General features: G+C 71.0%; 30 protein-coding genes and 1 riboswitch (1 of these 31 only partly in view). Of the genes, 17 read left to right on the top strand and 13 right to left on the bottom strand.

The window, feature by feature from the left end:
• A protein-coding gene (locus ACTJKJ_RS19985) for a benzaldehyde dehydrogenase (protein ID WP_440821513.1) crosses the window boundary here: on the bottom strand, nucleotides 1-1284 show its 5' portion. The gene continues 180 nt to the left of window position 1, outside the view; the window shows 1284 of its 1464 coding nt (coding positions 1-1284); the start codon lies at nucleotides 1282-1284; the stop codon falls past the left edge of the window.
• Nucleotides 1285-1564: 280 nt separating this feature from the next.
• Here ACTJKJ_RS19985 and ACTJKJ_RS19980 point away from each other — a divergent pair, with 280 nt between their 5' ends.
• From ACTJKJ_RS19980 to ACTJKJ_RS19945, 8 genes are all read left to right on the top strand, one after another.
• Nucleotides 1565-3409 carry a sigma 54-interacting transcriptional regulator gene (locus tag ACTJKJ_RS19980; protein ID WP_440821512.1) on the top strand — a complete coding sequence of 615 codons (1845 nt, stop codon included), beginning with the start codon at nucleotides 1565-1567 and terminating at the stop codon, nucleotides 3407-3409.
• A gap of 232 nt (nucleotides 3410-3641) precedes the next feature.
• Nucleotides 3642-4883, top strand: coding sequence for a thiolase family protein (locus tag ACTJKJ_RS19975; RefSeq protein ID WP_440821511.1), 1242 nt, complete (start codon nucleotides 3642-3644; stop codon nucleotides 4881-4883).
• A 7-nt stretch (nucleotides 4884-4890) separates the two neighbouring features.
• Nucleotides 4891-6459 (top strand): acyl CoA:acetate/3-ketoacid CoA transferase, encoded by a 1569-nt coding sequence (locus ACTJKJ_RS19970; protein WP_440821510.1) that lies wholly within the window; start codon nucleotides 4891-4893, stop codon nucleotides 6457-6459.
• Entirely contained in the window at nucleotides 6456-7271 is an 816-nt protein-coding gene (locus ACTJKJ_RS19965; RefSeq protein WP_183479499.1) for a crotonase/enoyl-CoA hydratase family protein, read from the top strand. The genes ACTJKJ_RS19970 and ACTJKJ_RS19965 overlap by 4 nt, the downstream gene beginning before the upstream one ends.
• A complete protein-coding gene (locus ACTJKJ_RS19960) occupies nucleotides 7268-9118 on the top strand; it encodes a feruloyl-CoA synthase (RefSeq protein WP_440821509.1) in 1851 nt (616 codons plus the stop codon). The genes ACTJKJ_RS19965 and ACTJKJ_RS19960 overlap by 4 nt, the downstream gene beginning before the upstream one ends.
• A 5-nt stretch (nucleotides 9119-9123) precedes the next feature.
• Nucleotides 9124-9897, top strand: coding sequence for an SDR family NAD(P)-dependent oxidoreductase (locus ACTJKJ_RS19955; RefSeq protein WP_183479495.1), 774 nt, complete (start codon nucleotides 9124-9126; stop codon nucleotides 9895-9897).
• Nucleotides 9898-9938: 41 nt separating this feature from the next.
• The gene (locus ACTJKJ_RS19950) at nucleotides 9939-10967 is read left to right on the top strand and encodes a Rieske 2Fe-2S domain-containing protein (protein WP_440821508.1); all 1029 of its coding nucleotides are present in this window, start codon (nucleotides 9939-9941) and stop codon (nucleotides 10965-10967) included.
• Entirely contained in the window at nucleotides 10964-11917 is a 954-nt protein-coding gene (locus ACTJKJ_RS19945; RefSeq protein ID WP_440821507.1) for a PDR/VanB family oxidoreductase, read from the top strand. Before ACTJKJ_RS19950 ends, ACTJKJ_RS19945 begins: the two co-directional genes overlap by 4 nt.
• A gap of 21 nt (nucleotides 11918-11938) precedes the next feature.
• Here the strand turns inward: ACTJKJ_RS19945 and gtfA are convergent, their stop codons facing one another.
• The 5 genes from gtfA to ACTJKJ_RS19920 form a co-directional block, all read right to left on the bottom strand.
• The gene (gtfA, locus tag ACTJKJ_RS19940) at nucleotides 11939-13435 is read right to left on the bottom strand and encodes a sucrose phosphorylase (RefSeq protein WP_440821506.1); all 1497 of its coding nucleotides are present in this window, start codon (nucleotides 13433-13435) and stop codon (nucleotides 11939-11941) included.
• Nucleotides 13432-14775 carry an MFS transporter gene (locus tag ACTJKJ_RS19935; RefSeq protein ID WP_440821505.1) on the bottom strand — a complete coding sequence of 448 codons (1344 nt, stop codon included), beginning with the start codon at nucleotides 14773-14775 and terminating at the stop codon, nucleotides 13432-13434. Before ACTJKJ_RS19935 ends, gtfA begins: the two co-directional genes overlap by 4 nt.
• A gap of 59 nt (nucleotides 14776-14834) precedes the next feature.
• Entirely contained in the window at nucleotides 14835-17165 is a 2331-nt protein-coding gene (locus ACTJKJ_RS19930) for a TonB-dependent receptor (RefSeq protein ID WP_440821504.1), read from the bottom strand.
• Between the two features lie 300 nt (nucleotides 17166-17465).
• Nucleotides 17466-18512 (bottom strand): LacI family DNA-binding transcriptional regulator, encoded by a 1047-nt coding sequence (locus tag ACTJKJ_RS19925; RefSeq protein WP_440821503.1) that lies wholly within the window; start codon nucleotides 18510-18512, stop codon nucleotides 17466-17468.
• Nucleotides 18513-18645: 133 nt separating this feature from the next.
• Nucleotides 18646-19425 (bottom strand): GH12 family glycosyl hydrolase domain-containing protein, encoded by a 780-nt coding sequence (locus tag ACTJKJ_RS19920; protein WP_440821502.1) that lies wholly within the window; start codon nucleotides 19423-19425, stop codon nucleotides 18646-18648.
• 284 nt (nucleotides 19426-19709) lie between these two features.
• Here ACTJKJ_RS19920 and yqhD point away from each other — a divergent pair, with 284 nt between their 5' ends.
• On the top strand, nucleotides 19710-20873 hold the full coding sequence (yqhD, locus tag ACTJKJ_RS19915; protein WP_440821501.1) for an alcohol dehydrogenase: 1164 nt from the start codon (nucleotides 19710-19712) through the stop codon (nucleotides 20871-20873).
• A 53-nt stretch (nucleotides 20874-20926) separates the two neighbouring features.
• Nucleotides 20927-21832, top strand: a complete 906-nt coding sequence (locus ACTJKJ_RS19910) for an AraC family transcriptional regulator (protein WP_440821500.1) — start codon at nucleotides 20927-20929, stop codon at nucleotides 21830-21832.
• Nucleotides 21833-21857: 25 nt separating this feature from the next.
• Here ACTJKJ_RS19910 and ACTJKJ_RS19905 read toward each other — a convergent pair whose 3' ends face one another.
• Together ACTJKJ_RS19905 and ACTJKJ_RS19900 are read right to left on the bottom strand one after the other, a co-directional pair.
• A complete protein-coding gene (locus tag ACTJKJ_RS19905; protein WP_440821499.1) occupies nucleotides 21858-22634 on the bottom strand; it encodes a hypothetical protein in 777 nt (258 codons plus the stop codon).
• 102 nt (nucleotides 22635-22736) lie between these two features.
• Nucleotides 22737-24080, bottom strand: a complete 1344-nt coding sequence (locus ACTJKJ_RS19900; protein WP_440821498.1) for a S8 family serine peptidase — start codon at nucleotides 24078-24080, stop codon at nucleotides 22737-22739.
• A 71-nt stretch (nucleotides 24081-24151) separates the two neighbouring features.
• Between ACTJKJ_RS19900 and ACTJKJ_RS19895 the strand changes: the two genes are divergently transcribed.
• Entirely contained in the window at nucleotides 24152-24649 is a 498-nt protein-coding gene (locus ACTJKJ_RS19895) for an RNA polymerase sigma factor (protein ID WP_440821497.1), read from the top strand.
• 7 nt (nucleotides 24650-24656) lie between these two features.
• A complete protein-coding gene (locus ACTJKJ_RS19890; protein WP_440821496.1) occupies nucleotides 24657-25649 on the top strand; it encodes an anti-sigma factor family protein in 993 nt (330 codons plus the stop codon).
• A 113-nt stretch (nucleotides 25650-25762) separates the two neighbouring features.
• Here ACTJKJ_RS19890 and ACTJKJ_RS19885 read toward each other — a convergent pair whose 3' ends face one another.
• From ACTJKJ_RS19885 to ACTJKJ_RS19870, 4 genes are all read right to left on the bottom strand, one after another.
• A complete protein-coding gene (locus ACTJKJ_RS19885; protein WP_440821495.1) occupies nucleotides 25763-26950 on the bottom strand; it encodes a DUF4382 domain-containing protein in 1188 nt (395 codons plus the stop codon).
• Between the two features lie 223 nt (nucleotides 26951-27173).
• Nucleotides 27174-27554 carry a hypothetical protein gene (locus ACTJKJ_RS19880; RefSeq protein WP_297382482.1) on the bottom strand — a complete coding sequence of 127 codons (381 nt, stop codon included), beginning with the start codon at nucleotides 27552-27554 and terminating at the stop codon, nucleotides 27174-27176.
• 92 nt (nucleotides 27555-27646) lie between these two features.
• Nucleotides 27647-44359 (bottom strand): two-partner secretion domain-containing protein, encoded by a 16713-nt coding sequence (locus tag ACTJKJ_RS19875; protein WP_440821494.1) that lies wholly within the window; start codon nucleotides 44357-44359, stop codon nucleotides 27647-27649.
• Between the two features lie 68 nt (nucleotides 44360-44427).
• Nucleotides 44428-46230, bottom strand: coding sequence for a ShlB/FhaC/HecB family hemolysin secretion/activation protein (locus tag ACTJKJ_RS19870; RefSeq protein ID WP_440821493.1), 1803 nt, complete (start codon nucleotides 46228-46230; stop codon nucleotides 44428-44430).
• Nucleotides 46231-46314: 84 nt separating this feature from the next.
• A riboswitch (cyclic di-GMP riboswitch) is annotated at nucleotides 46315-46415 on the bottom strand.
• 289 nt (nucleotides 46416-46704) lie between these two features.
• Here ACTJKJ_RS19870 and ACTJKJ_RS19865 point away from each other — a divergent pair.
• Together ACTJKJ_RS19865 and ACTJKJ_RS19860 are read left to right on the top strand one after the other, a co-directional pair.
• Nucleotides 46705-49746, top strand: a complete 3042-nt coding sequence (locus ACTJKJ_RS19865) for a ligand-binding sensor domain-containing diguanylate cyclase (protein ID WP_440821492.1) — start codon at nucleotides 46705-46707, stop codon at nucleotides 49744-49746.
• 187 nt (nucleotides 49747-49933) lie between these two features.
• On the top strand, nucleotides 49934-52162 hold the full coding sequence (locus ACTJKJ_RS19860) for a LamG-like jellyroll fold domain-containing protein (RefSeq protein WP_440821491.1): 2229 nt from the start codon (nucleotides 49934-49936) through the stop codon (nucleotides 52160-52162).
• 27 nt (nucleotides 52163-52189) lie between these two features.
• On the opposite strand, the gene ACTJKJ_RS19855 is transcribed toward ACTJKJ_RS19860, so the two are convergent.
• Nucleotides 52190-53908 (bottom strand): cyclic peptide export ABC transporter, encoded by a 1719-nt coding sequence (locus ACTJKJ_RS19855; protein WP_440821490.1) that lies wholly within the window; start codon nucleotides 53906-53908, stop codon nucleotides 52190-52192.
• A 216-nt stretch (nucleotides 53909-54124) separates the two neighbouring features.
• On the opposite strand from ACTJKJ_RS19855, the gene ACTJKJ_RS19850 reads away from it, so the two are divergent.
• The 3 genes from ACTJKJ_RS19850 (at nucleotide 54125) to ACTJKJ_RS19840 (ending at nucleotide 57645) form a co-directional block, all read left to right on the top strand.
• Nucleotides 54125-55063: an alpha/beta hydrolase gene (locus ACTJKJ_RS19850; RefSeq protein WP_440821489.1), complete on the top strand. Its 939-nt coding sequence runs from the start codon at nucleotides 54125-54127 to the stop codon at nucleotides 55061-55063.
• Between the two features lie 112 nt (nucleotides 55064-55175).
• Nucleotides 55176-56330, top strand: coding sequence for a GNAT family N-acetyltransferase (locus ACTJKJ_RS19845; protein WP_440821488.1), 1155 nt, complete (start codon nucleotides 55176-55178; stop codon nucleotides 56328-56330).
• A gap of 7 nt (nucleotides 56331-56337) precedes the next feature.
• Entirely contained in the window at nucleotides 56338-57645 is a 1308-nt protein-coding gene (locus ACTJKJ_RS19840; RefSeq protein WP_440821487.1) for a lysine N(6)-hydroxylase/L-ornithine N(5)-oxygenase family protein, read from the top strand.
• Nucleotides 57646-57671: the final 26 nt, after the last annotated feature.

The following is a 57671-nucleotide window of genomic DNA, read 5'->3' as shown; positions in this document are numbered from 1 at the left end:
TTGCCGCCCCAGTGCCAGCGCGCGGCCCACCGAGCGCGAGATCACGCCGGCCGCCAGCCCGCCCTGGCTGTCGTTGGCCAGCGCCACGGCCTCCTCGTCGGTCTTGAAGGTGACCAGGTTGACGACGGGGCCGAAGGTCTCGTGGTCGTAGGTCGGCATGCCGGGCCGCACGCCGGCCAGCACGGTGGGCTTGTAGAAGAGGCGATCGAAAGTGCCGCCAGCCAGCAGTTGGGCGCCGGCCCGCACGCTGGCCTGCACCGCGGCGTGCACGCGGTCGCGCTGACGCTCGTCGATCAGCGGCCCCAGCGCGACCTGGCCGCTGGCGCCGTCGCCCACTGGCAGCTGCCGGGCCTTGGCGACCAGGCGCTCGGTGATGGCGGGGGCGATGGCTTCGTGCACCAGCACGCGGTTGCTGGCCATGCAGATCTGGCCCTGGTGCAGCCAGGCGCCCCAGGCGATGTTGCTGGCGGCCAGGTCGAGGTCGGCGTCGTCGAGCACGACCAGCGCATTGCTGCCGCCCAGCTCCAGCGAGACCTTCTTCAGGTGGCGGCCCGCCAGCTCGCCGATGCGGCGCCCGACGCCGACCGAGCCGGTGAAGGAGATCATCGCGACGGTCGGATCCTCGACCAGCGCCTCGCCCACGGCCGCGCCGCCGGGCAGGACGTGCAGCAGGCCGGCGGGCAGGCCGGCGGCCTCGAAGACGCGGGCGATCAGGAAGCCGCCGCTGACCGGCGTGCGCGGATCGGGCTTGATGACGACGGCATTGCCCGCGGCCAGTGCCGGGGCCACCACGCGCAGCGTCAGCACCAGCGGGAAGTTGAAGGGCGAGATCACGCCCACCACGCCCAGCGGCACGCGCCGCGCGAGGGACAGCCGCCCCGGCGTACTGGGCAGCACCTGGCCCTGGGACTGCAGCGGCATGGAGGCTGCGATCTGGCAGAAAGCGATGGCCTCGCGCAGCTCGTGCTGGCCCTTGGGCAGGATGGCGCCGCTCTCGCGGGTGACGAAGAGCGCCAACTCGTCGAAGTGGTCCTGGAACAGCTGCGCCGCACGCAGGAACACGGCGGCGCGCTCGCGCGGCGGCGTGGCCGCCCAGTCCGCCTGGGCCTGCGCGGCGATACGCGCAGCGGGCGCCACGTCGGCCGCCACGGCGATGCCGGTGCGCGTCAGCACCGCGCCGGTGGCGGGCTCGATCAGGTCGGCGGACTCGGCGGCGGCGCGCCAGCCGCCGCTGTACACATGCTCATGCCACAGGGCGGGGTCGAGGAAGGGTCGAGAGGTCATGTCAGGCCACGCTGAAGAGGTTGAAAGGCACGAACCCGGTGTTCGCTCGCCCTCTTCCAGTGCAACGCCCGTGCCGCGCCGTGCCAGGGCGGTGCGCCGCCGCGGTGCATCGATGCGCCGGCCTGGATCGTTTTCAGAGTGAAACCATCGCCCGCCCTGGGACTTTCCCTGCCCTCAATGCGAATGCCACTGTCACGGGTTATCCCGGGTCATCGATATTTATGAAATGAAAACAATTTGAGGACCCGATCCGTGGTCGACCTGCTCAATTGATCAAGCCATGACCAAGCCGCCCCGCATCTCCCTGGCCGAAGTGGCCCGCCAGACCGGCACGATGCTGCGCCGCGGCGACAGCCGGCACTTCGTCGAGGCGCAGCAGCCGACGATGGACGACCTGACCGAGTCGCTGTTCTTCTCGCCCGGCGACGGCCGCATCTGGCTCAACGACCAGCGCATGCTGCTGCTGCACAGCTCCGCCGTCGGGCACCTGCGGCGCGAGCTGATCGACACGCTGGGCCTGGAGCGCGCACGCGGCCTGCTGACGCGGGCCGGCTACGTGTCCGGCGCGCGCGACGCGCAGCTGGTGCGTGAGCGCTGGCCGCAGGCCGACGCGGCCAACGTCTTCATGGCCGGCACGCGGCTGCATGCGCTCGAGGGCGTGGTCAAGGTGACGCCGCTGGCCTTCGACTTCGACATCGACCGCGGCACCTACGAGGGCGAGTTCCTCTGGGAGCATTCCAGCGAGGACGACGAGCACATCAGCGCCTACGGCATCGGCACCGAGGCGGCCTGCTGGTCGCAGGTGGGCTACGCCACCGGCTACGTGACCAGCCTGTTCGGGCAGCTCGTGATCTTCCGCGAGGTGGAGTGCCGCGCCATGGGCGCGAGCGTCTGCCGCGTGATTGGCCGCCATGCCGCGGCCTGGGGCGACATCAGCGAGGACCTGCGCTACCTGGAGGCCAAGGACTTCCGCCGCATCAACGCCGCCGCGGAGCCCGCCCCGTCGTCGCCGGCCGCGCCGGCCGACACCAGCGGCGAGCGAGTCAAGGAGCGGGATGGAGAGCCCCCAGAAGGCCACGCAGACCGCCAAGCCGAACGCCACGACATCGTCGGCGCCTCCTCGGCCTTCACCTCCGCCTGCCACCAGCTCGCGCGCGTGGCGCCCACCCGCGCCACCGTGCTCTTCACCGGCGAATCGGGCGTTGGCAAGGAGGCCTTCGCACGCCGGCTGCACCGCGTCAGTCCGCGCGCGGCCGGGCCCTTCATGGCGGTGAACTGCGCCGCCATCCCGGAGACGCTGATCGAGAGCGAGCTCTTCGGCGTCGAGCGCGGCGCCTTCACCGGCGCCAGCCAGTCGCGCCCTGGGCGCTTCGAACGCGCGCACGGCGGCACGCTGTTCCTGGACGAGATTGGCACGCTGAGCCTGGTCAGCCAGGGCAAGCTGCTGCGCGCGCTGCAGGAGGGCGAGATCGAGCGCGTGGGCGGCACGCGGGTGCTGGAGATCGATGTCCGCGTGGTCGCGGCGACCAACGTCGACCTGCAGGCCGAGGTCAGCGCCGGGCGCTTTCGCGAGGACCTCTACTACCGCCTCAACGTCTACCCCATCCACCTGCCGCCGCTGCGCGAGCGGCGCGACGACGTCCCGCTGCTGATGGCGCATTTCCTGCGGCGCGAGGCCCAGCGGCACGGCCGCCATCCGACCGGCTTCACGCCCCGCGCCGTGCGGGCGATGCTGCACTACGCCTTCCCCGGCAACATCCGCGAGCTGCAGAACCTGGTCGAGCGCGGCGTCATCTCGGCCGAGGACGGCCAGGCCATCGACGTGGCGCACATGTTCCGGCGCGAGCAGCTCAGCGACGAGGCGCTGCTGGCCATCGGCGCGCACGGCACGCTGCGCAAGGGCGCCGCGCCCGCGCCGCGCCTGCTGGACCTGCTGGGTGAGGCGCTGCACTCCGGCAGCGCCGGCCACGTGGCGCTGGACGCCATCGAGCGCCAACTGCTGCGCGAGGCCACCGAGGCCGAGCACGGCAACCTCGCCGCCGCCGCCCGCCGGCTGGGCCTCACGCGCGCGCAGCTGGCCTATCGCCTGCAGCGCGCGGCGCAGCCGCCGGCGCCTGCCGGCTGAGCCGCGTCATTTGGTCGCGGCAATCAATTCATTTCAATAATCAATCCATCGCTTGGTGGCCGGCGGCGACATCGCCTCGGCCGCGCAAGCCTGCGCCACACTGTCGATTAGGTGCCCGTGAAGCCGCTGATTTCGGCTCCGATGTCCGTGCAAACCCTGAATGTCCTATTCCTCTTTTAGTTAATACTGTTAATCATCAGCAGCCAAGCAGCTGGCCTCGCCAGACGTCCCCATGCCCGACTTCTCCGCCCGATTCGACGATCACTGGCTCCTCGACGGCGCGCGCACGCCGCTGGTGGACTACTGCGGTGCGCTGGCCGATGTCTCGCCCATCGACCTGGGGATCAAGGCGGCCCGCGCCGCGTTGACGCGCGCCCAGGTGCCCGGCGCCGCGATCGACTCGGTCGTCACCGCCTCGATGGCGCAAGCCTCCTTCGACGCCTACATGCTGCCGCGCCACGTCGGCCTGTACGCCGGCGTGCCCATCGAGGTCCCGGCCATCCTGGTACAGCGCATCTGCGGCAGCGGCTTCGAGATCATTCGCCAGGCCGCCGACCAGATCACGCTGGGCTACGCCAGCCTGGCGCTGGTGGTGGGCGCGGAGTCGATGTCGCGCAACCCGATCTGCGCCTACACGCACCGCGGCGGCTTCCGGCTCGGCGCGCCGGTCGAGTTCAAGGACTTCCTGTGGGAAGCGCTCGACGACCCGGCCGCCAAGGTGTCGATGATCCAGACGGCCGAGAACCTCGCGCGGAAATACGGCATCACGCGCGCCGAGGTCGACGCCTATGCCGCGTCCTCCTTCGAGCGCGCGCTGCGGGCGCAGGCCGAGGGCTTCCATGCCGGCGAGATCGTGCCGGTGACGAGCGAGCGCTTCGAGCTCGACGGCTACGAGCCGCGCGGCATCAAGCTGCCGCGCAAGGTCGCCGTCGCGGACCGCGACACGCATCCGCGTCCGTCCCCGCTCGAGGCGCTCGCCGCGCTGCGGCCGGTCTACGAAGGCGGCGTGCAGACGGCCGGCAACTCCTCGGCGCTGGTCGACGGTGCGGCGGCGGTGGTCGTCGCCTCCGGCGCCCAGGTGCGCGATCGCGGGCTGCGGCCGCTGGCGCGCCTGCGCGGCGCGGCGGCGGCCGGCGTGCCGCCCGAGATCATGGGCATCGGCCCCGCGCCGGCCATCCGGGCGCTGCTGTCGCGCTGCGGGCTGACGCTGGCCGACATCGACCTCTTCGAGATCAACGAGGCCCAGGGCGCCCAGACCCTGGCCTGCGCGAAGGAGCTCGGCCTGGACCTGGACCGGCTCAACGTCAACGGCGGCGCCATCGCGCTGGGCCATCCGCTGGCCGCCACCGGCGTGCGCCTGACCCTCACCGCCGCGCGCGAACTGCAGCGTCGCGGTGGCCGCTACGCCGTGGTCTCCGCCTGCGTCGGCGGCGGCCAGGGCATGGCGCTGCTCATCGAGAACCCTGACGCCTGAGGCCCCCATGAAGATCATCACCGCCGACCAGGTCGGCCCCCTCGTCAAGGATGGCGCCACCCTCTTCCTCGGCGGCCTGGCCATGATGGGCCTGGCCGAGGAAGTGCTGCAGGGACTGGAGCGCCACTTCCTCGCCACCGGCCATCCCAGCCAGCTCACCACCTGGGCCTGCGGCGCGATCGGCAACGCCGGCAGCGGCGGCATGGCCCACCTGGCCCATCCGGGCATGGTCAAGCGCGTCGTCGCCGGCCATTTCGGGCAGACCGGCAAGGCCATGATGGCCAGGGTCCATGCCGGCGAGGTCGAGGCCTACAACTTCCCGCAGGGCTCGCTGTCCAGCCTCACGCGGCACATCGCCAGCCGCTCGCCGGGCCTGCTGACCAAGGTCGGCCTGGGCACCTTCGTGGACCCGCGGCAGGAGGGCGGCCGGCTCAACGCCGCCTCGCGCGAGGACCTGGTGCGCCTGGTCGAGTTCGAAGGCGAGGAGTGGCTCTTCCATCCCGCTCCGCGCATCGACGTCGCCTTCATCCGCGCCACCTATGCCGACGAGCGCGGCAACCTCAGCATGGACAAGGAAGGCGTGCTGCTGGAGCAGCTCGCCATCGCGCAGGCCGCGCGCGCCTGCGGCGGCATCGTGGTCGCGCAGGTCGAGGCGGTCGTGGCCGCCGGCAGTCTGCATCCCAAGAGCGTCAAGGTGCCGGGCCTGGTGGTGGACTACGTCGTCGTCGCCCAGCCGGAGAACCACCTGCAGACCATCACCACCGCCTTCAATCCCGCCTTCAGCGGCGACGTGCGCGTGCCGCTGGACCGCGTGCCGGCGCTGCCGCTGGACGAGCGCAAGGTCATCGCCCGCCGCGCCGCGATGGAGCTGCGGCCCGGCGCGGTCACCAACCTGGGCATCGGCATCCCGGCCGGCGTGCCGTCGGTGGCGGCCGAGGAAGGCGTGGCGGGCCTGCTCACGCTGAGCGTCGAATGCGGCGTGAACGGCGGCGTGCCCGCGCAGGGTGGCGACTTCGGTCTGGCCTACAACCCCGACTCCATCATCGAGCAGTCCTCGCAGTTCGACTTCTACGACGGCGGCGGCCTGGACTGCAGCTTCCTGGGCCTGGCCCAGACCGATCGCCACGGCAACGTCAACGTCAGCAAGTTCAACGGTCGCCCGGTGGGCTGCGGCGGCTTCATCAACATCACGGCGTCCACGCCGCGACTGGTGTTCTGCGGCAGCTTCACCGCCGGCGGCGTCGAGCTCACCGTTGCCGACGGCGAGCTGCGCATCCACCAGGAAGGCCGCGCGCGCAAGTTCGTCGAGCAGGTCGAGCAGATCACCTTCAACGGCCGCGATGCCGCGCGGCGCGGCCAGGAGGTGCTCTTCGTCACCGAGCGCGCCGTCTTCGCGCTGCGGGAGGAGGGCCTGGAGCTGACCGAGATCGCGCCGGGCATCGACCTCGAGCGCGACGTGCTGGCCCACATGGAATTCCGCCCGCTGATGCGCGACGTGAAGACCATGGACGCCGGACTTTTCCGCGACCATTGGGGTGGCCTGGCCGCCGCCCTCACCTCCGCGAGCCCCGCATGAACGCCGCCACCGACTTCCTCCCCGCCAGCGGCCTGCTGGCCCAGCTCGACCTGCTGCTCATCGAGCATGCCGGCGCCGTCACGCACCTGCGCCTGAACCGCCCCGCCAAGCGCAACGCCATCAACGAGGCGTTGATGCGGCAGCTGCACACCGCCCTGCTCAACCTGCCGGCGTCGACGCGGGCGCTGGTCGTCAGCGGCGAAGGCGCGCACTTCTGCGCCGGCCTGGACCTGTCCGACCTCAGCGAGCGCAGCGTGGCCGAAGGCGTGCTGCACTCGCGCGGCTGGCATGTGGTCATGGATGCGCTGCAGTTCTGCAGCGTGCCGGTCGTGGCGGCGCTGCACGGCGCGGTCGTGGGCGGCGGGCTGGAACTGGCGGCGGCCGTCCACATCCGCGTGGCCGACGAGACCGCCTATTTCGGCCTGCCCGAGGGCCAGCGCGGCATCTTCGTCGGCGGCGGCGGCTCGGCCCGCATCCCGCGGCTGGCCGGCACGGCCTGCATGACCGACATGATGCTCACCGGCCGCGTGCTGGATGCCCACGAGGGCGAGCGGCGCGGCCTGGCGCAGTACGTGGTGCCGCCCGGCGAGGCCGTCGCCAAGGCCATCGAGCTGGCCGGCCGCATCGCGCAGAATGCGCCGCTGTCCAACTTCGCCGTGACCCAGGCGCTGCCGCGCATCGCCGACCTGCCGCAGGCCGACGGCCTGTTCATGGAGTCGCTGATGGCCGCCATCGCCCAGGGCGACGAAGTGGCCAAGCAACGGCTGCAGGACTTCCTGCAGAAACGCAGCCCCAAGATCGTCAAGTCATGAAGCCGCGCTATCGCCCCGTCGCCATCGGCGGCTGCCTGGACCACACCCGCGTCGAGCCGCGCGACGACGGCGGCTTCGTGCTGCGCTCGACCGAGGCGCTGGCGGCCTATCCCCGGCACATGGGCGAGCGCCTCCAGCACTGGGCGCGGACCGCGCCGGACCGGCTCTTCGCCGCGAAGCGCGATCCGGACGGCGCCTGGCGCGCCCTCAGCTACGCCGACATGCTGGCGCGGGCGCGCTCGCTGGGCCAGGCGCTGCTGGACCGGGGCCTGGGCGTGGACCGGCCGCTGGTCCTCCTGTCCGACAACGACCTCCCGCACCTGAGCCTGATGCTGGGCGCGATGTGGGCCGGCATCCCGAGCGTCAGCATCTCGCCGGCCTACTCGCTGGTGTCGACCGATTTCGGCCGCCTGCGCCACATCCTGGGCAAGGCCACGCCGGGCGCCGTCTACGCGGCGGATCCCGGCTACGCCGCGGCCGTCGAGGCCGTGGTCGACGCCGGCACCTGCGTGATCCTCGGCGAAGGCCGGCTCGCCGGCCGGGCCACGGAGCGCTTCGACGACCTGCTGGACACCGCACCGGGGCCTGCACTGGACGCCGCCCATGCGCAGGTGGGTCCGGACACCATCGTCAAGCTGATGTTCACCTCGGGCTCGACCAAGGCGCCCAAGGGCGTGATCGTGACCCAGCGCATGTGGTGCGCCAACCAGCAGATGACGCTGCAGACGCTGCCCTTCCTGGCGGAGGAGCCGCCGGTGGTGCTGGACTGGCTGCCGTGGAATCACACCTTCGGCGGCAATCACAACCTGGGCATCGTGCTCTACAACGGCGGCAGCCTCTACATCGACGAGGGCAAGCCGGTGCCGGGCCGCTTCGAGGACACGCTGCGCAACCTGCGCGAGATCGCGCCGACCATCTTCTTCAACGTGCCCAAGGGGTATGACGAGCTGGTCTCGGCGCTGCGGGCCGACACCGCGCTGCGCGACCACTTCTTCAGCCGGCTGCGCCTGGCGGAATGCGGCGGCGCGGGGCTCTCGGCCAAGACGCTGGACGCCTTCAACCAGCTTGCCGAGGCGGCCATTGGCGAACGCATCCGCCTGGCCGCGGGCCTGGGCATGACCGAGACCGCCCCGACCTGCACCTTCGCCATCCCCGAGGACAGCCGGCCCGGCTTCATCGGCTGCCCGGTGCCCGGCGTGGAGGTCAAGCTGGTGCCGGCCGGCGACAAGCACGAGGTGCGCTTCCGCGGCCCCAACGTGATGCCCGGCTACTGGCGCGAGCCCGAGCTGACGCGCGAGGCCTTCGACGACGAGGGCTACTACCGCACCGGCGACGCCGCGCGGCCCGCCGATCCCGCCGACCCGGCCCAGGGCCTGATGTTTGACGGTCGCATCGCCGAGGACTTCAAGCTGTCCACCGGCACCTTCGTCAGCGTCGGCCCGCTGCGCGCCCGCGTGGTCGCGCTGGGTTTCCCCTGCGTGCACGACGCGGTCGTCACCGGCCTGGGGCGCGACGAGATCGGCCTGCTGATCGTGCCGCGCCTGGGCGAGGTCCGCCGGCTGGCGGAGCTGCCCGACAGCCTGCCCGCCGCCCAGGTGCTGGCCCATTCGATCGTGCGCGGCTTCTTCCAGGACCTGGCCGACCAGCTCTGGGCCCAGGGCACGGGCAGCGCCAACCGCCCGGCGCGCCTGCTGCTGCTGGCCGAGCCGCCATCCATCGACGGCGGCGAGATTACCGACAAGGGCTCGATCAACCAGCGCGCGGTGCTGAGCCGCCGCGCGGCGCTGGTCGAGCTGCTGCACGAGGCCGCCGACGGCCATCCCGACGTCATCACCCCCCACCGCTGACCACCATGAACCTCACTGGACAAGCCGCCCTCGTCACCGGCGCCGGCTCCGGCCTCGGCGAAGCCGTCGCCCGCACCCTCGCCGCCCAAGGCGTTCGCGTCGCGCTGCTCGACATCAACGAGGCCGGCGCGCGCCGCGTGGCCGACGACCTTGGCGCCGACCGCGCGCTGGCGCTGCGCTGCGACATCACCGATGCCGCCTCCGTCACCGCCGCGCTGGACGCCGCCACGGCCGCCCACGGCCCGGCCCGCATCCTCATGAACGTCGCCGGCATCGGCACCGCCAAGCGCATCGTGCAGCGCGACGGCTCGCCGGCGCCGCTGGAGGACTTCGAGCGCGTCGTGCGCATCAACCTGATCGGCACCTACAACATGACGCGCCTGGCGGTGAGCCGCATCGCGGCGCTGGCGCCGCTGGCCGACGGCGAACGCGGCGTCGTCGTCAACACCGCCTCGGTCGCGGCCTTCGATGGCCAGGTCGGCCAGGAGGCCTACTCGGCCTCCAAGGGCGGCATCGTCGGCATGACGCTGCCGCTGGCGCGCGACCTCGCCCAGTTCGGCGTGCGCGTCTGCACCATCGCGCCCGGCCTGTTCGCCACCCCGCTGATGAAGGAATTGCCCGAGGAGGTGCAGCAGAACCTGGCCGCGGCCATCCCCTTCCCCAAGCGCCTGGGCCTGCCCGAGGAATTCGCCGCGCTGGCCGCGCACATCGTCGCCAACGGCCACCTCAACGGCGAGGTCATCCGCCTCGACGGCGCGCTGCGCATGGCGCCGCGCTGAGCGCGCCGGTCCCGCCCCAGGTCCGTTCCCGAGGAGTTCCCATGTTCATCACCAACACCTGGTACGTCGCCGCCCGCAGCGAGGAGGTCGGCACCGACAAGCCGCTGGGCCGCAAGGTCTGCAACCACGCGATGGCCTTCTTCCGCGACAGCGCCGGCAGCGTCCGCGCGGTGGAGGATTTCTGCCCGCACCGCGGCGCGCCGCTGTCGCTGGGCCGCGTGAACGGCGACACCCTGGTCTGCGGCTACCACGGCCTGGCCATGGGCGGCGACGGCAGGACCGTGTCCATGCCCTGCCAGCGCGTGCGCGGCTTTCCGGCCATCCGCAGCTTCCCGGTCCATGAGGCGCACGGCTTCATCTGGGTCTGGCCGGGCGACGCCGCGCAGGCGGACCTGGCCGCGCTGCCGGCCTTCGAGTGGCTGGGCAACCCGGCCTTCGGTTATGGCGGCGGCCTGTACCACATCGCCTGCGACTACCGGCTGATGATCGACAACCTGATGGACCTCACCCACGAGACCTACGTGCATGCCGGCAGCATCGGCCAGAAGGAGATCGACGAGATCCCCTGCACCACGCGCGTGGACGGCGACCACGTCATCACCGAGCGCCACATGCAGGGCATCGAGGCGCCGCCGTTCTGGCGGATGGCGCTGCGCATGAACGGCCTGCCCGAGGACCAGCCGGTGGACCGCTGGCAGATCTGCCACTTCACGCCGCCCAGCCACATCATGATCGAGGTCGGCGTGGCGCTGGCCGGCCACGGTGGCTACGAGGCGCCCGACGAGGTCAAGGCGGCGAGCTGGGTGGTGGACTTCATCACCCCGGAGACCGACACCTCCATCCACTACTTCTGGGGCATGGCGCGCAAGTTCAAACCCCAGGACCCGGCGCTCACCGAGCAGATCCGCGAAGGCCAGGGCCGGATCTTCGCCGAGGACCAGGAGATGCTGGAGCGCCAGCAGCAGAACCTGCTGGCCTGGCCGCAGCGCCAGCTGCTGATGCTCAACATCGACGGCGGCGGCGTGCAGTCGCGCAAGGTCATCGACCGGCTGATGGCGGCGCGGGCATGAGCGCGCTGATCCCCGTCCGCATCCAGGCCAAGACCACCACCGCGCAGGACGTCTGCGCCGTCACCCTGGTGGCCGCCGATGGCGGCGCCCTGCCCGCGTTCACCGCCGGCGCGCATGTGGACGTCCATCTGCCGGGCGGCCTGATGCGGCAGTACTCCCTCAGCAACGATCCCGCCGAGACCCATCGCTACGTGCTGGGCGTGCTGCGGGAAGCGACCTCGCGCGGCGGATCGCGCGCGGTGCATGAGCAGTTGATGCCGGGCCAGACGCTGCAGATCGGCGCGCCGCGCAATCATTTCCCGCTGGTGCCCTCGGCGCGTCGCAGCCTGCTGATCGCCGGCGGCATCGGCATCACGCCGCTGCTCGCGATGGCGCGCCAGCTCGCCGGCACTGGCGCGGACTTCGCGCTGCATTACGCGGCCCGCGACCTCGAGCGCATGGCTTTCCGCGCGGAGATCGAGGCCAGCGCCTGGGCCGGCGCGGCCCGCTTCCACGCCGGCCCGGACCGGCTGGACGTGCCTGGACTGCTGGCGGCGCAGGCCGCCGACACGCATGTCTACGTCTGCGGCCCCAAGCGCCTGATCGACGCCGTGACCGAGGCCGCCCGGGCGCTGGGCTGGGCGGGCGACCGGGTGCATCACGAGTTCTTCGCCGGCGCCGAGGCACCGCCCCCGGGCCAGGACCGTCCGTTCGAGCTCGAGCTGCGCTCGGGCCGCGTCATTCCCGTGGCGGTCGGCCAGAGCGCCGCGCAGGCGCTGATCGCGGCGGGCATCCCGCTGCTGACGTCCTGCGAGCAAGGCGTCTGCGGCACCTGCCTGACCGGCGTGCTGGCCGGCGAGCCCGAGCACCGCGACCTGTACCTCACGCCGGAGGAACAGGCGGCCAACGACCAGTTCACGCCCTGCTGCTCGCGCGCACGGAGCGACCGGCTGGTGCTCGATCTCGGCTGAGCGCGCGAGGGTTGAAGTCCTTCAGCCCAAGCGCAGCGAAGTCTCCTCGCCCGAGGCCCCGGAGAAGCGCAAGCCGTGTCGCGCCGGGTCCTTGAAGTCGATCCACAACTCGGCCTGGTGCTCGCCGTGGGTCCAGGCGAGTCGAAGCTCCTCGTCGCTCCCGCCGCGCATCTCGAACTGGCCGTTGAAGGCGGGATGCGCGTTGCGCAGCTCGATCAGTCGCAACAGCTGCTGGACCACGTCCGCGCGCAGGCGTTCGTCGATCTCCGCGCGGGTGTAGTGATGGCGGTTGATGTCGCGCCCGACGCCGGTGCGCTGCAGCAGCGCCAGGTCGTTGCGCCCGGCCAGCAGGCCGACGTAGTACACCTGCGGAATGCCCGGCAGGAAGAACTGGATCGCGCGCGCCAGCAGGTAGTCGCGCTCGTTGCCGCCCAGCGCGTCGAAGAAGGTGCAGTTGACCTGGTAGAGGTCGAGGTTGGAGGCCGCCGCGCCGGTGGCCAGCCGGCTCTCGCCGCGGCTGTTGCAGTGGATCCATTCAACCAGCGCATCCAGCTCCTCGGGCGGCACCAGTCCCGGCGATCCCGCTCGGTCGGCGGCGTCCGCGCCGATGTCGATGATGCCGATGCCGTCATGCGTGTCGAGCACCGTCAGCGCATTGCGCGGCCGCATGGCCGCCCACTGCTTCAAGGGCCCGGCGGTGCCGAAGGCGAAGGCATGCAGCACCAGCGGCGGCAGCGCGAAGTCGTACACCCAGTCGACCTGGCGCGCGATCTCGATCTGGCGGCGGTAGTAGCTGTGCACCTCGACCAGCACCTCGATGCCCAGCGCCCGCGCCTTCGCGCTGAAGGCGGAGATGAAGTCGAAGGTCTCCGGCATCATGAAACACGAGCGCCCCGCGCGCTTGATCGCATACCCCGCCGCATCCAGCCGGATGCTGCGGATGCCCACCGAGGCAAAGCGGCGCAGGATCGCGTCCAGGTAGGCCTCGCCGCTGGGATGCTCGACGTCGATGTCGATCTGCTGCGGCGTGAAGGTGGTCCAGAAGAGGCGCCGCGCATCGCCCGCCGGCAGCATCGTCAGCGGCAGACCGGGACGCGGCCGGTAGACGGCGGTCAGCAGCGCCTCGTTCGCGCCGTCGGGGAACACGGCGTCCAGCGTCAGGAACAGGCCGGCATGCTCGGACGCCTCGCCGCGCGCCTGGTAGTCGAGGAACTGCGGCGACTGCGAGGACATGTGGTTCACGATCACGTCGGCCATCACGTCGAGTCCGCTCTCCGGTGCCGCCAGCGCCGCCAGGTCGGACCAGTCGCCCAGGCGCGGATCCACCCGCGTGTGGTCGATCGGATCGAAGCCCGCGTCGGCGCCGTCGATCGGATGGAAGAACGGCAGCAGGTGCACGCCGCCGAAGCGGCCGCGCAGCGGATTGCTCTCGCCCTGCGTCAGCAGCGCCTGCAGCGCGCGCAGGTCCCCGCCGCCCAGGCGGTCGACATAGGTGATGAGTTGGACTTGGTTCTTCATGGACGGTCGAGGGTGGCGGGGGGCGGGAGCGACGGCGCGCGCGCGGGCGCCTTCACCCGCAGCGTCGCCAGCGCGGCCAGCAGCATCAGCGTGCCGGCCAGGCGCAGCACGTTGGCGGGATCGCCGCGCAGCACCGTGTCGTAGAGCAAGGGCAGCGTGAGCATCTGCAGCAGCATCGGGATCACGATGAACATGTTGAAGATGCCCATGTAGACGCCGGCCCGCTCCGGCGGAATGCAGCCGGCCAGCATCACGTAGGGATTGCCCATCATGCTGGCCCAGGCCACGCCGATGCCCAGCATCGGCACGAACAGCCAGGCGCGCTCGCGCACCAGCGGCAGGCTCCACATCGCGATGCCGGCGGCCACCAGGCAGGCCGCATGCACCCGTCGCGCGCCCAGGCGACGCGTCAGCGGCAGCATGGCCAGGGCGGCGAGGAAGGCGACGAAGTTGTAGAAGCCGCCGATCTGCCCGTTGAGCAGGCCCGCCTCGCGGAAACCGGCCGAGGACGCGTCGCTGGTGCCGAACAGCGAGCGCGCCAGGCTCGGCACGATGTAGATCCAGTAGCACATCATGGCGTACCACTGGCACAGCTTCATCCACCACAGCCGGCGCATCGTCTCGGGCATCTCGCGCAGCGCCGAGACGATCTCGCCGACGATGGCGCCTGGCGTGCGCGGCTGGGCGCGCAGCGCGTCGAGCGCGCGCGGCGTCATCGGCAGCTCCGGCACGCGGCGCACCGACCACCACACCGTGGTGAACGACAGCAGCGCGCCCAGCCCGAAGGCCACCGTCGTCGTCTGCGGGATGTGGTTGCCGCCGACCGCGTCGCGGCTCATGCCCATCGCCACCAGCAGCGAGGGCGTCAGGTAGGCCAGCGTCTGCGCCAGGCCGGTGAAGGCGCTCTGGATCATGAAACCGGGCACGTGCTGCGATTCGTCGAGCCGGTCGCTGACGTAGGCGCGGTAAGGCTCCATCGTCATGTTGTTGGCCGCGTCGAGGATCCACAGCAGCCCCGCGGCGAACCACAGCGCCGGGCTCATCGGCATCAGCAGCAGCCCCAGGCTGCACAGCAGCGCGCCGAACAGGAAGTACGGCGTGCGCCGGCCCCAGCGCGTGACCGTGCGGTCGCTGACCGCGCCGACCAGCGGCTGCACCAGCAGCCCGGTCACCGGGCCGGCCAGCCAGAGCAGCGGCAGCGTGGCCTCGTCGGCGCCAAGGTACTTGTAGATCGGACTCATGTTGCTCTGCTGCAGACCGAAGCTGAACTGGATGCCGAGGAAGCCGACATTCATGTTGACGATCTGCGCCAGGCTCAGGCGCGGCTTGATGCCGTTCATGGCTGCTCCGGTGCGGCCAGCGCGGCCCGCCAAGGGGTCGGATCGTGCATGCGCGGACCTCAGAAGTCGATCTTCAGCGTGGCGCGCAGCGTGCGGCCGTTGAGCGCCCGGGCGGCGTGGCCGTCGCCCTCGATCTCGGTGTAGGCCAGCTTGTCGAACAGGTTGTTGGCCGACAGGCCCAGCATGATCTTCTCCGTCAGCGCGTAGTTCACGAAGGCATTGACCACCGCATAGGACTTCATCGTGATGGTGTTGGCATCGTCGCCGTAGGACTTGCCGGAGCCCACCACCGCCGCGCCCAGTTCGAGGTCGCCGATGGTGTACGACGGCGCCAGCTGCCACACCAGCGCGGCCTGCCGGCGCGGCTTGTTGCCCACCAGCGCCGGGTCGTTGGCGCTGCGGATGCGGGCATGGGTCCAGGTCGCGCCGGCGGTCAGCCGCCACGGGCCGCTCGTGTACGCGCCTTCCAGCTCCAGGCCGCGGGCGCGGTAGCGGTTGGCGGTGAAGGTCCGGGTCGTGACCTCGTAGTTGCTCTCATTGGTGCGGGCATCGAAGGCGGTGACGAACAGGCTCAGGCCGGACTTGTCGCGCCACTTCAGGCCGAGCTCGGTCTGGTCGATCTCGTTGATCGCCACCGGCACGGAGCCGTCCAGCGGATTGCCATAGAGCAGGCGATCGGCGGAGAAGGCCACGCCGTTGCTGACGCGCCCGAACACCGCCAGGTCGCTGCTGACCGCGTAGTTCACGCCGCCCGAATAGGAGGTGTGGGAGACCTTGTAGTCCACCTCCTGGCGCGAGGCCGGATCCCAGTTGCGCGTCTGGGCATTGCCGGCCAGCGTGTAGCCGCTGGCCCGCTGGCCGTCGCGGCGCACGCTCAGGTCGACGTTGACCGGGCCGCCCTCCCAGGCCAGCGCCAGGTAGGGGGAGGTCTGCGTGTACTGCACGTCGAAGGTCCGCGCGCAGCAGCCGCCCCAGGTGTCCCAGCCGCTGCTCACCGGCAGCGTCGAGGGCTGTCCGGCGGCATCGACGACGCGCGCGCCGTTGTTGCTGAAGCTCAGGTTGTACTGGTTCCAGAACCAGGTCTGCGCCACCTGCTGCACGCCGTTGAACAGGCCGCCGAGCACGGTCGCCGATCCGCCGGCCAGCGCGAACTTGCGGCTCAGCTTCAGGTCGTTGAAGGTGTTGCCCAGGTCGTCCAGCGAGGTGTTGAACAGCGTGCCGGTGAAGAAGGCGTTGCTGCCGTTGTTGCCGTTGTCCGCGGGGAACAGCGCCATGAAGCGGCCCGAGTTGCTGCTACGGCGGAAGCGGTCCTCCAGCGTCCAGCCCTGGCCCAGGTCCAGGCTGGTCTCCAGCCCGATGGCGAAGCTCTTGACCCGCAGCCCGTCGCGCGTGCTCGTGGTGACGGGATTGCCGTTCCTGTCGACGGTGGTGTCGGCGGGCAGGCCCGAGGTCAGGAAGAAGGCCTGGCGCGGATCGATGCCGGCGACGGTCCGGATCTGGCCGTTCACGACCTGCACCGGCACCGGCATCAACGAGGGCGTGCGGTCGTCCAGCGCCTTGAGGTTGAGCCGCAGGTAGCCCGCGTCGAAGGTCTGGGTCAGGTTGGCCTTGATCTGCCCGCCCTGCTCCAGCGTGCGGCCGGTGGGACGGCCGCCCTCGCCCTGGCGCTGGAAGCCGCCGATGTGGAAGCTGGTGCCGCGCCCCAGCGAGCCGCCGTAGTCGGCCTCCACGCGCCACAGGCGGTGATCGAGGCCGCCGGTCAGCGCCATCGATCCGCCCTGCTCGCCCTTGCCGGTCTTGCTGATGAAGTTGATCAGGCCGCCCGGCGAGTTGCTGGCCAGCGTCGAGGCCGAACCGCCGCGCACCACCTCCAGCCGGTCGATGTTGACGTCGGCGCGCAGGAACTGGTCGGCGGTGCCGAAGGCGATGTCGCCGAACAGCAGCACCGGCAGGCCGTCCTCCTGGATCTGCACGTAGCGCGAGCCGCCCGCCGACAGCGGCACGCCGCGCACGGTGATGTTGGCGTTGCCCTCGCCGCCGGAGGACTCGGAGCGCAGGCCCGGCACCGCGCGCAGCAGCTCGGCCGCGCTGGTCGCGCCAGTCTTGGCGATCTGCTCGCTGCCCATCGAGCTGATGGACAGGCTCTGCTTCATCTTGCTGGTCCTGGTCGAGGTCCCGGTCACGACGACCTGGTTCAGCGACAGCGCGTCGGTCGACGCCTCCTGGGGCGCCGCAGCGGCGGCTGGCTCGCTGGCGCGCTCATTGGCCGAAGCGGGCGCGGCGGCCGGCGGCGCGGCCTCGGGCGTGGCGGTCTGGCTCCAGGCGGCGGGGAAAGCCAGCGAGAGGGCGATCGCCAGCGGCAGCCGGCGCAAGGGCGAGGAAGGACGCATGTCGGGTGTCTCCGGTCGTTGTGCCGCACCGACCTCGACGTGAGTCGGCGTGGATCGCCGCACTGGTGGCGGCCTGCATGCATTGTGGTCGACTCGGCCGTCAATTGCAATCGATTGCAAAACAGCGAAAACCCTAAGTCATCGCTCAGGCAGACATTAGTTTGACGGCATGAAAAAGCATCAAACAGCGTATTGAGCGAACTTCACTCTACGGTATCGGGTGCAATCTGGCGCAATCGAATGCAATCGGTTGCATTCGATTTTGCAAAGTGCCGTGGCGCGCACGTCCGCACCCGGGCCTTAGCCCTTTGCACGCAGCGAACTGTCGCGGACGACGAGGTGGACCGGCAGCGTCAGCGGCGCGACGCGCTCGCCGGCGAGCATCTGCATCAGCGCATCGACCAGCGCCTCGGCCGCCTCGGCCACCGGCTGGTGGACGGTGGTCAGCGCGGGCGTGCCGTAGGCGGCGAGCGCCATGTCGTCGTAGCCGGTGACGGACACGTCCGCCGGGACGGATCGCCCCGCCGCGCGCAGCGCGCGCACCGCCTCCAGAGCCAGCAGGTCGGAACAGGCCATCACCGCGTCGACCTCCCGGTGCGCGGCGAAGAAGGCCTCGATCGGCGCCCGCGCGGCGGCCGGCGCGAAGGAGACCGGCAGCTCCAGCGCCGGTTCGGGCGCGAGGCCGGCGTCGCGCAGCGCCTGCCAGTGGCCCTGCCGGCGATGCAGCACCTCGGGCAGCTGGGCATCGCCGAGGAAGGCGATGCGGCGGCGGCCGGCCTCGAGCAGGTGCCGCGTGGCGATCAGCCCGCCCGCATGGTTGTCGCCGCCGACGGTGCAGTAGAGCTGCTGCGGCAGCTCCGCGCCCCAGACCACCACCGGCATGTGGCGCGCGGCCAGCTCGTTGAGCTGGTCGTGATGGCGCCACTGGCCGATCAGCAGCAGGCCGCAGGCCTTGCCCATCTCGACGCCGCGCACGGCCTGGTCGAGGTGGTCCGCGTCGACGCGCGACAGCAGCATGTCGAAGCCGCGCGCGGTCAGCACGTCGGCGATCGCGCCGACGATGGTGAGGAAGAAGGGATCGGAGATGTGCTGGCGGGAGTCGCGGTCGTAGGGCACGACCACCGCGACGGTGCGGTTCTCCTGCAGCCGGAAGCTCTTGGCGCCGAGGTTGATGGTGTAGTTCAGCGACTTGGCCAGTTCCTCGACCCGCCGGCGCGTCTCCGCGTTGACCAGCGGACTGCCGTTGAGGCAGCGCGACACCGTCGAGACGGACACGCCGGCCATCCGCGCGATGTCCGCCATCTGCAAGCGCCGCCGGTCGGCGGCCTCCCTCTCATCCGATTTCATGAACACGACCTTCTCGAGCGAATCGGGACGAGTTTCGCAGAAGGTCCGCGCCGCCCGCGGCGGCGCCCACGACGCCGCAGTGCCGCCGCAGTACCGCCGCGGCGAGGCACCGCCCCACCGCGGCGGCGCCGCCTCACTTCACGGTGACGGAGAAGTTCTTCGCACCGAAGTTCATGCCGCCGGCCGAGGAGGTGATCTCGAAGCCGTACTGCACGTCGCCAACGACCAGGTCGCCCATCCAGCCCAGGTTCTTCAGGTAGTTGAGGATGGCGCGCACGTCCACGGTGGTGTTGTTGGTCTTCGTGGTGCGCAGGAAGGAATACACCATGTTGTTGCCGTTGTTGCCGCGGTAGACATTCCAGGTCGAGCCGCCCACCGAGACGTTGGTGTAGACGGGGATCGCGCAGCCCGCGGCGGTCCAGTTGTAGGAGATCGGCTTGACGTTGCCGCAGCCGCCGGCGGTGCCGGTGTAGTTCAGCCACAGCATGATCTCGTGGGCGTTGTTGCCGACCCAGATGTCGTAGGTCGACTCCCAGGCGCCGCCCGAGGGCGTGGTCGCGCTGATGGTGGACGTCAGCGTGGACAGCGAGCTGATCGTGCGGTTCACCGCGTAGCCGATGTGCGGGTAGGACTTGATCCCGCCGGTGTTGGGCTGGTCGGACCAGACGCCCCAGTCGGCGTTCGAGTTGGCCCAGATGGTCTGGGCGCCGGCGGCCAGGTTGCTGCAGGGCGACCAGACGTCGTTGTTGAAGCCGTAGTTGCCGTAGGTCCAGGTGGCGAAGAGATTGGGTGCCGAGCAGGAGGACGTCGCCGGCGAGGAAGCGGCCCAGGTGGCGGCCTGCGCGCCCGGTGCGGCCGCGGCCAGCGTGGTGACGAGGGCGGCTGCGAGCAGCGTGCGATGGGTGAGGTTCATAGGTCTCCGTGTGTTGTTGATGTGAGGATGCCGTGAAGACCGCGCGCGATGTCAGCGTTGTCAGCCGGCCAATTAATTCAGCCCCCAAACAATTAGTTCAACCATCGGGCTTACCCGGCGTCGGCCACCTCCCGGACCGGTCCCGCCGCCTTGCCCATTCATCCCCGCGCAAGCAGGAATGGGCAAGACGAAAGCAGTTTCGTGCCTTGTCGGCTCCTGGGCGCCGGCGGAACAATCCGCCCCATCGAGTCGATCCTTCGATCGCCGCCACGGAGCCGCAAGCCATGAACAACTTCATCCTCAACACCCCCACCAAGATCCTCTTCGGCCAGGGCCAGATCGCCCAGCTCGGGCAGGAGATTCCCGCCGACGCGCGCATCCTGATCACCTACGGCGGCGGCAGCATCAAGAAGAACGGCGTGCTCGACCAGGTCCGCGCGGCGCTGGCCGGCCGCACCGTGCTCGAGTTCTCCGGCATCGAGCCCAACCCCACCTTCGAGACGCTGATGAAGGCCGTCGAGGTGGTCAAGGCCGAGCGCATCGACTTCCTGCTGGCCGTGGGCGGCGGCTCGGTCGCGGACGGGACCAAGTTCATCGGCGCGGCGGCGCGCTACGAGGCCTCGCCGGATGCCTGGGAGATCCTGCTGACCCGCGGCGTCAAGGTCGCCGACGCGGTGAAGATGGGCGTCGTGCTGACGCTGCCGGCGACCGGCTCCGAGTCCAACAACGGCGCCGTCATCAGCCGCCGGGAGACCGGCGACAAGCTGCCCTTCTTCTCGCCCTTCACCTATCCGGTGTTCGCGGTGCTCGACCCGGCGACGACCTACTCGCTGCCGGCGCGCCAGGTCGCCAACGGCGTCGTCGACGCCTTCGTCCACACCGTCGAGCAATACCTGACCTATCCCGCCGAAGGCCGCATCCAGGACCGCTTCGCCGAGGGCATCCTGCAGACGCTGATCGAGGAAGGCCCGCGCGCGCTGACCGAGCCCGAGAACTACGACGTCCGCGCCAACGTGATGTGGAGCGCGACGCAGGCGCTCAACGGCCTGATCGGCGCCGGCGTGCCGCAGGACTGGGCGACGCACATGATCGGCCACGAACTGACCGCGATGCATGGACTCGATCACGCGCAGACGCTGGCGATCGTGCTGCCGTCGGCGCTGGCCTACAAGAAGGAGCAGAAACGCGCCAAGCTGCTGCAGTACGCGGACCGCGTCTGGGGCCTGCGCGAGGGCACTGAAGCGCAGCGCATCGACGGCGCGATCGCGGCCACGCGCGCGTTCTTCGAGCAACTGGGCGTGGGCACGCGCCTGTCCGCCTACGGCCTGGACGGCAGCACCATCCCGGCGATGATCGCCAAGCTCCAGGAACACGGCGGCACGGCGCTGGGCGAGCACCAGGACATCCGCCTCGAGGACAGCCAGCGCATCCTCGAAGCGGCCCGCTGAGCCAGCAACCTCCCCACGCGCGGCGNNCCGCGCCCGATGTCCTTCCAGATCCCATGGCGACCACCCTCAACGACAGCATCCGCCGGCGCATCGTCGACGCCGCGACCCGCCTCTCGACCGGGTCCTTCGCGACACCCTCCCCGGTGGCCGGCGTGCGCGTGCTCTACACCGAGACGCCGCATCCCCGCACGCCGGTGCTCTACGAGCCGTCGATCGTCATCGTGGCGCAGGGCGCGAAGGTGGGGCACGTGGGCGACCGGACCTTCCGCTACGACGCGGACAACTACCTGCTGCTGACGGTGCCCCTGCCCTTCGAGTGCCAGACGATCGCGAGCCGCAAGGAGCCCTTCGTCGGCGTGTCGATCGACATTGACACGGCGATGCTGCAGGAGCTGCTGATCGACCTGGAGGACGAGGACTTCGACCGTCCCGCCAGCCTCGAATGCCCCGGCGTCAACAGCGCGCCCTTCACCGAGGAGGTGCTGTGCGCGCTCGAGCGGCTGGTCGACGCGATGGACCATCCTCGCGACGCCAAGGTGCTGGGCCGGCTGATCGTCAAGGAGATCGTCTACCACGTGCTGTGCGGCGACAGCGGCGCGGCGCTGCAGGCACTGGCGCACCGGCACACGCACTTCGCGCAGGTGACCAAGGCGCTGCAGCACATCGAGTCGAACTACGCCAAGCCCTTGAACGTCGAGCAGCTGGCCAAACTCGTGAACATGAGCGTGTCCGCCTTCCATCACAACTTCAAGGCGGTCACCAACACCTCGCCGCTGCAGTACGTGAAGAGCTACAAGCTGCACAAGGCGCGGCTGATCATGCTGAACGAAGGCGTGAAGGCCGGGGTCGCCGCCACGCGCGTGGGTTACGAGAGCCCATCGCAGTTCAGCCGCGAGTTCAAGCGCTACTTCGGCGCCACGCCGCTGGATGAAGTGGCGCGGCTGAGGGCACCGCGGTAAGCCGCGCGCCCTCGCCGCCCCGGGCTCACTGCCCGCCGGTCTTGCCGGCCTTGGCCTCGGCCGAGGTGCTCGCGCTGCCCTGCCCGCTCACCCGACCGCCGTCCCGGCTGGCCTGCGCGGTGCCCGAGGCCTTCGCGCTGCCACTGGCCTGCGCGCCGTGGGCGCGCTCGGGCGAGGCTGGCGTAGAAGGTGACGCCGGCGAGGAAGGCGAGGAAGGCGAAGGCGTGGAAGTCGTCGTGGAAGGCGTGGAGGTCGAGCCGGTACCACTCGTTGCCACGGCGGTTCCTTCCGCGCCCACCTGATGGGCCTGGCCCGCCGTGTGATCCAGTTGGCCACCAGCTGCGCTGGCAGCACCCGCCGCGCGGGCGACACCTTGTTCGGCGCGTTCGTTCAACGAGGTCGTCGCACCGGCGGCCTTGTCCTGCGCCCGTGTCGCGAGATCCTGCGCGCGGCCGACGCCGTCCTGAGCGCGCTCCGTGGCCTTGCCGCGCGCGGCTTCGACGCCGTCACCCACCCGGCCCGTCGCTTGCTGCGCGCGATCGCTCACCTTGCCGGCCGCCTGGTCCGCGCGGTCCCGCGTGTTCTGCAGCGCATCGCGGCCGCGGCTCAGGTCCGGCCGCTGGCCCAGGCCTCCCATCCCACCCAGGCTGCCGCCGATCTGCCCGCTGGCGCCGCCGGAGAGGCCCCCACCGCCACCGAGCAAGCCCGCATGCGCCGGCTGCGCCAGGGCGCCGAGGACCGCCACCAGAGTGCCTGCCACCACGGGCCAAAGACTTTGGGTCTGCTTCGAAATTGCGTTCATGTCGATCTCCTGGTTCGAGAGCCGCGGAACCGTTCCGCGGCCTGCACTGGGAGAACGACGCGGCCGGGTCGCTTCTTCCCGGCCAGTTGCAACCAATGGTTTTCAGCGCAGGTCGCCGGCGTTCACGCGCAGCGAGGCGCCGACGAGCCCGATGCCATACACGTCGTCACGCCCCGGGGCGCCCAGGTCGATCGCCTCGCGCGCGAGCGCATTGAAGGCCGACGAGGACGCGGCTCGATCGGACGACGGCAGGCGCGCCGCGAGCAGTCCCGCCACCAGCGGCGCGGCGAACGAGGTGCCGCGCACCGCCGCGTAGCCGCGCCCGCCGGCCTCGGCGGCGACCATGTCGGCCCCCGGCGCGGCGAAGGCGACATGTGGCCCGCGCCCGGCTTCGACGAGCACGCGCCGGCGCGCGTCGACGCCGGTGACCGCGATCACGCCGGGCCATGCGGCCGGATAGAGCGGCGGCGCCGACGGCCCGTCGTTGCCGACCGGCGCGACGATCAGCAGTCCCTTGTCCTGCGCCGCCTCGACCACGCGTCGCAACAGCGCGTTGGGCGGGCCGACCAGGCTGATGTTGACCACGCCCACCCGCATCCGCGCCAGCCAGGCGAAGCCTTCGGCAATCGCCTGCACGCCGCCGCCGGCCTGGGACCCGCCCTCGCAATACACGTCCATCGCGAAGAGGCGCCCGCGCGGCAGCGCGCCGCGGAAGCCGATCTCGGAATCGCCCACCAGCAGCGACGCCACGGCCGTGCCATGCGCCGCGGGCCGGGCCTGGCCCGCGCAACCCTGTCGAGTCAGCGCCACGTGCCGCAGCGAGGGATGGGCGGCATCGACGCCGCTGTCGATCATGCCGACGCGACGCTCGCCGGTGACGGCCCCTTCGGTCCCGATGGAGCCGGTCGCGCTTGCGCTTGCGAGCGTCGTCGACGTCGCCGTGCCCGCGTCGACGTAGACATGGTGATAGTCGTAGCTGCCCTCCGGGTCCTCGGCGCGCAGCTGCGCGATCCGCGCGGCCAGCGCTGAAGGCGAGGTCCCTGCGGACGTCCGCAGCCGCAGCCAGGCGAGGTCCAGCCCGTCCAGCCGCGTCTCCTCCACCCGCTCCCACCCGTCCATCGACAGCACGCGCTGCCGCGCCTGCGTCGACGACGGCAACGCGAGCACCTCGCCGATGAACACCAGTTCGTCCGCCGCGTTGCGCTGAAGCTGGTCGGGATGGCGCCGAAGCAGCTGATCGGCGAGCCGCTCGCGCCAACGCAGCGGATCGACCGGCGCGAGCAACTGGCTGGTCGAGGTCAACAGCGGCTCGGTGCGGCGCAGCAGCTCGCCGCCGGGGAGGCGGCCACCACCGGGCAGATTGGGCAGACGGACCTGCGCCGACGCGGGCAGCGCCGTGATCAAGGCCGCGGCCAGGCCGAGGATCGGAAGGAATTTCAAGCTCATCGACGGATAACGTCCGGCGCACGGAAGAAAATCCGCGCCGCCGTCGTTCTATTCATCAGGCATCCCATCGCATGAGCATATTGGAGTTGCAATCCGCCCTGGCCGCGCTGCTGCCCCGGCTGCGGCGCTTCGCCCGCAGCCTGACGCATCACCGCGAGGATGCGGACGACCTCGTGCAGGTGGCGGTGGAGCGGGCGCTGCGGGCCTTGGACCAGTACGAGGCCGGCACGCGCCTGGACAGCTGGATGTTCAGGATCATGAAGAACGCCTGGATCGACGAGCAGCGCGCCCGCGGCCGGCGCGCCGAGGTGCTGGCCCCCGAGGAGGCGGGCGAGCACGTCGGCGTGTCCGAGACGGGTCGGCACATCGCGCGCTTGTCGGTGCAGGCGGCGATGGCGCGGCTCCCCGAGGAGCAGCGCCTGGTGGTCGGCCTGGTGCTGGTCGAGGGCCTGCCCTACAAGGAGGCCGCGGCGGTGCTGGAGGTTCCGATCGGCACCGTCACCAGCCGGCTGGCACGGGCGAAGGACACGCTGCAGCAACTGCTGGGCGACGGCGACATCGACGCATGAGCGGCACATGAGCGGCGAAGGACAGGACATGAACGGCGCAATGGATTCCGGCCGCGAGCGCGGCCAACACAGCGGCGATGACGGCGATGAGGTCGGCGGCGCAGGCCCGGGTCGGGCGCGCGGCGAGCACCGCGAGCACGAGCTCGATGTCGCGCGGACGATGGACGACGCGACGCGCGTCGCCGCCTATGTCGACGATGAGATGGACGCGGCGGAGCGCACCCGCTTCGAGGCGAGGCTGGCGGAGGATGCGACGCTCGGCGCCGCGGTGTCGAGGGAGCGACGCCTGCGCGCGCGGCTGACGCACGCCTTCGATCCCGTGCTGGCGGAGCCCGTGCCGGAGCGGCTGAGCGCGCTCTTCGCGAGTCGCGAGGCCGTCACCGAGCCCGCCACCGAGCCCGCGCCCGCCGCGGCGCCCGGTCCGTCCGCCAAGCCAGGCACCAAGCCAGACACCAAGCCCATCGACCTCGGCGAGGAACGTCGGCGTCGCCGCGGAGGCTGGCTGGCCTGGGGCGGCATGGCGGCCAGCCTGGCGCTGGGCGTGTTGATCGGCACGACCTGGCTGGCGCCGCGCGGAGCGCTCGAGGTGGCGGCAGACGGCGGCTGGCTCGCCGAGGGCGCCCTCGCTCAGGCTCTGGACGCGCAGCTGTCCGGCGCGGCGGCGCCCGGTTCCTCTACCCGCGTGGGCCTGAGCTTCGTGTCGCGGGACGGTCGATACTGCCGCGCCTTCACGGTGGGCGTGGCGGATGCCGGCGGTGCCACGGCGGGCCTGGCCTGCCGTGGCGACGACGCATGGCGCGTGCGGCAACTCGCGACGATCACGGCGGGGTCCGCGTCAGCGTCCCCGACCGCATCGACATCCGCAGCGTCGGAAGCCTTCCGGATGGCGGCCTCTCCCTGGCCGCAAGCGCTGCTCGACGACATGGATCGCCTGCGCGAGGGCGATCCCTTGTCGAGCGCGGACGAGCGGGACGCCATGCGTCGCGACTGGCGGCGCTGAGCCCCGCAGCGGCGCTTGACGTCCACCTTCGCGTGCAGTCCGCGCGCAGCACGGGGGGAGCCTGCCAGCCGGTCACGCGACGCCCCAGCCGGGACGCCGCGATGGCGGTCGACTCAAGGGAACGAGAAGTTGGTGGTCGTCGTCGCGCCGGCGGTCAGCGTCAGCGGTCCGGCCGTCTTCGTCGCCAGGCCGGAACTGGCCTCCAGCCCGTACTTCGCCGCGGCGCTCGCATCCGCGCCGAAGTTCAACGCACCCAGCGGCGCGACGTACGCCGCCACCATCGGCGCGCCGGTCGGCAGCGTCATGCTGTAGGCGCCGGTGGTCGCATCGACGCCGCGTGTCGCGACCTCGATCTTTTCGCCGCCGAGCAACGTCTGGGTCGCTCGCACGCTCGCGTCGATCGGCGTGAGGCTGGTGGTGACGGTCCCGGCCGCGGTGCCGCTCATCGAGACGCCCAAACTCAGCGGCGAGGTGGCGCCGTTGAGCAAGGTGACGGTGGAGGCGGCCACGGTCAAACCGGTGACGACGTCGGTCGTGCGTCCTGGCGCGGTGATGACCAGCGTGTAGCTGCCCGGCGCGACCGGCTGCAGCAGGAACTTGCCGGTTGAATCCGGCGCGGTCGCCTTGATGACCACCCCGCCCTGCTGGACGGACACCGTCGTCGCGCCGTTGGCCGCCGCGCTGTCGACGTAGCCGCTGACACCCGAGACGAAGTTGGGCGTGACGGCGACGACCGGCTTGAGCAGGTACTTGCCGGAGTTGCCGGCGGTGACGACGGACTTGCAGGCGTCGAAGTCGAGCACGAAGTCGGCGAGCTGGTTGGCGGCGATGGTGATGTCGACGTTGAGCTTCACGCCGCTCTGGATCGCGCTGGGCGTGTCGAGCGCGACTTCGGTGCCGCCGGTCGGCACGATCGAGTTCAGCAAGGGATCGCTGCCGCCATTGGCGGCGAGCACGAGGCGCATCTGCGTGTAATGGCCGGCCTGCAGGGGGATCTGCCCGAGGGACGCGAGCACGCCGTTGGTCAGCGTGAGCAGGTCCACGCGCTTGGGGGTGCTGAAATTCAGTTCCGCCCAGCCGGCGTCGGTGTCAGCGGCGGTTGTGCTCTGGTGGACGCGGATCTTCTGGATCGCGACGTTGACCTGGTCGAAGCCGCAAGTGGGGGCGTCGGTCAAGGAGAGGCCGAGGGTGCCCATGGCCGCGGCGGGTGGGTCATCGCCGCCGGAGCCGCCGCCGCAGGCGGCAAGCAGGGTGAGACAGGCGGCGGTCAGGCCGGCAGTGAGAAAGCGGGGGAACTTCATGGCGGCTCCTTGCCTTTCGGCTTCCGCCTGGACACGGATTAAAGCCGATGGGTACGGGGAGCGTACGCCTTGCGCTTCAGCAAGGGCGATGCGAGGTGGTGGGAAGTATCACCAGATGCAACGGCGCCGCTTATCTGCTTTTGGTCTACACCGCTCGGGTGCCTCCATAGCGAGCGGTGTCCCCAACTGTGGATTCGAAATTTTTAACTCATTCAACGGGTAGTTAAATGAATCCTTTCGGCCAATCCGCGTAGGTTGCGCTGCCCCACCGCTCCGGAAAATCAGGAAATGTTTCAAACCCTTCATCTACGCGCCTCACGTAATTACTCAGAATCGCAGGCGCATAGGCTTCATTGAACAGCAGCTTCCAAACGAGTCTTTGGAATACTGCGAGATCAGAGAAATAATCACTCATATCTCCGCTCTTCTTCCAACGATCTTCTATACCGGGGAGCCAGTACCCCGAGAAGGAGACGTTCTGACTGATACAGACGCGACACGCCTCCATCCTGAGCGCTCGACCCGTGTCGCTCCAATCCGCAGTTTGAGGCAACAGCCACTTTTCGATCGCCCGTTGCGCTTGCAATGGATCATTCAAATCCATGGAGAATAGCTCATCGTAATACCTGTAATGTTCGGCTACGTCCTGATAAAAGGGCCACATTATTAGTTCAGCGTGACCTAATGAAACTTCTCTCAAGGCCTTACTCCTCGCGGATCGGGCATTACGACGCCCTTATCAATTTCCGGGAAGGCGGTATACGCCTTTCCAGTCGTCTTGTCAATGCCCACCATGATTTTCTCAGTCCACCTATACTCCCCTACCACGCCGTTCGTGATATTTGTATTGGTAGCACCCATATAACCCTCGCCGACCGGTCGACCAAAATCAATTGAGATCTTTCCATTTGAATATGCAGACGGGTCGGCAGCATACTTTGCCTCCGCTTGCTTGATTGCAAGCTCCATATCGGGAGCATTAAATACTTTCGACGCATTGACAGGAGCCTGGGTCGCACCTGTTTGCGGATTTATACCAAATATTGCACGATTGTATTGCTCCGTCAGGGTAGTTCCCGCCCCATGCTTCGCTGTGTAATGAGGGTTGCTAGTTCCGTTTGCGGCATCGAGAGCCACCTTATCGCGCAATGCGATTTCTGCGGCGGCATTTGGCGGGGCCGCATATGGATCCACCCCTCCATCGCGTTCCGCATTTTGAGCGATCCGCTGTGCGTTCTTCGCGGCGATATACGCGTCCATCTCTGATTGAGACACGATCTTCGCGGTGACCATCTCATCAAGGGCTTGACCAATTTTCGGCACAAGCACGCCACCAATGCTCACTACTGCAACGGTCCCGCCACCAACGACGCCCCCAATTACAGCTTCCTTGGCAACCTGTTTTCCATCGATCGTTCCCTTGTCAATATATTGATCACTTGCGCTAGACGTCCCTCCGACCACTGCGCCACCGATCACTGCGCCGGGAATCGTTGCTGGGGCAGTCGCAATAACAGCGACGACAACGCCTCCCTTCACTGCATCTTTGGTCAGCGACTTCTTGACCGCAGCGTCGTATGCGTCGAGTTGAGCCTTGTCCTCTGCGCTCAGCCCGAACCTGGCGATGTTGTCCGTGTTTTGGCAACTCACTGCCGGGCAGTCAGCGATTGCCAAGCGGAACGACTGCCCGTTTGCGCTGACCGTTTGATATTGCAATCCCGTGGCCTTGCCGCTTTGAGCCAGTTCGGGATAGGTAATCTTCTTTGGCGCCAGATCGTAGTAAGGAGAGTTTTCCCCGCCCGTGTTGGCTCGAACAAAGGCCGCGAGATCCGGATCGATATTGGATGAGTTCAGTGCGGTATTGTCGCGATTGATCTGAACGAAGCTCTTCCCGTTATCGCCCGTGGTGAACGGTGCACCCTTGTCATAGAAGGCATTGGGATCCTTTGGATCACGAATGACCATGCCGGCGGTGACATCTTCCTTGTAATAGCTATTTCCGCTATTACGCATCGCGTCTTCGATCTGCTCCTGGGTGTATTTACCCTTGCTCCTCTTCGCCAGTTCAGCAGCCTTATCGCGCTCCTTGGGGTGCAACTGCCGATTGTTGTAGTCCTGATTCAAGCCAGCTGCTGCGCCGTCGAAACCGCCACCGGCGATCGCACCGAGACCCGTAGCGAGCGCCCCGCTCGCCAGCTTTGACAGTGCCGTCGCCCAATCGTTCTTTTGATCCTCTCCCCCTAGACCCGCCTTATCAAGCCGGTCCCTGAGCGTCTCCTGAAGTGAGTTCAGTTGATCGGCCACCTTCGCGCTCGCAGCAGCGCCCAATGCTCCGCTGAGATCGCCGGTCATCGCGCCAATCACCGCATGCGCCGCCACTCGGTATTCACCGCCCTCCTCGTACTTCTTGGCCTCCTGCTCTTTGCCTTCAGCCCGCAGCTTGTCCGCCTGCTTCTTGAATTGTTCGGCCACCTCCTTCGACGCCTGCGCCCCAAACTCCGCCACGATCTGCGCATTCACCTTCACCTGCTGCGCGAGCTTCTGCCCATCCCAGCCCTGCGACAGCTTGCCCGCAGTCGCATCGTTCGTCGCGCCGCGGTCCAGCTTCTCCAGCGTCGCCTGACTCGCCGCATCCCCGCTGGTGATCGTCGTGCTGCCCGCGCTGATCGTGCTGCGCGTCGTGCTGCGCTCGTCGCCGCTGTCCTTGAAGGCGCCCGCCATGCCGCCGCTCGTGCCCGCGCTCACCGTCACGGCGCTGGCGCTGAACTGGCTGCGGTTGTCGATGTCGCTGCTGGTCAGCGTGCCGGTGCTGAAGCTGTTCTTGCCCGCGTCGATCGCCGCCTGGCTGCTCGTGATCGCACCGCCCTTGAGGTCGGTGTTGCCCTTCACGCTCACCTGGAAGCCGCCGTCGCCGGCGCGGATGCCGGCCTGCTCGCCCACCGCCGCATAGTCCGCGTTGACCTTGGACTGGCTGAAGTTGGCGTTGCCGCCCGCCCCGTACCCGACGGTCACGCTGCCGCCCATGCTCTGGCTCTTCGAGTCGAACTTGGCCGTGTCCTGCAGGCTCTCGATCTTGAGGTTGCCGCCGATGTCGGCCACCACCTTCGGCGCCGTCACCACCGCGCCGCCCAGCGTCGTATCCCCACCCGACTGCAGCGTCACCGAGCTGCCGCCCGTGACCTGCGTGGCCGAGTAGTTCGTGTCCTTGCCGTCCGCGTTGCCCTTGGACACGCTGGCGCTGGCGGTGAAGCCCAGCCGGTTCTCCTTGCCCAGCGAGATGCCGATGCCAATGGACGCGCTGCTGCTCGAGTCCTTGCTGTGCTGCTCGCTGGTGTTCTGCGCGGCCAGCAAGTCGATCTTGTTGTCCGCCTTGATGAACACGTCCTGACCCGCCAGCGTGCTGCCTCGCACCGTGACGTTGGAGTCCTGCCCGCCGCCGGTGGCGATGAGGCTCAGCTTGCCGTCCGCGAGCACCGAGCTCCCCGCGGCCTGGTTCGCCTCGTTGTGCTGCGAGCTCTTGCTCTGCTGGCTGCCCACCGACAGGCTGATGCGGATGCTCTGCTCCTGCTGCGCCTTGGCCAGGTCGTTGAACTTCTGGATCTCCTCGACCGCCTGCTTGGCCTTGGAGATCGCCGTGGCCGCCGCCAGTGCCTTCATCCGGTCGTCCTGCGTCTGCGTGACGTGCTCCCCGGCCTTGATGGCGCCCATCGCCGCATCCACGCCCGGTGCGCTCAAGGACAGCGACAGCCCGCTCTGCCTGAACTTGGTCTCCGTGTCCTGCGCCGACTGGTTGCGCGCCTCCACGATGTCGATGGACTTGCCCTTGATCGTCACGTCGCCCTGCGGCGCCTGCACCTCCGAGCCCACCTGCCGGTACTTGCCGCCGGCGTAGATGTCCACGTCCCCGGCGACGCTGGCCACCACCGAGCCCTGGTGCGTCTCCTGGCTCGTCTTCGTCGCCTGCGACAGTTCCTGCTTGCCGATCGTCACCCCGATCCCGCCGCCGCTGAACAGCCCCGACTTCACCGTCTTCTTGAACTGCTCCGTGTCCACCGAGTTGGTGACGCCATCGATGGTGATGTCGCGGTCGGCGATGAGCTTGGTGCCGTTGTCCGAAACCGCCTGCGCCGCGGCCAGCGTGATGTCGCGCCCGGCCACGATGTTGACCGTGTCGCCCGACAGCGTCGTGCCGATCGCGGTCGTCGTGTCCGTCTTGTTGTAGGTCGTGACGGTCTTCTTCTTGAACAGACTCTTCTTGGTCTTCTGCGTCATCTCCTCGACGACCTTGTTGGCCTCGCCGGCCAGCAGCTCGACGTCGCGCCCTGCGCTCAGCGTCACCGCGCCTTGCGCGCTGGCGATCTGCGCGGCCGTGGCGCTCAGGTCCTGGCCGGCCTTGAGCAGCACCGCGCCCTCGGCCTTGATCTCCGTGCCCACGTCCTGGCGCTGGCTTTCCTTCTTGAAGTTGGTCGCGTTCCAGACCTGGTCGCGCGAGCTCGAGGTCTGCACCGTGCTCAGCGTCAGGTCGCGCCCGGCGGCCACCATCACGCCGCCCTCGGCGCCCGCGCCCTCCGCGCCGCCCTGCGTGATCTGCACCGCCTGCAGCTGCGCGTCGCGCCCGGCCTGCACCACCATCACGCCGCCCGCGGTGAGCGAGGCCACCTGGTCCAGCACCGTCGCCTTGGTCGTGACGTTGCCCCTCACCGTGCCGCCGCTGGCCGTGGTGCTCTGCATGACGACGTCACGCCCCGCCACCAGGCTCATGTCGCCCGTGGCCGCCAGCTGCCCGCCGATGTTGCGCAAGTCCTCGCGCGCCGTCAGCGCCAGCGTCGTGGCGCGCATGTCGCCGGTGTTGGCGATGTTCTGCGCCTGGATGGCCACCGCCCCGCCGCGCACACTGCCGCCGTTGTTGAAGTCGCCCGTCAGCGCCATCTCCACCCGGCCGCCGGCGATCAGCGAGCCGCTGGGCAGCAGGTCGCCCTCGCGCGGCACCAGGTACACCTGCGGCACCAGCACGCGCTGCGTCGTGCCGTCCGCCAGCGTCACCGTCTGCTCCACCAGCCACACCAGGTCGCTGGTGAGCTGCGTCATCTGCTCGGCGCTCAGCGCCACGCCCGGCACCAGCTGGTGCTCCTTGGCGAAGGTCGCGCCGTTGGTCAGCAGCGCGCGGTACATCGACTCGTCGTCCGCGTAGCCCGACAGGTAGCCCGTGCCGGTGAGCTGGCCGATCTGCTCGCGCACCAGGCGCTGCTCGTAGAAGCCGTCGCCCAGGCGCTTCTGCGTCACGGTGGGATCCAGCGCCATCTGCTGCAGCAGGAAGTCGCTGGAGAGCCACTCGCGGTAGTTGGCAAAGCGCGGGTCCGTCTCGACCAGGTACTTGCTACCGGGCTCGCTGTGCGTCTTGAACAGGCTGTTGGAGGGCAGCGTGAGGTTGGGCAGTACGCCGAACAGGCGGCCGCCGACGCTCAGGCCCGAGACCCTCAGCGCCGCGTTCTGCGCCGCGCCCGGCCGGCTCGTCGAGCCGGCTTGCGTCGTCACCTTGCCGATCTGCGTCGTGGCCTTCTGGTCGGTCTGCGCGGACGCGTCGACCTGCGCGGCCGCCGCGGCACGGGCCTGCTGAAGCAGGCCGGCGATGCCGGTCCGCGCCGTGCCCTGCACCTGTTGCGTCGTGCTGTTGCCCTGCGCGGCGTCGATCGCCTGCCCATCGCGGAACTGCGTGGTCACGCGCGCGCCTTGCAGGTCCTGCGCGGAGCCCGTCTGCACCGCGTCGCCATCGCGCTCGTGACGGAGCGTCGCCTCCACCTGCGCGCCCGCGTCGCCGGACTGCGCGGCGGCGATGGCGCGCTCGGTCGCGGTCGCGCCACTGCGCTGGATCGCCTGGACCACGCCGGCGCCCGCGGCGCCGTTGCCCGTCGCCACTGCGTTCGACGTGATCGCACTGCCCGCCCGCACCTGCGCATTGCCTTGCGCGTTGGCCTGCGCCGCAGCGCCCTGCTGCACCTGGCGGATCAAGCGGGTGAGGAAGCCGCCAGTACCAGCGCCACCGCTCACGTTGGCGGAAGCACCGCCTTGCGCCTGTTGCGCCGAGGCACCGCCCCCGGTGCTCACCGCACCAGCGCCCTGGCGCCCGCCCGGCGCCTGCGACACCTGCCCCACCACCGGCGCACCGCCCGCCAGCGAGAGATTCACCGTATGCGCCACGCCCTGCGTGTCGACGGCCGTCACCGTGTGCGGCACGTTCGTGACCTGCCCACCGGTGATCGCCACGCCAGTCATGCCGATCACCTGGCTCATGTCGTTGTTGATCGTGCCGGCACCGATGCTCAAGGTGCCGCCCACGATGATCTTGGCCGCGAGCGACTGCGTCAGCGGCGCGCCCGCGGGAGTGCCACCGAAGGAATCCCACGAGATGATCCGGTCGCCAGGATGCGTCTGCGCGTAGTTGTTCAATGCCTCCTGTGGCGTGCGCCCGTTCAATGGAACGAAGAGGTCCTCCACCGGCCCGTTGTTCTTCGACACGAGAATGCTCAGGGAGCCCCCCGAGCCCGGCGTGTAGTTGCCCCACATCAGGTACGGGTTGACGTTGTCGATGCGGTTGGCCGTCAGCATCAGGTTGCTGCGCGCCTCGATCGTGGCGCCGCTGTTGAGCAGCGTGTCGCCGGAGATCGTCATGTCCCCTCCGGCGCGGATGAAGGCCTTCGGCGTGAGGTTGCCCAGGGCGGTCGCACCGCCACTGATGGACCCGCCGACTCCTTCACCACCTTCGCTTGCGGTGTCAGTCTCCGTGAGCTCCCCAGGCTTGCCACCACCACCGGTGCTCTCACCCGCGGTCACCGTCCCTGCGGACGAGCCGGTACCGACGCCGGGCAGCACCGTCCTGTTCACGATCGCCCCCGTCATCTGCAGCGCCAGCGCGCGGCTGGCCTCGATGGTCGAGTTCTCGTTGAGCAGACTCGCGCCCGCGAGCCGCAGGTCACCGTCCGCGAAGATCAGCGCCCCATCCGTGTTGGAGATCTCGCGCGTGAGCTGCGCGTCGATCGAGCGCCGGCCCGCGATCACCGCCGCCACGCCGCCCTCCGCGCCGTTGACCAGCGCGCCACCGTCGATGACCACGTCCCCGCCGTAGATCCGCCCCGTGCCCACGTTGACCAGCCGGTCCGAGGTCAGCAGCACGCCATCGCCATCGATCAGGCCGCGGTTGGTGATCTGCCCCGCCGCGGTGAGCAGCGTGTTCACGCCGCTGAGTTCGCCGCTGGCCGCGTTGTCGATGCTGCTCGCCGAGATCGACAGCGTCCCGCCGCTGCGCAGCGTGCCCTGGTTGGCGAAGTTACCCGAGACGTCGAGCACCATGTCGCCCGCCGACTGGAACTGGCTGCTGGCGCCGTAGACGAAATCGCCCACGAGCTTGACGCTCATGCCCGCGCCGCTGCTGATCTGCCCGCCGACACCGCCGACACCGCCGGCGAGCTCGCGCAGGTTCAGCCCCATCGCGCTGCCCGACCAGATGCGCCCACCCGCGTTGTTCAGCGACAGCGCCGACACCGACGCCCCATCCCCGATCGTCTGCGTGCCCGACGCACCCAGCGCCCCGCCCGCGTTGTTGAGCGACTGCGCGATCATCAGCCCCAGGCTCCCGCTGGCCAGCACCTGACCGCCGACGTTGTCCAGCTGCTGCGCGCGCACGGTGACCGCGCCGCCCTGGATGCCCTGGCCGGCGCCGCTGGTGTTCGTGTTGTCGATGCGGCCCGCGGCCGTGAGATTCAGCGTGCTGCCGCCGTAGATCAGCCCGCCCTGGTTGAGCACCTGCTGCGCCGACGCGTCCAGCGTCTGCGCGCCGATCAGCCGTCCACCCTGGTTGTCGAGCGTGCCGCCCACCGACACCGTCAGCGCCAAGGCCGACAGCTCCGCGCGGTTGACCAGCTGGCTCAGGTTCACCTGCGCTGATGTGCCGGCGCTGATGCCCTGCTCGTTGGTCAGCGTGCCGGCATTGAGCGTCATCGCGCCCTGCGCGCGGATGCCCGTCGGCGTCGTCACCGAGCCGTCGCGCGTGTTGTTCAGCGCCGCGCCATGCGTCTGCACCGAGAGGCCACCACCCGATTGCAGCAGCCCGCCGCGGTTCTCCAGCGTGCCGCTGTCCACCGTCAGCGACTGCGTCGCAAGCAGCCGGCCGCCGCTGTTGTCCAGCGTCTGTCCGCGCGCATCGATCACGACCGCTGCGCCCGAGACCTCGCCCCGCGCGTTGATCAGCGAGGCCGAGCCCAGATCCGCCGTCTGCCCGGCCTGAATGGCGCCGGCCGTGTTGTCGATCACGCCCTGCGCGCGCAGCGTCACGCCGCCTTGCAGGCTCGAGATCCGGCCCTGCTGGTTGCCCAGCGTTGCCGCGCTCAGTGACACGCCCTGCTGCGCGAGCAGCGTGCCGCCCGCGTTCTGCAGCGCGCCGCCCGTGGTCACGCTCAGCGTGCCGTCGCTGCCGGCCCAGCCGCCGCGGTTGTCGACATTGCCGGCGTTCAGCGTCATCGCCGCGCCGCTGCGCAGGCGGCCGCCCTGGTTGTCCAGCGTGCCGCCGATCGTGGCCTGCAGCGTCGAGTCGCTCTGCATCAGGCCGTTGCCGCCGTTGAGCAGGCTCGCGCCGCGCACGTCGAGCGCGCCCGCGCTGGCCACCGTACCGCCGCGGTTGTCGATGCCGCCCGTGATGTCGAGCAGCGCCCCGCCATTGCTGACGAGGTTGCCGCCGCGGTGGTCCAGGCTGCTGCCCGACACCGTCACGCCGGTGCCCTGCGTCTGCGCACTGACCAGCGTCACCGCGCCGGTCGCGGCGATCATCACCGCGCCATTGGCCAGGATCTGGCCCGAGCTGCCATCCAGCGAGCCCGTCGTGACCGTCAGCGGACCGCTGCCCGCCGCCATCAGCGTGCCCCGCACGTTGTCCACCGACTGCGCCTGCAGACGCAGGCCCGTGCCGGCCGCCTGGATGCGGCCATCGGTGTTGAGCAGCTGGTTGCCGATCGTCGCGGTCAGCGCACCGGCCGCGCCGGTCTGCGTCAGCGAGCCGCCGACATTGCGCCAGTCCGTCGCCGTGATGCCGACGTTGGCACCGCTCAGCGTCGCCGCGTCCGTCGACAGCAGACCCGCGCTCGCGAGCATCAGGTCACCCGCGCCCGCGACGATCGCGCGGTCCAGGCGCAGCGCGCCCAGGCCCGAGGCGGCGGTCGAGCTCATCGACACCGACGCCGCCTGCAGACGGCTGTCCTGCAGCTGCAGATCGCCGCCGCGCAGCGTCATCGCGCCCGCGGCCAGCATCGATCCGGCCGATTGCAGCGTACCCGTCGTGCGGACCGTCAGGTCGCCTTGCGCGCCCAGCGTGTTGTCCGGACGCAAGCCCGCGGCCAGCGTGCCAGCGCCAGCCAGCGCGGGCGCGTCCACGGTCAGCGCGCCCTGCGCGCCGATCAGGCCGTTGTTGGTGAGCGTCTGACCCGCGTTCACCGCCGCGTTGCCTTGCGCGTAGATGTTGCCGCTGTTGCTCAGCGCGCCGGTCGTCGTCAGCCGCGTGTCCGCGCCCGATTGCAGCGATCCCGCGTTCGTCACCTGGCTCGCGCCGATGGTCAGCGCGGTCTGCGCGTTGATCAGCCCCTGCGCGCCGTTGGTCAGCGTGCCCAGCGTCAGGTCGACAGCACGAGCGCCGAGCTGGCCGCCGGTGTTGTCCAGCGACGCCGCCTGCGCGCGCAGATCACCGCCCGCGCCCATCGCGCCGCCGGTGTTGTCGATCGCGCCAGCGACACGCAGCTGCGCATCGCCGCCGCTCAGCAGCTGGCCGCCTTGATGGCGCAGGCTGTCGGCCTGCAGCGTCACCGCCCCGCCCTGCGTCTTCGCCTGGCTCAGATCGACCGCGCCCGTCGCCGTCAGCGTCACCGCGTGCGCGCCGAGGATCTCGCCGTTTGCGCCACTCAGCGTGCCGGTCTTGAGGCTCAGCCCCTCAGCGCCCGCATGCACCAAGCGGCCGCTCGTGTTGTCGATCGAGCCCGCATTCACCGTCAGCGTGCGGCCCGCCGCGGCGATCTCGCCGCGCGTGTTGTCCAGCGCGCCCTGCAGCGTCGCGCTCAGCGCGCCGGCCTGGCCGGTCTGCGTCACCACGCCATCGACGTTGGACCAGCGCTGCGCCGTCACCGACAGCGTGTCGCCCGAGATCGACGCCGCGCCCGTGTCCATCGAACCCGCCGCCGACATCGTCAGCGCCCCCGACGACGCCAGCGTCGCGCGGTTCAGACGCAGGTCGCCGGTGCTGGCCGTCAGGTCCGCGCGCTGCGCCTGCAGCTTCGCGTCCTGCAGCTGCAGCGTGCTGCCCGACAACGTCATCGCGCCCGCGGCCACGGTCTGGCCGCTCTGCTGCAATGCGCCGCTCGTGCGAAGCGTCAGATCGCCCTGCGTGCCGAGCGTGTTGTCCGACTTCAGGCCGGCGACGAATCCACCGCTGCTCGCGATGCTCGCCGCCTGCACCGACAGCGCGCCCTGCGCCGCCAACATGCCGCTGTTCGTCAGCGCGCCCTCGGCGGTGATCGTCAGCGGGCCGCGCGCGTACGCGCTGCCGGTGTTGCCGAAGGCGCCATGCACCGTCAGGTCCATCGCCGCCTGCGACTGCAGGCTGCCGGCGTTGTCGAGCTGGCCGGCTTCGATCGTCAGCGCCTGCGCCGAAGCGATCAGACCCTGACCGCCGTTGAGCAGCCGGCCCGCCGTGCTCAGGCTGACCGCGCGGCCGCCCAATTGGCCATCCGTGTTGTCCAGCGAAGCCGCGACGATGCGCAGGTCCTCGCCCGTCTGCATCAGGCCGCGCGTGTTGTCCATCGCGCCGCCGACGGTGAAGGCCGCGCCGGTCTGGCTCAGCAGCTTGCCGTCGCGATGGCTGAGGCTGCCCGCGTTCACCGTGATGTCGCGCGCCTGTGTCAGCGCGCCATCCAGCGTCAGCGCGCCCGGCGTCTGGATCGCCAGCGCGCCCTTGCCCAGGATCTCGCCGCCGGTGCCGTCGAGCTGCTGCGCGCTCAGCGTCAGCGTGCCGGTGCCGGCATGCAGCAGCGTGCCTTGGCGGTTGTCGATGCGCACCGCGGCGAGCGTCACGTCCGCCGCGTTGGCCGCGATCGAGCCGCCCTGGTTGATCAGCGCCTGCGCCACCGAGACGCGCAGCTCGCCATCCGCCGCGCTCTGCGCGAGATCGCCGCCGGCGTTGCGCCAGTCGGTCGCCGTGATCGACACCGAGCCCGCGCCCAGCGTCGCGCCGGAGGTGTCCAGCGCATTCGCCGCGGACAGCGTCAGGCGCGCGCCGCCAGCCACCGTCGCGCGGTCCAGGCGCGCGTCGCCGGCCAGCGCCGTCATCGTCACGCGCTGCGCCTGCACGCGGCTGTCCTGCAGCGCGAGTGCGGCGCCGCTCATCGTCAGCACGCCGCCCGCGAGCGCGGTGCCGCTCTGCTGCAGTTGACCGCTCGCCGTCAGCGTCAGGTCGCCGCGCGTGGCGAGCGTTCCGTCCGCGTTCAGGCCGGCAGCGAAAGCGCCGTTGCTGGCGATATCGCGGGCTTCCACGGTCAGCGCGCCCTGCGCCGTCACGACGCCGGTGTTGACCAGCGCGTCTGCCTTCAGATGACCGTCACCTTGCGCGCGGACCGTCCCGCTGTTCTGCAGCGCACCGCTCGCGCGCAGGTCGAGATCAGCGCCCGCCTGCATCGAGCCTGCATTGCTCAGACTCGTCACGTCCGCCGAGAGCTTGCCGCGCGCCGCGATCAGGCCCGCGCCGGCGTTGCTCACCGTGCCGCCCGTCAGCGTCACGTCGACGGCACCGAGCTGTCCATCGCGGTTCGTCAGCGTGCCGGCATCGATCGCCAGGCTGCTCGCGCCGTGGATCAGGCCGCCGGTGTTGTCGAGTTCGCCGCCGACGGTCAGCGCCGCCGAGCTCTGCGCGAGCAGCTCGCCGCCGCGCAGCTTCAGAGTGGCCGCGTGGACCGTCACGCGGTCTCCTTGCGCCGTCGCGCCGTTCAAGTCGGCATCGCCCGCGAGGTTCAGCGCCAGCGCGCCGTTGCCGGCGATCGTGCTGTTGACGCCATTCAGCGTCGTCGCGTCCAGACGCAGCGTGCCGCCCGTCGTGCCCGCATGAATGATCTGGCCCGCGCCGTTCTCGATGCGGTCCGCCGACAGCGTCAGCGCCGAGCCATTGCCCGCGATGCGCCCGCCCTGGTTGTCCAGGACGCCGCTCAGCGTCGCGGTGAACTGGCCCGCGGCATCCGTCTGACCGATCTGGCCGCCGGCATTGCGCCAGTCGACCGCCGTGATGGCGACGCTCGCGCCGCTCATGCGCGCGCCCTCGGTGTTCAGCGTGCCGCTGCTGCGCAGGTCGAGCAGATCACGCACCGACAGCAGCGCGCGGTCCAGTCGAAGCTCGCCGCCACGCGCGTTCAGCGCGATCGACGCGGCCGTGGTCTGACTGTCCTGCAGCAGCAGCGACGCGCCCTCCAGCGTCGCGCGGCCCACCGCCTGCGCCGTGCCCGAGTGCTGCAGCGTCTGCGCCGCGGACAGCATCAGCTCGCCCTGCGCCGCCAGCGTGGTGTCCGGCTTCATGCCGGCGGCGAAGGCGCCGCTGCTGGCGATGCTGTCCGCCCGCACCGTCAGGTCGCCCTGCGCCGCAATCAGGCCGGTGTGCGTGAGCGCGCCGCCCGCCGTCACCGTCATCGCGCCCTGCGCGTAGAAGCTGCCGGAGTTATCGAGCGCGCCGCTCACGCGCACCGAGGCATCGCCCTGGCTGAGCAACTGGCCCTCGCGATGGCTGAGACTGCCCGCGTCGAGCGTGATGGTCCGGCCTTGGGTCTGCGCGCGGTCCAGCGTCGCCGCGCCGGTCACAGTCAGCGCGAGGTCGCCGCTGCTGGCGATGCGGCCGTCCGCGCCCGACAGCGAGCCCGCCGAGATTGTCAGCGCGCCCGCGCCGGCATGCGTGATCGCGCCGCCGCGGTTGTCGAGCTGGCCCGCGTTCAGCGTGGCCGACTGGGCGTTCGCGCCGATGCGGCCGCCCTGGTTGTCGATCAGTCCGGCCACGTCGACGCGCATCGCGCCCGCCGCGTCGGTCTGCGCGAGCGTGCCGCCCGCGTTGTGCCAATCGGCCGCCGCGATCGAGACGGAGCCACCGCTCAGCGTCGAGCCCGCCGCATCCAGCGCGCCGGAGGCCGACAGCGTCAGCTGCCGCGTTGCCGCGACCGTCGCCTGATCGAGCGCGAGGCTGCCCGCCAGCGCCTGCAGCGACACCGAGCCCGCCTGCGTCTTGCTGCCTTGGAGCGCGACGCTGTCGGCGCTGAACGTCAGCGCGCCACCGGCCACGGAGGTGCCGCTCTGACGCAGTTGCTGCGCGGTGACCGTCAGGTCCCCGCGATCGCCGACGGTGTTGTCGGCCTGCAGGCCCGCCGCCAAGCTGCCGCTGCTGGTCAGCGTGCCGGCCGTGATGCGGGTGTTGCCGCTCGCCGCCACGGTGCCGGTGTGATCGAAGGCGAGCGCATCCACGCGGACATCGCCCTTCGCGGTGATCAGGCCGGCATTCGTCAGCGCGGCGCGAGCCGTCAGGTCGACATCGCCTGCGGCTTGCAGCTGGCCCGCGTTGTCGAGGCGATCAGCGTTCACCGTCAGGCTCGAGCCCGAAGTCACCAGGCCCTGTCCCGCGTTGTCGATCGCGCCTGCGCGCAGCGTGACCGCCGCGCCGCCGATCTGGCCGTCGCGGTTGGTCAGCGTCGCCGCCTGCAGCGTCACCGGGCCGCCGCCCTGCACCAGACCGCTCGTGTTGTCGAGCGCCTGCGCAGCCGTGAGATCGACCGCGCCCTTGGCCACCAGCTGCGCGTTCTGCAGCGACAGGCTGGCGGCATTCACCGTGATGCGGTCAGCTTGCGTCTGCGTCTGGCTCAGGTCGGCGGCGCCACTCGTGGTCAGCGTCAGCGCGCCGTTGCCGAGGATTTCGCCCCTCGCGCCGGCCAGCGTGCCGGCGTCGATGCGCAGTTCACCCGCGGCTGTGCCCGCATGGACGATGTGACCCGCCGTGTTGTCGAGCTGCTGCGCCGACAGCGTCAGCGCCGTGCCGTTGACGGTGATGCGACCGCCGCGGTTGTCGAGCGCGCCGCTCACCGTCGCCGCGAGGCGACCGGTCGTGTCCGTCTGCGAGAGCTCACCGCCGGCGTTGCGCCATTCAGCCGCCGTTAAGGTCACCGAGCCACCGCTGAGCTGCGCGTTCTCGGAGACGATGGCGCCAGTCGCGCCCAGGTCGAGCGCGCCGGCCGAAGCCATCGCCCCGCGATCGAGGCGCAGGTCACCCGCCTTCGCCTGCGCGGTGACGCTCGCGGCCTGCGTGCGGCTGCCTTGCAGCTGCAGCTCGGCGCCTTCGAGGCGCGCGGCGCCGCCGGCCAGCGTCACGCCGCTGTGCTTCAGCGCGCCATCGGCCTTCAGCGACAGGTCACCCGTGATGCCGACGGTGTTGTCCGCCCTCAGGCCCGCGGCGAAGGCGCCGCTGCTGTCGATGGCGCCGGCATGCACGTCCAACGTACCGCCCGCGGCGATGGTGCCGCCCTGCGTCAGGGTCCCACCGTCGATCGACGCCGCGCCCGCCGCGCGGATCACACCGGCGTTGGTCAGCGCGTCGGCGCGGACGCTCAAGTCGCGCGAGGCCACGATCAGGCCGCTGCCGGTGTTGTCGACCTGCTGTCCGCGCACGTCCACGCCGCGGCCGCTCAGCTCGCCGTCACGGTTGTCGAGCTGGCGCGCATCAACGCGCAGATCGCCGCTGGTCGACAGCACGCCGCCCTGATTCGCGAGCGACTGCACGGTCATCGTCAGCGCGTCGCCGGCCGTCGAGAGGCGGCCGCCGGTGTTGTCGACGCCCTGCGCCGTCAGCGTGAGGCTGCGCGCGTTCGTCTGGATCTGGCCCTGGCGGTTGTCGAGCTGGCCCGTCAGCGCGACGTTCCAGTCGCCGGTGCCGCTCATCGCGAGCTGGCCGCCGGCATGGCGCCAGTTCTGCGCCTGCAGCGTCAGCGACGAGGCGCTCATCCGCGCGCCTTCCGTGACCAGGTCGCTGGCCGTGCTGATGCGCAGCGCATTGGAGGCCTGCAGCTGCGCGCCGGCCAGGTCGATGCCCCCGGCGTCGAAGGCCGCGTCGACGGCCAGCAGTTGGCCTCGCAGCAAGAGTTCGGAGCCCGCCGACATCGCGAGCGCGCCCTGCGTGCCCACGCGGCCGTCGCTGCCCAGGCCGGCCGCGACGGTCGCGGCGCTGCTCGTCAGCAGGCGCTGAGCGGCGCTCGCGTTCAAGTCGCGTTGAGCGGCGAGCAGGCCGCTCACGCTGAGGTCGCCGCCGGACGTGGCGCTCACGTGGCCGCCGTAGATCGAGCCGCCAAGCACCGCGCCGTCACGCGCGGAGAGCGCGAGCGCGCCACCTGCGCGCACCTGCGCGTCGGAGGCGATCGACGCCGCATCGACGGACAGACCGTTGCCGGCCGACAGCCGCGCGCTCGCGTCCTGGCGCAGCGCACCTTGCAGCTTCAGCGCGACGTCCTGGCCGTCGATCGACCCGCCCTGCTCCTGCACGAGCGAGCGCGCTTCCACGGAGATGCCGTCGCGCGCCGCGATCGCGCCCGCGGTGTTGACCACATCGGCCTGGCCCTGGATCACGATGCCGCCCGCGGCGGCGTTCAGCTCGCCGCGATCGTTGCGCAGCTCGGTGCCGGCCTGCAGCGTCACGCCGCCATCGGCGGCGACGCGCGCGTCGCGGTTGTCGATGCGGTCCGCGCTCAAAAGCGCGGTGCCGGCCGAGCGCAGCGACGCGCGTTGCTGGCTCAGCGTGCCGTCGGCCTTCAGCGAGATCGACAGCGCCCGGACATCGGCGCCATCGAGCATCAGTTGCACCGAGCGCGCGGACAGTGCGCCATTGGACAAGAGCATCGCGCCGGTCAGCGTGAGCGCACGGGCGTCCAGGGTGAGCCCACCGGTGCCGTACTGCTCGATGCTGGCGCCCTGGGCGCTGAAAGCATCGGCGGTGATCGTCAGCGCTGCGCCGTTGCTCGCGAGGCGCGCGCCATCGGCGGTGATGGTCGGCGCCTGCACGACCAAGCCGTCGCCCGCGAGCAGTTGGCCCAGTTGCGTCGCCGACTGGGAGGCGGTCAGCGACAGGCTGCCGGCTCCAGCGACGATCGCGCCATCCGAGGTCATGCCGGCAACGGTCGCGCTGCCGGCTTCGCCGCTCAGCTGCGGCGCCTTGACGTCCACGCTCCCACGCGAAGCGAGCCATCCGGCGTTGCGCACGCCGGTGTTGGACTGCACCGTCAACGACGGCGTGCCGTTGGCATCGGCCTCCTGCGCGTAGATGGTCCCGGTGTTGTCTAGCCAGCCATCGGCGCGCAGCGTCAGCTGCCCACCGACGATCTGCCCGGCCTGGCGCACGCCCAGGCCTGCTTCGGTGCCGACGAGCGTGATGCGTTGGGCGTAGATGCCGCCCAAGGCCGTGCTGTCGAGCGCATAGCGCGGCCGCTCGCCGCTCGGCGCCAGCGCTTCGCCCGCGCCATTGCCAGCGGCCGCGCCTTCGACCGTCATCACCTGCGTGCCGGTCTGGATGCGGGCGTCCTTGGCCCACAAGCCCGCATTGAGCTCCACCGCCCGCGCCAGCAGCGCGGTGTAGTCCGTCTGCGAGCCATCCAGCCCCTGCCCATCGATGCGGATCAGCCCGCCCTGCACGCCGTAGCCGGCGATGCTGCCGTCGGCGTTGAAGCGCGGCGTGCCCGTCGTCAGCACCGCGGCGCTGGCGTTGATGAAGCCGCCGCCATCCACCTGGATGCCGGCCGGGTTGGCGATGATCACCTCGGCCCGCTGCCCCGCCACTTCCACGTAGCCCTTGAGCTGGCTGGGCGCGCTGCTGTTGACCTCGTTGAGGATCACGCGCGCGCTGCCCTTGGCCAGCCACGGATTGCCCTGCACGAAACCGCCCAGCTGCGTGCTGGCATCGGTGCGCGAGTTGTTCAGGATCACGCCCTGCCTGTCGACGTCGAACTGGCTGTAGGTGTTGCGCGAGACGCCCGCCGCGCTGGGCGTCTGGATGTTGACCTGCACCGTGCCGTTGGCGCTGTTGACCACCGTCGGCTGCTGCTGCTTCGGCGCATTCGGATCGGCCTTGACCTGGGCCAGCGCCTCCGGCGCCAGCGTGATCACCGCCCCCATCGCGAAGGCCGCGGCCAGCGCGAGCAGCGCCGGCGGGCCGCGCGAGATCGCCGGCACCACCTCCGCGGCGGCCAGCGCGCGACGCGCCGGTGCCGCACTCTCCCCGCTGCCGCCTTTGGTCTGGCTGACAGCGGTCTCGGCCACGGCCATCAGTTGGCCACGTTGCTTGTTGAAGACGATTCGGTACTGGAGACGGTTCATCGTGAGCTCAACGGAGAAATTGGGGAGCGAGGGATCCGGGTCAGCGCAAGGGCATCAACGGAAAGGCATCAACGGGAATAGGTCAGGCTGAAGCCCGCGACGACGCGGGCCGCCGGGAATCGCGCGGGCTGCCACGGCGGCGCGCCGGCGAAGACATCGAGCGAGAAGCCCTGCGTGCGCAGGCGCGAGCCGATGACGGCGCCGGTCAGGTGGCGTCCGGCCAGGCGTTCCGCGCCGTTGCCGCCGACCAGGCCGGCGTCCACGCCCAGGTACATCGACACCGCCGGCGAGCCCTGCGGCGCGCTCAGCGGCAGCTCAGCCTCGTTGCGCCAGAGCAGGCCGTCGTCGGCGGACAGCGAGGCATCGCTGCCGAAGCCGCGCACCGTGTAGCGGCCGCCGATGGAGAAGCGGTCCTGCGGCGTCAGGCGGTTCAGCGCGAGCTGGCCGCGCACCGAGCTGCTCAGCTGCAGCTGACGGGCGCCCAGCGGCAGCGCGCCGTTGACACTGACGCTGCCCTGCAGCAGCTTCACGCGCGAGTCGGCCTCGCCGAAGGCCTCTTCCGGCGCCTCCAGCGCGTGGAAGGCGCCGGTGCCGCGCTTGAGGCTGAACTCGGCCTCGCTGCCGACGCCGCCAGCCTGGCGCTTGAGGTTGAGGCCGGCTTCCCAGCCGCCGGTGCGCCGGCGCTGCACCTCGACCTCGGTGTCGTCGATGTAGTTGCGCGAGCCGCGGCCGAACAGCTTCACGAAGCCGCTGAACTTGTACTGGCCGTCGCGCCAGAGCATGCGGGTCAGCTTGAGTTCGCCGTTGCTGCTGGCGCCGCGGTAGACGTAGGTCTGGTTCGCGCCGATGACGACCTGGCGATAGCCGCTGCGGCTGAAGGTCACGCTCAGCAGCGCGTGACCCCAGGGCAGCGAGTAGTGCAGCACGTGGCCGCCGGTGCCCTTGTGCGGACCGTCGCGCTCGTCGACGCGGCGCGCGAGCCAGTCGGCGTCGCGGTTCAGGGTCACGTAGAAGAGGTCGTTGAGCGTCAGCGCATGGTCCAGCGAGGCGGTCAGCGCCAGCGGATAACGACCGGTGGCCTCGCTGCCGCTGTCGTCCAGCGACACCTGCCAGCGCCATTGGCGCCCGCCCTGGTAGCTGACGGCGAGGTCGCTGTAGCCGGGCTCGACCGTGTCCCGGGCAGGCTCGACCTGGATGTCGGCCTGCGCGCCGGGCACGCGCTGCAGGTTCTCCAGCGCCTGCTCCATGTCGCGCAGGTTGAGCACGTCGCCGGGCTTGACCGGCAGCGCGTTGGCCAGCCGCACCTGCGGCGAACTGCCCTCGCGCACGCGGATCGCGTGGACGCGTCCCGGCACCACGGTCAGGCGCAGCACGCCGGTGGACAGGTCCTGGGGCGCGGCCAGCACGCGCGTGGTGATGAAACCTTCCTCGATCAGCGCGTCCTGCAGCCGCGTGACCAGCGTGGCCACGCCGGTGGCCCCCAGGCAACGGCCGATCGGGGCGTCGTCGCCCTGCGGGCCGTCCAGCGCGCGGATCTGGCGGGCCATGCGGGGCTGGCCCTCGACGCCGTCCAGCTCGATCCGGGTGATGAGGAAACAGGGCGACTCGTCGTCGCGCAGGCGTTGACGCGCCGGTGGCGGGCTGGCGCGCAGGCGCACGTCGGGTTCGCGCTCCAGCGACTGGCGCTGCTGCGCTTCGCGCTGCTGCTGGAGCTGGCGTTGCGCGTCGGGGTCGACCGTGCCCGGCGGCAAGGCCTGACCCCAGGCGGTTTCCACGCCGGCGGCGAGCGCCGCGGCCAGCGCGACCATCGCCACTGCCGGCACGCCGGCGGCCGGGCGCGCGTGCGCCCGCTTGTTCTTGTCCTGCTGCATCCCTTGCCTGCCTGTTGGGCGTTGTTTTTCTGAACCCAAGGCAGCCGGGAAGACGGCAATGCATCACGGACTGGCGCGGACCCATCCGGCAACCCCGCTATCTCATGGCACGGCATCGGAGGGATGCCGGCGGGAGACCGGAAGCTTTGCGTCGCCGGCTCGCGCCGGTTTTGCCCTAGGCAGTCCGCGCCCTGTGAGATTCCTCACGAAGTGCTCGCTCGGCGGCGGACTCGAGTGAAGCACTGTATCGGAGTGCAACACGATCGACACATCGCACTTCAGGGAGGATTGACGAAGCGTCCGCGAGCGGCTAGCGCGGCTTTCGCGGCAGAAAGTCTCACGCCCGGCCCTCGCGATCAGCGCCCGGTGCGACACGGTGCGATGGCCGCCCGCCTGCCCGCTATCCTCCGAAGCTGAACGTGCGTCGCGAACCGCCGCGGCGCCTTGGCTGATCGCCGGTCCTCGCGTCCACCGATGCCCTCTTCCGCCACGCTCGCCCCACTCGCCTCGCCCGCTCCGCGCCGCTCCGCGCCGATCCGGTTCGCCCGCTGGATCCTCGGGGGCCTGCTGGCGGGCGCGCTGGTCGCCGCGGCCCCGGCGCAAGACCTGGCGCTGACCACGCACACGCAGTCGGACGGGCTCTCCAATCTCTCCGTCACCGCCATGGTCCAGTTGCCCGACGGCCGCCTGGTCATCGGCACCGAGAACGGTCTCTATCGCCACGACGGCGCCCGCATCACCCGCATCGACGCGCCCGACCTGCCGCTCGTCAACCGCCACATCAGCTCGCTGGCGCCGGACGGCCGCGGCGGCGTGTGGGTCGGGATGATCAGCGGCCTCGCCCGCCTGGGGCCCCAGGGGCTGGAGGTGATCGCCACCGGCAGCCCCGCGCTCTCCGTGCGCCAGGGCCATCGGACCATCGCCGCCACGGCCGACGGCGGCGTGCTGGTGGCGGCGATGGACGGGCTGTACACGGTGCGCCGGGACGGCAGCGGCTGGCGCGCCACGCCGGCCTTCGCACCGCCGCTGCGGGACCGGGAGCCCTCGCTGGCCGACATCCATGCGGTGCTGGTGGAGCCGGACGGCAGCTGGTGGCTGGGCTGTGGCCTGGCGCTGTGCCGCTGGCGGGACGGCGCACTGACCCGGTTCGGCGAGCGCGACGGCCTGAAGCCGGCGCGCTGGGGCGACCTGCTGCGCACGCGCGACGGCGCCCTGTGGGCGCGCGGCCAGACGCAGGTCGCGCGCCAGGCGCCGGGCGCGGATCGCTTCGAGGACCTCACGCCGCCGCGTCTGGGCGACAGCACCGTGCGGCTGCACCTGCCGCTGGCGGAGGACGCCCAGGGCCACGTCCTCACCTCGAGCGACGACGGCGTGCTGCGCTGGCAGTCGGGCCGCTGGACGCGCTTCGGCGCCGAGCACGGCCTGGACGTCGGCAGCGGCGTGCACGCGATCCTGCAGGACCGCGACCACGACCTGTGGCTGGGCACGGCCGGTCACGGGCTCGTGCACTGGCGCGGCTACGAGCACTGGCGCCAGTGGACCCGGCGCCAGGGCGTGCCGAGCGACGACCTCTGGACCTTCCTGGAGGAGGCGCCCGGACGGATGTGGCTGGGCACCGGCAACGGCGCGGCCTTGCTGGATCCCGCGAGCGGCAGGGTGGATGTCCGGACGCCCGGCGGGACGAACGATCAGGTCGGGGGCCTGGCGCGGGACGAGGCGGGCCAGCTGTGGATGGCGACCTACTCCGGCCAGCTGTTCAGGCAACGGGCCGGCGGAGCGTGGCAGCGCGTGGCCAAGGGGCTGCCGCTGGTGTTCGTGCTGCAGCCGGCGCTGGGCGGCGGGATGTGGGTGGGCGCCGACAGGGGCCTGTTCTTCGTGCCGCCCGCCGGCGGGGCCGCCAGCGGGGCCACCGGGGCGCCGCCCCGGGTGGTGCCGGCGCCGGGCATGGCGGTCGACCGTGCGAAGTCCCTGGCCGTCTTCTCGGCCTGCACCTCGCCCCAGCGGCGCACCTGGTTCGCCACGTCGGCCGGGCTGATCGCGCATGACGAGGCCCACGGCGTGACGACGCCGGCCATCGCCGGGCTGCCGGACGGCCTGTCGATCGAGAAGGTCGCCTGCGGCCGCGACGGCACGCTGTGGGTCGCTTCGCGGGACCACCGGCTCTGGCGGGTAGCGAGCGACAGCGGCGGCAACAACAGCGACGGCAGCGACGGCAGCGACGGCAGCGACGGCAGCGACGGCGGTGGCGCGTGGCGCGCCGCTGCGCTGCAGCCGGGCGAGGTCCTCGGCCGCCGCACGGTGATGGCGCTGCTGTCCGACCGTCGCGGCTGGCTGTGGGTGACGACGGACGACGGCGTGCTGGTCTGGAACGGCGGCCCCTGGCGCCGTTTCGACGACAGCAACGGCCTGGGCTGGAACGACTGCAACCAGAACGCGCTGGTCGAGGACGCCGCCGGCGACATCTGGATCGGCACCAGCCGTGGCGCGACACAGGTGATCGCGCCCGAGCGGCTGCTCGACCCGGCGCGCGTCGCCCTGCACCTCACCCGCGTGACGCGCGACCAGGTGTCGATGCCGCTGGATCGCGCCTGGACGGCGGACTGGTCCGCCGGCGCGCTGGAGATCGCCTGGGCCGCGCCGGTATTCCGGAACCGCGCCACGCAGCAGGTGCGCTACCGCCTGCGCGGCCTGGACGAGCAATGGCGCACCACGGCGCACGAGGACGTCGTCTTCCCCGCGCTGCCCGGCGGCCGCTACGTCTTCGAGGCACGGGTGGAGAACATAGACCTCGGCCTGGTGTCCGAGCTCGCTTCGCTGCCCTTCGAGATCCGGCCGCCCTGGTGGCGCAGCGCCTGGGCGCTGGCGGCCGCCGGCGCGCTGGCGGTGGCGCTGATCGCGCTGGCGCATCGCTGGCGGGTGCGCGCCTGGGTGCGGCGCCAACGCGAGCTGGAAGGCCTCGTCGGGCGGCGCACGGCCGAGCTCAAGGCGTCCTACGAGCAGATGCGCACCCTCGCGCTGACCGACGGCCTGACCGGCGCGATGAACCGGCGCGCCATCACCGACCTGGCCGCCCGGGAGATCGCGCGGGCCCGCCGCGGCGACGCGGCGGTGACGCTGATGCTGATCGACATCGACCACTTCAAGCGCATCAACGACACCCACGGCCATCCCGCCGGCGACGCGGTGCTGACGCAACTGGTGCTGCGGCTCAAGGCCACGATGCGCGACTACGACGCGATCGGCCGCTGGGGCGGCGAGGAATTCCTGCTGGTGCTGCCCGGCCTGTCGATGGCGCAGGAGCAAGGCCGGCGCCGCGCGCAGGCCCTGCAGCGCTGCATCGGCGACCAGCCCTTCGACATCGGCACCGGCACGCCGCTGGCCGCGACCTGCAGCGCCGGCGTGGTGGGCGTACCGCCGGCCTGCGACGAGTCGCTGGAGGCGCTGGTCGCGCGCGCCGATGCGGCGCTCTACGACGCCAAGCACGGCGGACGCGACCGGGCTGTGATCGTTTCGTGATGAGTTGGTGAACTCTCCGGCCCGCACCGCCCCGGCCCGGGGGCCGGGTGTTGTGCGATGCCGACGGGCAGCGGTCACAGAGTGCAACGGTTGCGGCGATGACAACGGTGTCCGGCCAAGATGCGCCACGCGCTCGCGAGCGCAGCATGCCGCCCTCCCTTCCTCTTCCGACGCAGGCCTCACCGTGATGAATTTCGACTTTGACGCGTGGCTCGCGTCGACCAGCACCCGCCGCCAATGGATGCGCCGGGCCCTCGTGACCGGCGGCTCGGCGCTGGGCCTGTCGGCCTGCGGCTCGGGCGGCGGCGGTGCCAACGAGGCCGTTTCGGCCGAGAGCACCGGCGGCGCGTCGACGCCGACCGGTGGCACCACCAGCGGCAGCACCGGTGGCACGACCACCGGCGGCACCGCGACCGCGCGCGTCTTCACCCACCCCGGCCTGCTGCACACCGAGGCCGACTTCACCCGCATGCGCACGCAGCTCGCGGCCGGTCGCGAGCCCTGGGTGAGCGGCCTTCGCGCGCTGACCTCGAGTAGCCGCGCGCAGCTGGGACGCGATCCGCAACCGGTCGTCACCGCGATCCGCGGCGGCGACGGCGAGAACTTCCGCGCCATGGTCGAGGACGTGCAGCGCGCCTATCAGCTGGCGCTGCGCTGGAAGGTCACCAACGACCCCGCCTATGCCGACCAGGCCGTGCGTTACGTCAACGCGTGGGTGAGCACGATGACCACGCTGACCGGCAACGGCGACCGCTTCCTCGCCGCCGGCATCTACGGCTACCAGTGGGCCAACGCGGCCGAGATCCTGCGCACCTACACCGGCTGGAGCGCGACCGACCGGGCCGCCTGCCAGCAATGGCTGCTGAAGCATTTCTATCCGCTGCAGAGCAGCTTCCTGAAGGACCACAACGGCTCCAACGTCACCAACCACTGGGCCAACTGGGACCTGGTGTGCCTGGTGGGCATGCTGGCCGTGGGCGTCTTCGCCGACCGGGCCGACGTCTACCAGGAGGCGCTGGACTACTTCCACCGCGGCCGCGGCAACGGCGCCTCGCGCCACATGGTCTACGCGCGCCATCCCGGCCACATGGGCCAGTGGCAGGAAAGCGGCCGCGACCAGGGCCACGCGACGCTCAGCCTGGGCATGGCCGGCTACCTGTGCGAGATGGCCTGGAACCAGGGCGACGACCTCTACGGCGAGGACGACAACCGGCTGCTGGCCGGCGCGGAGTACGTCGCCAAGTCCAACCTGAGGGACGCCGCCGGCGCCTTCTACACGCTGCCCTTCTACGTCTACAGCAACCGGCAGGGCACCTTCAACGCGGTGTCCGACGGCGGCCGGCCGAACGGCCGCCCGTGCTGGGAGCCGATCTACAACCATTACGTCAAGCGCAAGGGCCTGGCCGCGCCCTGGGTCAGCGCGCTGGCCGCGCAGCTGCGGCCGGAGGGCAACACCTGGCTCGGCGACGACCTGAGCTTCGGTACGCTGACCTTCTCGCGCGACGCGGACGTGACGCGCGTCCCGCCCGCCGGGCTGCAGGCGATCGTGCGCGGCGGCGCGGTCCAGCTCTCGTGGTGGGGCAGCGCGGATGCGGCGGCCCATGCGGTGATGCGCGCGCCGGCCGGGTCCTCCACCTACACCGAACTCACCCGCGTGAACGCCGGCGGCCTGCCCACCTGGACGGACAGCGCGGTGTCGCAAGGCCGGTGGCAGTACCAGGTCCGCGCGCTGGACGGCGCCGGCGCGGTGCTGTCGACCTCGGCCACCTCGACCGTGGATCTGGGCGCCCCGCTGCTGCTGAGCCTGCCGCTGGACGACGGCCAGGGCACGACGGCACGTGATGTCGGCGGACGCCAGCGCAACGGCACGCTGGTCGGCGGCGCCTCCTGGGGCGACGGCCGCAAGGCCGGCACGAAGGCGCTGGCGCTGGACGGCGCCTCGGGCCACCTGGCGCTGCCCACCGGCGTGCTGGCCGGCGTCGGTGACGTCACCATCGCCGGCTGGGTCTGGTGGAACGGCGTGAACAAGGGCAACGCCCGCGTCTTCGACTTCGGCTCGACCGACATCACCTATCTCACGCTGCTGGTGAGCAACGACACGATGCGGGTCAGCGTGACCAACACCAGCTACTTCGGCGAGCAGACGGTCTCGACCGGCCCGCTGGCCAAGGGCCGCTGGGTGCATCTGGCAATGACGCTCAAGGACCGCACCTGCACCCTGCACGTCGACGGCGCGGTGGCTGCCTCGATCACGACGATGGACCTGGCGCCCTACCAGCTCGGCGACACGACGCAAAACTGGCTCGGCCGCGCGCAGTACGGGCAGGACCCCTACTTCAACGGGCGGCTGCAGGACTTCCGGATCTACGGCGGCGCGCTGAGCACCGCGCAGGTCCAGGCGCTGGCGCAGGGCTGAGGGTCAGGCCGAGGGTCAGGCCGGGGGTTAGGCCGCCGCGGCCGCGCGTTCCGCCCGGGACGCGGGCGCCGCGCCCTCGACGATCCGGCCCTGGGCCATGCGGATCACGCGATCGGCCAGGTGGAAGTAGCGGTCGTCGTGCGAGACCACGATCAGCAGGTGGCCCTTGTCGCGCAGCTCCGGCAGCAGCTCCGTGTAGAACAGGTGGCGGAAGGTCGGATCCTGATCCGCCGCCCACTCGTCGAAGACCAGCACCGGGCGGCCTTCCAGGTAGGCATGCACCAGCGCCAGGCGCTTGCGCTGGCCGGTCGACAGGTCCACCGTGCTGAACGCGCCGTCCTTGACCGACACCTTGTGCGCGATCTCCAGCCGCTGCAGGTAGGGCAGCGCGCGCTGCGGCAGGCTGCCGCCCTGCCCGGCCTCGGCGGCCAGGTCCTCGAACAGGTAGAAGTCCGAGAACACCGTCGTGTAGAGCTGGCGGTAGTGGTCGCGGGTCTGGTCGGTCACCGGCCGGCCGTCCGCCAGCACCTGGCCCTGCTGCGGCGCGTACAGCCCCAGCAGCAGCTTGACCAGCGTGGTCTTGCCCGAGCCGTTGTCGCCGACGACGAACACCATCTCCCCGCGCCGCAGCGTCAGGTCCACCGGCCCGAGCACGAAGGCCTCGCCGCCGTCGGGCGCCGGGAAACCGTAGCGCACGCCGCGCAGCTCGATCGACTCGGCCAGCGCGGCCGGCTCGCCGGGCTGGTCCAGGTCCAGGAAGGGCTCGGGCGTGGCGAAGCGCGCCGACATGTCCGCGATGCGCTGGAAGGCCACTCGCGCCCGGCCGATGCCCGGCACCGCCGCGGCGATCTGGTCCAGCGGGCCCTTCAGGAACAGCAGCACCAGCACGAAGCCGCTGAGCACCGGCGGCGGCATCGTGCTGAGCGCCGCCCAGCCCAGGATCAGCGCGATCAGCAGGAAGAACAGCGCCGAGCCGAAGGCCGTCGCCAGCACGTAGGTGTTGATGGCGCGCCAGTTGATCTCGCGGATGCGGTCGACCGTGCCCTCGATCTGCCCGCCGTACATGCCGGCGCGGCGCGCGCGGTGCATGCGCAGCTCCTTGGCGCCGTCGCTGATGGCGCGGTAGGCCTTGTGCAGCTGCTCCTCGGCGTCGCGGGCCTTGTGGAAGCCCTTGATGCCGCGCGCCTGGGCCCAGGTCTGCACGCCCACGCCCACGACCAGGGCCACCAGCAGCAGCCCGAACAGCGCCGGTGACAGCCAGGCCAGGTAGCCCAGGCAGCCCAGCGTGATCGCCAGCGCGATCAGCGCCGAGGACAGCACGAAGGCGGCGTCGCTGATCATGTCCACGTCGCCGGTCAGCACCGGCATCAGGCGGTGGGTGCGATAGCGCTCCAGGGCATCGATCGGCGCGGCCAGGATCTTGCGCGCCAGGCTCTTGCGCACCTGCGCCACCAGCCGCTGGCCGACCAGGTTGGTGCTCATGCTGGACGCCGCGCGCCCCACCAGTGCGATCGCGCACAGCGCCACGAAGGTCAGCAGCAGGCCGCCGGCCATGCCGCCGGGCCGGTTCAGCACCGCGTTGATCGTGCCCAGCAGCGCCACCGTCGCCGCGCCGGCGGCCACGCCGGTCACCGCGGAGAAGGCCAGCCAGGGCAGGAAGGGCTTCAGGAGCCCGGAGACTTCGCCGGCCTTGCCGGGAGCGGGGCCCGGCGGATCGCCAGCCGGGGTGCCAGGAGCAGTGTTCATCAGCGCGGTCTTTCAGCCGCCGGGCCAGCGGCGCGGCGAACGGGTGAGGTCCTATCGGGTAGACGATCCGGCGGCGGGTTTGTTCATGGCTCACGCCGCGTAAAGGTGGCGCCGGCGGCGGTCCTCATGAACAAACGCGTGGGACGGACGTCATTCCTGCAGGCGCGTGATGGCGCCCTTCCCGCAACGAATCCGCCCCGCGCCGGCGGCTCAGCCATGCCCCTGCATCCCGATCTGGAAGCCTTCCTCGACCTCGTCAACGCCGCGAACGCCGACGGCCCGGCGCTGCACGAGTTGTCCGCCGAGCAGGCCCGTGCCGCCTACGACCGCTCGACGCTGGCGCTGGACCTGCCCGGCCCCGATCTGCCCTGCGAGGCGCTGACGCTGCCCGCCCGCGACGGCCACCCCCTGCCCGCCCGGCTCTACCGCGGCGACACGGCGCCGAGCGCGCCGGTGCTGCTGTTCTTCCATGGCGGGGGTTACGTGCTGGGCGGTCTGGACTCGCACGACTCGCTGTGCCGGGACCTGGCGCGGCAGGCGGCCTGCGCGGTCCTCGCCGTCGATTACCGGCGCGCCCCCGAGCACCGCTTCCCCACCGCCTTCCACGATGCCGAGGACGCCGCGGCGTGGCTGCGCGCCCATGCCGTGGCGCTGGGGCTGGACCCGACCCGCATCGCGGTCGGCGGCGACAGCGTCGGCGGCACGTTCGCGACCGCGCTGACCCTGGCCGCGCGCGACGCCGGCCTGGCGCAACCGGTGCTGCAGCTGCTGCTCTATCCCTGCACCAGCGCCCACCAGGACACGCCGTCCCATCGCCGGCTGGCCACCGGCCACCTGCTGGAGCAGCGCAACCTGCAATGGATGTTCGGCCAGTACCTGCGCGACGACGCGGACCGCCTGGACTGGCGTTTCGCGCCCTTGCAGGCGACCAGCCTGCACGGCCTGGCCCCCGCGCACCTTGCGCTGGCCGAGTTCGACCCGCTGCTGGACGAGGGGCTGGCCTACGCGCGGGCGCTGGAGGCCGCCGGCGTGCGCACCCGCGTCCAGGTTTACGCCGGCATGGTGCATGACTTCGCTCGGCTCGGGAACGTGGTCGAGGACGCCGCCACGCTGCGCGCCGACGCCGCCGCCGCGCTGGCCCACGCCTTCCGCTGAGCCGGGCGCACCGCGCCCCGGACACCGCCCGCATGAACAAATCGGCGCGGCCAACGTCATTACCGGAAGACGGCGGCGCGCCGAGCGCCGCGACCACTTCCGAGGCAGTCCCATGTCCATCGCTGCGCCGGCCCTGTCCGCCGGCTCCGATCCTTCCCTCGCCAGCGCCGGCCCCCGCGCCGCCGGCCGCATCCTGAGCCGCGTCGCGGGCCAGGAGCTCGAGACCGTCATGAACGGCCCCCACCTGAGCGTGCTGCCGCGGGACGGCGGGCCGGTCAGCGCCTGGATGCTGGAGCCCGCCGCGCCGCTGCCGCTGCTGCAGCCCCGCGACGGCCTGGACCGGACGCCGCCGGCGCTGCTGGACCTCCACCTGCCCGCGGCGCTGGAAGCGGTCTTCGCGCTGCGCCCGGAGCTGCCGGCCGTGTCGCTCGGCGGCGCGTTGCCGGCCCGCTCGGCGCTGGTCGCCGGCGGCATCGCGCTGCAGCCCGTCGGCCAGCCGGCCACCGTGTCGCGGGAGCTGTTCTGGCAATGGGACCGCCTCTGGCTGACCGACCGGCGTGACCCACCGCCCAGCCAGTACGTCTTCAGCAAGGACGGTCGCCGCCATCCGCGCCGGCCGCCCAAGCCCGTCGGCGCCGTCTACCGCCGCCACATCCCCTGGCTGGGCCAGACCTTCAGCCTGCGCGCGATGGACGTCGAGCGCGACCTGGCCACCGTGAACCGCTGGATGAACGAGCCCGCCGTCGCGCACTTCTGGCAGGAGACCGGCGACCTGGAGCACCACCGCCGCTACCTCGCCGGCGTGGCCGCCGACCCGCACACCATCGGGCTGATCGGCTGCCTGGACGAGCGACCGTTCTGCTACGTCGAGGCCTACTGGGCCAAGGAAGACCGCATCGCGCCCTTCTACGACGCCGCCGACCACGATCGCGGCTGGCATGTGCTGGTGGGCGAGCCGGCGCTGCGCGGCCGGCCCTTCCTGACCGCCTGGATGCCGGGCGTCTCCCATTACCTCTTCCTCGACGACTGCCGCACCCAGCGCCTGGTGATCGAGCCCCGCATCGACAACCGCCGGATGATCCGCAGCCTCAACCGCTGCGGCTACGCCTCGCTCAAGGAGATCCAGTTCCCGCACAAGCGCGCGGTGCTGGGCCTGCTGATGCGCGAGCGCTTCTTCGACGACGCGCTCTGGATCCCGCGCCCCGACGACGTCGACGCGCCTGCGCCCGCGTTCTCCGGCCCTTCCCCCGCAGTTCCCCAATCCTGAGGCACCCATGCACATCCATGACCTGATCGGCATCGGCTTCGGCCCGTCCAACATCGCCCTGGCCATCGCGCTGGAGGAAGGTCGCGACGCGCGCCCGCAGCACCGGGCGCTGGACGCGCTGTTCGTGGAACGCCAGCCTGGTTTCGTCTGGCACAGGAACATGCTGCTGGACCAGGCGCACATGCAGATCTCCTTCCTGAAGGACCTGGCGACGCTGCGCAACCCGTCCAGCCGCTTCACCTTCCTGAACTACCTGCATGAGAAGGACCGCCTGCAGGACTTCATCAACCTGAAGACCTTCTTCCCCAGCCGCCACGAGTTCAACGACTACCTGGCCTGGGCCGCAGCCCAGTTCGAGGACCGCTGCGCCTATGGCGAGGACGTGGTCGAGGTGCTACCCGAGCCGCGCGCCGGCGAGGTGAAGCTGCTTCGGGTGCGCTCGCGCGACGCCGCCGGCGCGGTGCGCGAGCGTCTGACGCGGCACCTGGTGGTGGGCGTCGGTGGCGCACCGCGGATCCCGGCCGAGTTCAAGGCCTTCAAGGACGATCCGCGCGTCTTCCACTCCAGCCACTACCTGGACGCCATCGCCGGCCACGGCCAGGCGCGGCGCATCGCCGTCGTCGGCGCGGGGCAGAGCGCGGCGGAGATCTTCATGGACCTGCACGGCCGGCCGCAGCGGCCCCAGGTGGACCTGGTGATGCGGGCGCGCTCGATCAAGCCCTCGGACGACAGCCCCTTCGTCAACGAGATCTTCAACGCCGACTTCACCGACTTCGTCTTCAGCCGCTCCGGCAGCGAGCGCGAGGAGCTGCTCAACGAGTACTGGCACACCAACTACGCGGCGCCGGACCTGGCGCTGATCCAGCAGATCTTCGAGGTCTTCTACCGCCAGCGCGTCAGCGGCGAGCCGCGCCACCGCTTCCTGCGCCGCCACGAGGTGGCCGGGGTGCAGGCCGGCGAGCACGGCCTGCGCCTGACGCTGCGCGACCTGAACCACGCGCGCACGACCACGCAGGACTACGACGCGATCGTGCTGGCCACCGGCTACGAGCGCGACCGCCACCGCAGCCTGCTGGCGCCGCTGGCGCCCTACCTCGGCGACTGGGAGGTGGACCGCCACTACCGGCTGCGCGCGCAGCCCGGTTTCCATCCCAGCGTCTTCCTGCAAGGCGCCTGCGAGCTGACCCACGGGCTGAGCGACACGCTGCTGTCGGTGACCGCGATCCGCTCGGGCGAGATCCGCGGCGCGCTGCACGGCGCGACCGGCCTGGACCACGCGACCGGGCGGCAGGACAGCGCCCGGCAGGCCGCATGAGCGGCCGTTCCCGGTCGCCGCGGGCC

It is taken from the genome of Roseateles sp. 22389 (assembly GCF_052044995.1).
GTDB lineage: Bacteria > Pseudomonadota > Gammaproteobacteria > Burkholderiales > Burkholderiaceae_C > Roseateles.
Note: the sequence above shows the minus strand (reverse complement) of the source record. Positions and strands in the feature narration are given on the sequence as shown.

Coding starts and splice junctions, on each gene's coding strand:
- ACTJKJ_RS19935 (WP_440821505.1), bottom strand. CDS start 14,775: ATGAACGGCATCAAGCCGCGCCTGAGCCTGGCGCAGATCGTCAACATG.
- ACTJKJ_RS19870 (WP_440821493.1), bottom strand. CDS start 46,230: ATGCAGCAGGACAAGAACAAGCGGGCGCACGCGCGCCCGGCCGCCGGC.
- ACTJKJ_RS19955 (WP_183479495.1), top strand. CDS start 9,124: ATGAACCTCACTGGACAAGCCGCCCTCGTCACCGGCGCCGGCTCCGGC.
- ACTJKJ_RS19860 (WP_440821491.1), top strand. CDS start 49,934: ATGAATTTCGACTTTGACGCGTGGCTCGCGTCGACCAGCACCCGCCGC.
- yqhD (WP_440821501.1), top strand. CDS start 19,710: ATGAACAACTTCATCCTCAACACCCCCACCAAGATCCTCTTCGGCCAG.
- ACTJKJ_RS19865 (WP_440821492.1), top strand. CDS start 46,705: ATGCCCTCTTCCGCCACGCTCGCCCCACTCGCCTCGCCCGCTCCGCGC.
- ACTJKJ_RS19930 (WP_440821504.1), bottom strand. CDS start 17,165: ATGCGTCCTTCCTCGCCCTTGCGCCGGCTGCCGCTGGCGATCGCCCTC.
- ACTJKJ_RS19920 (WP_440821502.1), bottom strand. CDS start 19,425: ATGAACCTCACCCATCGCACGCTGCTCGCAGCCGCCCTCGTCACCACG.
- ACTJKJ_RS19885 (WP_440821495.1), bottom strand. CDS start 26,950: ATGAAGTTCCCCCGCTTTCTCACTGCCGGCCTGACCGCCGCCTGTCTC.
- ACTJKJ_RS19965 (WP_183479499.1), top strand. CDS start 6,456: ATGAACGCCGCCACCGACTTCCTCCCCGCCAGCGGCCTGCTGGCCCAG.
- ACTJKJ_RS19950 (WP_440821508.1), top strand. CDS start 9,939: ATGTTCATCACCAACACCTGGTACGTCGCCGCCCGCAGCGAGGAGGTC.
- ACTJKJ_RS19875 (WP_440821494.1), bottom strand. CDS start 44,359: ATGAACCGTCTCCAGTACCGAATCGTCTTCAACAAGCAACGTGGCCAA.
- ACTJKJ_RS19880 (WP_297382482.1), bottom strand. CDS start 27,554: ATGGATTTGAATGATCCATTGCAAGCGCAACGGGCGATCGAAAAGTGG.
- ACTJKJ_RS19960 (WP_440821509.1), top strand. CDS start 7,268: ATGAAGCCGCGCTATCGCCCCGTCGCCATCGGCGGCTGCCTGGACCAC.
- ACTJKJ_RS19925 (WP_440821503.1), bottom strand. CDS start 18,512: ATGAAATCGGATGAGAGGGAGGCCGCCGACCGGCGGCGCTTGCAGATG.
- ACTJKJ_RS19980 (WP_440821512.1), top strand. CDS start 1,565: ATGACCAAGCCGCCCCGCATCTCCCTGGCCGAAGTGGCCCGCCAGACC.
- ACTJKJ_RS19895 (WP_440821497.1), top strand. CDS start 24,152: ATGAGCATATTGGAGTTGCAATCCGCCCTGGCCGCGCTGCTGCCCCGG.
- ACTJKJ_RS19910 (WP_440821500.1), top strand. CDS start 20,927: ATGGCGACCACCCTCAACGACAGCATCCGCCGGCGCATCGTCGACGCC.
- ACTJKJ_RS19905 (WP_440821499.1), bottom strand. CDS start 22,634: ATGAACGCAATTTCGAAGCAGACCCAAAGTCTTTGGCCCGTGGTGGCA.
- ACTJKJ_RS19855 (WP_440821490.1), bottom strand. CDS start 53,908: ATGAACACTGCTCCTGGCACCCCGGCTGGCGATCCGCCGGGCCCCGCT.
- ACTJKJ_RS19845 (WP_440821488.1), top strand. CDS start 55,176: ATGTCCATCGCTGCGCCGGCCCTGTCCGCCGGCTCCGATCCTTCCCTC.
- ACTJKJ_RS19890 (WP_440821496.1), top strand. CDS start 24,657: ATGAGCGGCGAAGGACAGGACATGAACGGCGCAATGGATTCCGGCCGC.
- ACTJKJ_RS19900 (WP_440821498.1), bottom strand. CDS start 24,080: ATGAGCTTGAAATTCCTTCCGATCCTCGGCCTGGCCGCGGCCTTGATC.
- ACTJKJ_RS19975 (WP_440821511.1), top strand. CDS start 3,642: ATGCCCGACTTCTCCGCCCGATTCGACGATCACTGGCTCCTCGACGGC.
- ACTJKJ_RS19850 (WP_440821489.1), top strand. CDS start 54,125: ATGCCCCTGCATCCCGATCTGGAAGCCTTCCTCGACCTCGTCAACGCC.
- gtfA (WP_440821506.1), bottom strand. CDS start 13,435: ATGAAGAACCAAGTCCAACTCATCACCTATGTCGACCGCCTGGGCGGC.
- ACTJKJ_RS19970 (WP_440821510.1), top strand. CDS start 4,891: ATGAAGATCATCACCGCCGACCAGGTCGGCCCCCTCGTCAAGGATGGC.
- ACTJKJ_RS19840 (WP_440821487.1), top strand. CDS start 56,338: ATGCACATCCATGACCTGATCGGCATCGGCTTCGGCCCGTCCAACATC.
- ACTJKJ_RS19945 (WP_440821507.1), top strand. CDS start 10,964: ATGAGCGCGCTGATCCCCGTCCGCATCCAGGCCAAGACCACCACCGCG.